We start from the raw sequence: 52,595 nt of genomic DNA, 5'->3' as shown, positions 1-52,595 counted from the left end.
ACCAGGCCTTCGCGTCGCTGCGCCAGGGACGGCGCATCCCGGTGACGGTGATGTTCGTGGACATCCGCGCCTCGACCTTCTTCGGCGAGACCATGGAGCCGGCGCAGCTCGCCGTGTTCATCACGTCGTTCCGCCGGCGCGTGCTGCGCGCGGCCTCGCGCCACGGCGGCGTCATCGACAAGTTCACCGGCGACGGCGCGCTCATCCTCTTCGGGGTGCCGGGTGCGCAGGACGGCGACGCGAAACGCGCGCTCGCCTGCGGGCGCACCCTGCTCGCCCTCATCGCGCGCTGGAACGCCAAGCGCGGCTTCAACCCGCCCGTGCGGGTCGGCATCGGCATCCATACGGGCGACGTGTTCTGCGGCGTGGTGGGCGACGAGAGCCGGCTCGAATTCACCGTGGTGGGCGAGACCGTCAACATCGGCTCGCGCATCGAGCAGGCGACGAAAGCCGCGGATTGCGAGCTTCTCGCTTCGCAGGAAACCATCGTGGCGGCGGGCGAGGAGAGCCTCTGGACGGAGGTGGAGTGCGATCCGCTGCCGGGGGTGACGCGCAGGATGGTGCTGATGAAGCCGATAACATGATGCAGTTATCGTTTCTCGTCATGGCCGTCCCCGGACTTGATCCGGGGACGGCCATCCCGCTTCTGTGATGCATCGCGGCCCTTGAATCGGGATCACCGGCACGAGGCCAGTGATGACGTGGCAGGGATCAAACCTCTTCCGCCTTCTTGATCTCATGCTTCAGCAGCAGCGGCGTCTGGGCCAATGCGAACGCGATGGTGAGCGGCATGATGCCGAAGACCTTGAAGCTGACCCAGAAATCCGTCGACTGCGTGCGCCAGACGATCTCGTTGATGGCAGCAAGGGCGAAGAAGAACAGGGCCCAGCGGAAGGTGAGCTTGCGCCAGCCCTCCTGGTCGAGGTCGAACACGCTGTCGAGCACGATCTGCAGCAGGGGCTTGCGGAAATAGAGGCCGCCCAGCAGCACGAGCCCGAACAGGGTGTTCACGATGGTGGGCTTGAGCTTGATGAAGGTCTCGTCCTGAAGGAACAGGGTCAGCCCGCCGAACACCACCACGACGATGCCCGACACCACCGGCATGATCGGCAGCTTGCGGGTGAGCCCGTAGCTGATGCCGAGGGCGATAAGGGTCGCCACGATGAAGACCCCCGTGGCGGCGAAAATGCGCTGGTTTTCCGCGAAGCCGAAGCGGTCGCCATAGGCGTTGCCGATGAAGAACAGGGCCAGCGGCCCGAGTTCCAGGGCGAGCTTGAGGAGGGGAGGGAGGCGCTTGTCGTTGGTCATGAGGATGCTTCTAGAGTATTCCTTGGTAAAGGGACACCGGTGTCATCCCCGGCGGTCCGCAGGACCGAGAAGGGGATCCATGGCGTTGAGGATGCGGGTGGATTCCCTTCCCCTCCGCTTCCGCTCCGGCCGGGAATGACACTGGAGCATCACCCCTCCAGACCGGCAATGGCTTTGGCGAAATCCCGTGCGGTGAAAGGCTCCAGGTCCTCCACCCCTTCGCCGACGCCGATGAAGTGCACGGGCAGGCGGAATTTTTCCGCCAGCGCCACCAGGATGCCGCCGCGTGCGGTGCCGTCGAGCTTGGTCATGACGAGGCCGGTGACGCCCGCCGCCTTCTGAAACAGCTCGACCTGGCTGATGGCGTTCTGGCCGACCGTGGCGTCGAGGACGAGCAGCGTGGCGTGCGGCGCGCTCGGGTCGAACTTCTTCACCACGCGCACGATCTTCTCGAGCTCGGCCATGAGCCCTGCCTTGTTCTGCAGGCGGCCGGCCGTGTCGATGAGCAGCACGTCGCTGCCGTTGGCCCTGGCCTCCTGGAGTGCATCGAAGGCGAGGCCCGCCGCATCCGCCCCTTGCGCGCGGGACAGCACCGGCGCGCCCACCCGCTCGCCCCAGACCTTGAGCTGTTCGATGGCGGCGGCCCGGAAGGTGTCGCCGGCTGCCAGCATCACCTTGAGACCCTGGCTCCGGAATTTCTGGGACAGCTTGCCGATGGTGGTGGTCTTGCCCGCCCCGTTCACGCCGATCATCAGAATGACGAAGGGTTTTTGCGACCGGTCGACGACGAGCGGCTGGGCCACGGGCTGGAGGGTCTTCTCCACCTCGCCGGCCAGGATGGTCTTCACCTCCTGGGGCGAGATCTCCTTGTTGTAGCGACCGGACGAGATCGCCTCCGTGATCCGCATGGCGGTGGGCACGCCGAGATCCGCCTGGACGAGGGCATCCTCCAGCTCTTCCAGGGTCGCCGCGTCGAGCCGGCGCTTGGTGAAGAGGCCGGTGACGCTGTCGGACAGGGACGAGGAGGTGCGCCGCATGCCCTCCGTCAGGCGCTGCCACCAGCCCAGAGCCGGGGCGGGCTTGCTCTCAGGGGTGGGAGCAGCCGAGGGGAGCACCTCGGCGGGAGCCGGTTCGGGAGCAGGCAGATCCGCCGCCGTGATGTCCGGGCGCAGCTCGGGACCATGCTCGGTGACGATGCGCGGCAGCGGCTCCTGCGGGTTGGTGCCTTCCGGATCGAGGCCCTCGATGGGCTGGAGATCGGCGCCGGCCAGTTCCGGCGGCGTCTTGTTCTCATCGGGCGTGTCGGGGGAGGCCGCGGTCACTGTCGAGGGAGCGGCCGCCAGATCGTCCGCGCCGGTGGTGGGCGGGGAGGGCATCGCCTCCTGCTTGCCGCCGGCCTGAGGTGTTTCCGTCGCGGGTGCTGGAGCCGAGGGTGCTTCAGCCTTGCGCCCGAACAGACGGGAGAGGAATCCGGGCTTGTCGGGCTTGGTGTCAGCCATGGGTCTCGCTGTGCCTCTTGAATCTCGTGCTTGATTTAGCGTTGCCGCCTCGATAGCGCATCGTGCGGAAAAGTGGGAACCGGTTTTCCGCATCAACGATGCGCCAATTTAAAGCTTAAGCATCGGATGGACCCCAAAAGTGGGTTCCACTTTTGGGTCCGATGCTCTAGCCGAGGCCTCATGAATGCGGAAGAGATAGTGAGCCGATTGCTGTATCGCGATGCCCTGATGCTCGTGATCGACAAACCCGCCGGCCTGCCGGTGCATCCGGGCCCCAAGGGCGGCGAGACCCTGTTTCATCATCTCGATTCCTTACGCTTCGGCCTGCCGCGCCGGCCGGAGGCCGCGCACCGCCTCGACAAGGACACCTCCGGCTGCCTCATCCTCGGCCGGCATCCCAAGGCCATCGCGCGGCTCAACGAGATGTTCAAGCGGGCTGAGATCGACAAGGTCTACTGGGCCGTGGTCGAGGGCGGGCCTGAAGCCGACGAGGGCACGATTGATTTCCCGCTCGCTCCAAAGTCGCCCGACCGCGGCTGGTGGATGAAGGTGGACCCGAAGGGCCAGCCCTCACTGACGCAATGGCGGGTCTTGGGGCGCTCAAAGGGCCTCACTCTGCTGGAACTGCGCCCGGTCACCGGCCGCACCCATCAGCTGCGCGTCCATTGCGCAGCCTCGGGCTTTCCGATCCTGGGTGATCCGATCTACGGCACGGCCCCGCGCTTCCATGGGCCGGGCCTGCACCTGCACGCCCGCAGCGTCACCGTGCCGCTCTATCCGAAGAAGCCGCCGATCCTCGTGGAGGCGCCGGTGCCGGCGCATATGAGGGAGCGGGTGGAGGCCTGCGGCGACATCCCGGACGGCGCAGCCGATCCGGGATGACGATGCATCACGCCGCCAGCAGCTCCCTGCCGTCGTGTCCGGCGATGGTGACCGGCATGATCTCGCCCCGCGTTACCGGCCTGGTGAAACGCACCGGCGTGAACCCTTCCGTGCGACCGAGCTGATTCAACTCGACCAGCACGTTGCGGCGCGCGCCCACCTCTGCGCTGAGATGCTGGAGCAATGCGGCCTCGCCCTTCTCGCGCAGCCTGCGCGCCCGGTCCTTCACCACATCGCGGGATATTTGAGGCATGCGCGCGGCTGGGGTGCCGGGTCGGGGCGAGAACGGGAAGACATGGAGATGGGTGAGGCTGCATTCGTCGACGATGGCGAGGGAGCGGGCGAACATCTCCTCCGTCTCGGTCGGAAAGCCCGCGATGATGTCGGCGCCGAAAACCATGTCGGGGCGAAGCCGCTTCACCTGCTCGCAGAACGCGATGGCATCATTCCGCAAGTGTCTGCGCTTCATGCGCTTCAACACCATGTCGTCGCCGGCCTGCAATGAGAGATGCAGATGCGGCATCAGGCGGCTCTCGCCCGCGATCACGTCGAGCAGGTCGTCGTCGGCCTCAACCGAATCGATGGACGAGATGCGAAGCCGCTCCAGTTCCGGCACGTGGCGCAGGATACCCTTCACCAGGGTGCCGAGCTTGGGCTCGCCCGGCAGGTCCTTGCCGTAGCTCGTGATGTCGACGCCGGTGAGCACCACCTCGCGGGAGCCGTGCTCCACGAGGGTGCGCACCTGCTCCACCACGGCCCCCATGGGCACGGAGCGGGAATTGCCGCGGCCATAAGGGATGATGCAGAAGGTGCAGCGGTGGTCGCAGCCGTTCTGCACCTGCACGAAGGCGCGGGTGTGCCCGCGCAGGCCGTCGATGAGGTGCATGGCGGTTTCCTTCACCGCCATGATGTCGTCGACGAGAACCTTTTCCGACGCGCCGACGCCGAAATCGCGCATGCCGGCCCAGGTCTCGGCCTTCATCTTCTCGTGGTTGCCGAGAACCTGAGACACCTCCGGCATGGCGGCGAACGTTTCCGGCTCCACTTGCGCCGCGCAGCCCGTCACGATGATGCGGGCCCCCGGCTTCTCGCGGGCAAGCCTGCGGATCGACTGGCGGGCCTGGCGCGTCGCCTCAGCCGTCACGGCGCAGGTGTTGACGATCACGACCTCGCCGAGGCCCGCGTCCTGCGCGTGGCGCTGCATCGCCTCCGACTCGTAGATGTTGAGCCGGCAGCCGAAGGTGACCACTTCGACGCTACCCTGCGTCGAAGTGGTCATCCCCGGCGAGCGCAGCGAGGGAAGGGGATCCCGCTCCGTCATCTCGACTGGATTCCCTTCCCCTCCAGCGGCTTCGCCGCTTCCGGCCGGGAATGACAAATCCCGATCCATCAGGCCACCTCTGAAAAGAGCGCCGCGGAGAGGGTGCCCTCGTGCTCCAGCTCCGTCGGGCCGGTCATGAGCACGTGGTCGTCGCCCTCGCGCCATTCGATCACGAGGTCGCCGCCGGGGAGCGCCACTACGGCCCTGCGGCCGGTGAGCCCCTTGCGGGCGGCGGCCACGAGCGTTGCGCAGGCGGCGGACCCGCAGGCGCGGGTCGCGCCGGCGCCGCGCTCCCAGACCCGCAGGACGACGTGCTCGGGGCCGGTCACTTGCGCGAACGAGATGTTAGCGCGCTCGGGCAGGGCAGGGTCATGTTCGAAAGCCGGGCCGATGGCGGCGAGATCGTAGGCCAGCGCATCCTCGACCCAGAAGATCACATGCGGGTTGCCCATGCTGACCGCCGACGGACCCTGCAGCTCGGGTGCGTCGGGCAGCCTGGTGTCGAGGGCAATGATGCGGGTGTCCGGATAGGGATCGCGCAGGGGGATCTCGTTCCAGGCGAACCGCGGCGGGCCCATGTCGACGGTGAAGACCCGGTCAGAGACGCGCTCCACGGGCAGGAGCCCGGCCTTGGTTTCCAGCACGAGGTCGCGGTCCACAGGCCGGCTCATGATGGGATCGGCGGTCATTGCCCAGGCGACGCAGCGGGTGCCGTTGCCGCAGGCGCCGGATTCCGAGCCGTCCGTGTTGTAGATGAGCATGAAGGCATCGGTGCCCGGCGTCACGGGATCGTGCAGCACCATGAGCTGGTCGAAGCGCGAGCGCGGATCGGCCGCGATGGCGCGCGCCTCGGCGGCGCTCACGCGATGGGAGGAGCCGCGCAGGTCCAGCACGGTGATCTCGTTGCCGAGACCGTTCATTTTCAGGAAGCGGCTGTTCGAAAGGGCACTCATGCGGCCGTATATGGCGGAAAACGCCGGAAATCGCGAGAGGGGCCGGAAAGCCCTGCGGCAATTTCGTTCAAAACGCCGCGAGGATCCGCGGAATGCTGGTGGCGATGATGATCAGGCCGACGCCGATCATCAGCGGCCGGGTCGGCAGGCGGCTGACCACAAGCCCGCCGAGCGGTGCCGCCAGGACGCCGCCGAGGATCAGACCTGCCGCCGAGCTCAGCTCGGACCAGCCGAGGGTCACCATGAAGGTGGCCGAAATGACGGTGGTGACCAGGAACTCGGTCAGGTTCGTCGAGCCGATCACCTGCCGGGGCGCATGGCCCCGGCCGATCAGGGAGCTCGTGACGATGGGCCCCCAGCCGCCCCCGCCCATGGCGTCGAGCAGGCCGCCGCCCGCCCCGATCCACGGCACCAGCCAGTCCCGCACCTCCCGGGGCCAGAAGGGCCGGAAGGCCTTGAAGAGGATGTAGAGGCCGATCGCCAGGAGATAGGCCGACACCACGGGCTGGATGGTCTTGGCGTTGATGTTGGCGAGGATGAAGGCGCCGATGCCGCCGCCGATCATCCCGGCCGGGGCCAGACGGGCCACGAGGCGCCAGTTCACGTTGCGGTGGAGCACGTGAGAGGTGCCGGAGGCCGCCGTGGTGAAGATCTCCGTCACATGGGTGACGGCGCTGGCGGTGGCGGGCGGCACCCCGAAGGCGAGAAGGCTCGTGGTGGAGAGCACCCCGAAGGCCATGCCCAGCGCTCCGTCGACGAGCTGGGCCCCGAAGCCGATCAGCGCAAAGATCAGAAACTCTTCCGTCATGGGTGAACCCAGGGGTGAGGAGTCGAAGCAGGAGCATAAGGCATCCGCCTCAGCTTCCGTCAGGACATCGTGCTGTCAATCAGACCAATTGTTGTGCAGCCCCTGCTGCAATCCGTCTCTCCACAGCCGCCCGGGGATGCTCTCGCCGCATTGTTCAAAGCTCAATATGGTGCAGCAAGGTATCCCTTCATGATTCGCGGGTAAGGCGTTCTTCTCATGCGGCTGCGCTTCTCTCATCCTGTCCTGGTCCTGGCCCTCTGCTCCGGCGTGGCGCTGGCGCAGACGCCTCCGCCGGCAAGCCCGCCACCGGCCGCGCCAGAGGCGCCGGCGGCGCCCGCTGCACCCCCGGCGGCTCCAGCCACACCTCAGTCTGCCCCGCAGGCCCAGACTGCCCCGGCTCCCGCCTCGTCGGACACCCCGGCTCCCGCGACGGCCCAGCCCGCCCCGGCTCCCCCGCCGCCTGCCGGCCCGGCGCCGGTGCAGGAGGCCGGACGCACGACCCTGTTCCCGAACCCGAGCGATCCGACCGGTGTGGAGGAGGGCGTGCTCCTGTCCAAGGACACGGTGGTGCTCGCCGGCATCAGCACCTGGGACGAGGCCTACGACAACCTGAAGGACGCCTTTGCCAAAATCGACGGCGAGATGAAGAAGGCTGGAATCGCGCCCGCGGGCCGGCCGCTCACGATCTTCGTCGACACCGACGACAACGGCTTCAAGTACGAGGCCATGGTGCCGATCGCGAAGGTGCCGGAGGGCAGGACGGAGCTCACCCCCGGGATCAAGTTCGGCCGCACGCCGGAGGGCAAGTCCTTCCGCTTCGTGCACAAGGACGCCTATGACGAGATCGACGGCACCTACGAGACGATCACTGCCTATCTCGACATCAAGGAGATCGTGGCCAAGGACGCCTTCATCGAGGAATACGTGAGCGACTTCACGGATTCGCAGGACACCAACTTCGAGGTGAACATCTACGTTCAGCCGAAGGAATGATCGCGCTCTTCGACCTCGACGGAACCCTGACGGACCCGAAGGCAGGCATCACCCGGTCGATCCAGTACGCTCTCGACAAGCTTGGGCACCCTGTGCCCGACGCGGATGCGCTCGCCTGGATGATCGGACCGCCCCTGATCGCAAGCTTCACAAAGCTGCTGGGCGGACCCGAGGATGCGCAGGAGGCCCTGGGTCTCTACCGGGAGCGGTTCGGCGTGACCGGCCTGTTCGAGAATGAGGTCTATGCGGGTATCCCGGCCCTGCTCCAGGATCTGCGTAACAAGGGCGTCCGCCTCTTCGTCGCAACATCGAAACCGCATGTCTACGCGCGGCGGATCCTCGATCATTTCGACCTGTCGCGATTCTTCTCCGAGATCTACGGCTCGGAGCTCGACAACCGCAACGCCGACAAGCGCGATCTCATCCGGCACATTCTTGAGCAAGAGCGCTTCGACCCCGCACATGCCGTCATGATCGGCGACCGGGAGCACGACGCCATCGGGGCTAAGGCCAACGGCCTTGCGTCCATTGGCGTAACTTGGGGCTATGGATCGCGGCAGGAGCTGCTCGATGCCGGCGTCACCTGCCTCGTGGACGCTCCGCAGGACCTCGCGGAGCCGATCCTCACACGGACGGCGACCATGCCTCGCCGGGCCGCAGCGCCCTAAAGCGGTCTGCTGGGATCTCCGCGGACTGAAGGGCGGTCGCCAATTCCTGCGGCGGCTCCTCGATGCCCTCGTCGGTGAGCCGGAACGTGCCCCAATGGTGGCCGAGCGCCTGCTCGGCCTCGATGATGCGCAGCACCTTCACGGCATCCTCCGGGTTCATGTGCTGCGGCTCCATGAACCAGCGCGGCTCATAGGCGCCGATGGGCAGATGCGCGAGGCGCGGCTTTCCGAAGCGCTCGCGAACGGCGTGAAAGATCTTGCCGTCGCCGAAGCCCGTGTCGCCGATGTGGTAGATCGTGCCGGCCGGCGTGGTGAGCACATAGGCGCACCAGAGCGCCATGCGCCGGTCGTTGATGCCCCGCGCCGACCAGTGATAGGCGGGCTCGAGATGGGCCGTGACGCCGTTGCTTAAGCTCACCGAGCCGCCCCAGTCCCGCGTCTCCACCGGGATCTCCGGATGCTCGGCCTGGATCACCGCATCGTTGCCGAGCGGCGCCACGACTTTCGGGCGGTGCCGCTGCCAGAGCCGACTTAAGCTTTCGGTGTCGAGGTGGTCGTAATGGTTGTGGGTGATCAGCACCACGTGGATCGGCGGCAGATCCTCGAAAGCAATGCCGGGCGGATTGACCCGCGTGGGACCGGCGAAGGAGACCGGGCTCGCCCGCTCGGAGAAGACCGGATCGGTCAGGATGTTGAGCCCGGCCACCTGGATCAGGAACGACGCGTGGCCGATCAGCGCCGAGCGCAGGCCCGGCACCTCCGCCGGGGGCTTGTCCCGGAAGGGGCTCGGAAAGCTCTCCGGCCAGTCCTTGCGCCCGCCTCCGAGCCGCCAGCGGGCCAGCTCCATCAGTCCCTTGTCCTGCGGCTGGCCCGGCGTGAAGAAGCGCACCCCGTCGAAATGGTCGCTGACCGGTCCGTCGTAGTAGCGGTTCCTCGAGCGCGCGGCGGTGACCCAGCCCAGCGCCCCGGTGGCGGCGATGACGGGAAGGCCAAGCGCTTTAAGCAGGGTGCGGCGGTTCATGAGTGCTGGGATCCTCGGCGAGACTTTAAGCGTGGGGATGGGAGGGCGGATCGGCAAGGGTTCAGGTCTCATCACCTTGGCGACATCCCGGACGAGCGCAGCGCGATCCGGGATCGCCTTCAGAACATGGCGCCCAAACCTCACCGCTGTCATCCCCGCGCAGGCGGGGATCCATAACCACGGCGTTTCAAGAAAGGGTGGTCAGCTTCGCACTCCATTTTGCGCCGTTGGAGTTTATGGATTCCGGGCTCCGCTCCGCGGCCCCGGAATGACAGTGCTAGGCTGGTTTGCGCGATCCCGGATCTTCGCTGCGCTCCGTCCGGGATGACAGTGCAGCGAGCCCCGAGCGCCCCGATCTCCGGCCTTTTCCTTGACTCCGCCGCCTTTTTCCCTTATCGGCTGGCCGCAAATCTGTAGAGCGAGCCCTTTTTGAGCCGCCGCCCAGCCCGAGAGGCTGGAGGTCAACGTCCGACAGCGCGATGCGCCCTCGGGCGCGCTTTCATTTGGGTCTCGCGTCAGGAATGGTGACGGATGTCGGACAAGACCTTGCGCATCGAGGACGCGATCAACGAGACCTGCCCGTGGTCGGGAAAGCCGATCGCGGCGGATTCGCTCACCCTCTATCGCGGCGAAGTGGTCGGCTTCTGCAACCCTAACTGCCGAGACAAGTTCGAGGCGGCCATAAGCCACTTTGAAAAAGCCCTCGAGGATCGCGATGTACCTCTCATCGCAAGAGGAATTGAGTGATCATGTTCGAAGGCCTTTCCGATAAGCTTTCCACTATCCTCAACGGGCTGACGCGCCGCGGCGCTCTCACCGAGGAGGATGTCAACGCAGCCCTGCGGGAGGTCCGCCGCGCCCTGCTCGAGGCCGACGTGGCGCTGGAGGTGGTGCGCTCCTTCACGGACAAGGTGCGCGCCCGCGCGGTCGGCGCCGAGGTGGTCAAGTCCGTCTCCCCCGGCCAGCAGGTGGTCAAGATCGTCCACGACCAGCTCGTGGAGATGCTGGGCGCGGACGCGGAGGTGATCAGCCTCAACGCGGTTCCGCCGGTGGGCATCCTCATGGTCGGCCTCCAGGGCTCGGGCAAGACGACGACCACGGCCAAGATCGCCCGACGCCTGAAGGATCGCGAGAACCGCCGCGTGCTCATGGCCTCCCTCGACACCCGCCGTCCGGCAGCCCAGGAGCAGCTCGCGGTGCTCGGCCAACAGGTCGGCGTCGATACGCTGCCGATCGTCGCCGGTCAGTCGGCGGTGCAGATCGCCCGGCGCGCCATGGAGGCGGCGCGGCTTGGCGGCTACGACGTGGTCATGCTCGACACCGCCGGCCGCGTCACCGTCGACGAAGCCCTGATGGTGGAGGCGGCGGAAGTGCGCGCCGCCACCGGCCCGCACGAGGTTCTGCTCGTGGCCGATGCGCTCACCGGTCAGGACGCGGTCAACACCGCGCGCGCCTTCGACCAGCGCCTCGGCGTCACCGGCATCGTGCTGACCCGCATGGATGGCGATGCCCGCGGTGGTGCGGCTCTGTCCATGCGCGCCGTGACCGGCAAGCCGATCAAGCTCATCGGCACGGGCGAGAAGGTGGACGCGCTTGAGGAGTTCCATCCCTCGCGCGTCGCCAACCGCATCCTCGGCATGGGCGACATCGTCTCGCTCGTGGAAAAGGCCGCCGAGAACTTCGACGCCGAAAAAGCCCAGCGCATGGCCGACAAGATGCGCAAGGGCAAGTTCGATCTCGAAGACCTGCGCGACCAACTCGCCCAGATGGAGAAGATCGGCGGCATCGGCGGGATGCTCGGCATGCTGCCCGGCATCGCCAAGATGAAGTCGCAGCTCGAGAACGCCAATCTCGACGACCGGGTCATCAAGCGCCAGCGCGCCATCATCGATTCCATGACCCCGGCCGAGCGCCGCAATCCCGACATCCTCAAGGCCTCGCGCAAGAAGCGCATTGCAGCGGGCGCCGGCATGAAGGTCGAGGACATCAACAAGCTGCTCAAGATGCACCGCCAGATGGCCGACATGATGAAGATGATGGGCGGCGGCAAGGGCAAGGGCATGGCCGGCCAGCTCGGCAAGATGTTCGGCCTCGGTGGCGGCATGGGCGGCATGCCCCAGCCGACCCCGGAGCAGATCGAGGCCCTGCAGAAGCAGATGGGCGGCAAGCTGCCCGACTTCCCTGGGCAGGCCGGCGGTCTTCCGTCGATGCCGAAGGGCGTGCCCGGTCTTCCGGGTCTGGGCGGGGCTAAGATCCCCGGCCTGCCGGGAATCGGCGGCTTCCCGTTCGGGAAGAAGAAGTAAGTGCTAATGTCGGTCGTGACGCACCAGACGAGTGAAGCGAGCGCTGAGCTGCAGCGCCTGCGCAACTCCATCGACAACCTCGATGCGGTGCTCGTTCACACGCTGGCAGAGCGCTTCAAATGCACACAGAAGGTGGGAGAGTATAAGGCTCGTTACAGTCTGCCTCCCGCCGATCCAATCTGCGAGGAAGCTCAGATCAAGCGACTGCGCTCCCTTGCTGAAACGGCGAAGCTCGATCCCGACTTCGCTGAAAAGTTCTTGGCCTTCATCGTCAAGGAAGTCATCCGCCATCACGAAGCCATTGGCACGGTTGGCGGTCTAAAAACTGAAGCACTAGGAGAATAGAATGTCCCTGAAGATCCGTCTCACCCGTGGTGGTGCGAAGAAGCGTCCCTACTACCGCATCGTCGTGGCCGACTCGCGCTCCCCGCGCGATGGCCGCTTCATCGAGAAGGTCGGCACCTACGACCCGATGAAGCCGAAGGATGACGCCGGCCGCGTCGTTCTCGAGACCGAGAAGATCCAGGCTTGGCTCGCCAAGGGCGCCCAGCCGACCGACCGCGTCCTGCGCTTCCTCGACGCCGCCGGCCTCATGAAGCGCCCGGCCCGCAACAACCCTGAGAAGGCTGTCCCGGGCAAGAAGTCCCAGGAGCGCGCCGACGCCAAGGCCGCCGCGGCGGCTGCCGGCTCCGAAGGCGAGGCTGCGTAAGCACCATGAAGAGGGAGCGTTTTCAACAACGCTCCACCTTACCCCTCCCCCCTGTGGGGAGGGGCAGGGGTGGGGGTGCCAGCGGAAACCGATCAAAGGATGCGCTCACACCCCCACCTCCAACTCCTCCCCACAAGGGGGAGGAGGGCAGGACAGCGGCTGTCAGAGATGACCTCGTCCTGGTGGGCGAGTTCGGTCGCGCCCACGGTCTCAAGGGCGAGGTGCGGCTGAAGTCCCATACGGGCGATCCGCAGGCGATCGCCGGTTACAGGCCGCTGATCGCCAGCAACGGCAAAACCTATTCCCTCAGGACCGTGCGCACCGCTCCCGGCGGCGCCCCCGATCTGCTCATCGCCGTCGTCGACGGCGTCACCACGCGCGAAGCGGCGGAAGCCCTCAGCCGCGTGCAGCTTTACGTCGAGCGCGACAAGCTTCCGCCGCCCGACGAGGAAGACGAATTTCTGTTGGCCGACCTGATCGGCCTCACCGTTCAGACCGAAGCCGGCGACATCATCGGCACTGTTGTGGCCGTGCCCAATTACGGCGGCGGTGACCTCCTGGAAATTGCGCCTGCGCAAAAGGGACCCACGGCGCTCCTGCCCTTCACCAAGGCTTTCGTGCCGGTGGTGGATGTTGCGGCAAAGCGCATCGTGGCGGCACCGCCCGACGACCTGTTCGAACCGGCCAAGCCTCAGCCTGAGGACGAGGCGTGAGCTTTTCCGCCACCATCCTCACGCTCTATCCGGACATGTTCCCAGGCCCGCTCGGGATGTCGCTGTCCGGCGATGCGCTGGCGCGGGGCGTGTGGTCGCTTGAAGCGAAGAACATCCGCGACCACGGCCTTGGCCGTCACCGCACCGTCGACGATACCCCGGCAGGCGGCGGTCCCGGCATGGTGATCCGCTGCGACGTGCTGGCCTCTGCCATCGATGCGAATGTGCCTGCCGACGATCCGCGCCCGAAGCTGCTCATGAGCCCGCGCGGAAAACCGCTCACGCAAGCGTATGTGCGCGAGCTGGCGGCCGGTCCCGGAATCATCATCGTCTGCGGTCGGTTCGAGGGCGTGGATGAGCGCGTGATCGAAGCACGCGGTCTCACGGAAGTGTCCATCGGCGATTACGTGCTCTCCGGCGGCGAGATGGCCGCCATGATCGTGCTCGACTCGTGCGTGCGCCTGCTCCCCGGCGTCATGGGCAAGGAAGCCTCGGGCACGGAAGAAAGCTTCGAGTCGAACCGCCTCGAGTACCCGCACTACACGCGCCCGCGTGAATGGGAGGGGCGGCCCATTCCCGACGTGCTGCTCTCCGGCAATCACGCCTTGATCGAGCGCTGGCGCCGTGAGGAATCAGAGCGCATCACCCGCGAGCGGCGGCCGGATTTGCTGGAGCGCTGACGGCGCTCATGCGGAACGTCGCATGCGGCCCGTGGATTAATGAGGCGGGGCACCCGATCATGGGAGATCGATATGGTCAGCCGCATCATTCTTGGGACGATTCTCGCCTTCGTTTCCGTCGGCCCCGGCTTGGCCGGGCCCTGCACGCAACGGCTCGCTGAACTGGAGAAATCCATCTCGGCGCGACAGGAGGGAGCCGGCCCTGCGCTCGATGCCCCCGCGACCACGGGCTCCGCAGCCCAAGGCTCGTCCACTGGCTCAGGCCAGGGCGTCAATGTCACCGCTCAGAACCAGGGCCACAACCAGGCCATGCAGATCATCCAGCAGGCGAAGCAGCTCGATCAGCAGGGCAAGGAAGCCGAATGCATGGACATGGCCGGCAGGGCCCAGGCCCTGGCGCCGCCGGCCATCAAGTAAGCAGCAGGGCTCTCCCGTCATCGATGCCGCCGTGGATTAGTGAAGCACGGCGACGTCGAGCTCCCTCACGTCTTGGCGGGCCGTGCGTGCTGCCCCAGGCCGGAGCGGCTCATGCGAAGGCGCCACTTCAGGTTCACCCCGGCGCTGCCGAGCAGGATGAGCAGGATGCCGCTCCACTGGCCGAGCGACAGGTCCCGGCCATAGGCCAGGTAATCCACGAGAATCGCCACGGCCGGATAGGTGAACGAGAGCACGGCGATCATCGGCGTCGGCAGCTTCTGGAGCGCCGCGTACAGCAGGATGTACATGATGCCGGTGTGGACCACGCCGAGCACCGCGAGATATCCCCATGGCAGAAAAGCCGTGGGCAGACTGGCGAACTCGGCAAGCGGCAGAAGCATCAGGGTGCCGAGCATCGCTTGCACGAGCGCGATCACGTGCGGCGGAATTCCTTTAAGCTGTTTCACGATGATGGACGCCACCGCATAGAGGAAGGCAGCCCCCAGGGCCTGCAGCAGCCCGGTCACATAGCTGCTGCTCCATGAGAGGCTCCCGGCCTCGACCTGCGTGACCATCAGGAGCCCGATGAAGGCAAGGGCGATGAAGCCCAGCGCATCTCCCGTCGGCCGCTCCCCGAACAGGATCACGCCGAGCAGGATCAGGAAGAAGGGCTGGGTGTTGTAGACGGCGGTGGCGATCGAAATCGATGCATGCCCGTAGGACGAGAACAGCAGCACCCAGTTGAGCACGATGGCCGCGCCGCTCAGGGTCGCGAGCATCAGCGTCCGGGTCGAGAACGGCCAGGGCGCGAGCAGTCCCTTGACCTGGCAATAGGCGAACAGGCTCAAGGCCCCGAACAGGCAGCGGAAGAACACCACGTTCCACACGCTCTGGCCGGATTCGACGACGAAGTACCCAATGGTCCCCGAGAGCGCCATCGCGGCGATCATCTCCAGCCGTCCCGACAGCTCCATCTGCGATTTCATGACTGCACCTCCTGTGACGAGGGCAGAAGTTTATCTTTTACCGAGATGGGCGTACTTTCAGGATCGAAAGCGGTTTCAACACTTGGCCTTCGAAGCAATGGCGACTTCAGCGAAAAACCTTAAGAGCCGGAATTCGGTTCTGGACAAGATCGATCAGGCGCTGATCGGGCTCCTGAGCGACAGCGCCAGACTCTCCCATGCGGAACTCGCCCGAAGCGTGGGTCTGTCGCCCCCGAGCGTCGCCGAGCGGCTGCGGCGGCTGGAGGAGGAGGGCGTGGTCAGTGCCTATACGGTCGAACTCGACCCGAAGGCCCTGGGCTACACCCTGACCGCCATCGTGCGCATCCGGCCCCTGCCGGGGCAGCTGCATCACGTGGAGAAGCTCCTGATCGAGAGTCCCGAGGTGATCGAGTGCGATAAGGTGACGGGAGACGACTGCTTCGTGGCACGCTATCTCCTGCGCTCCATCGACGAGCTCGACCCGATCCTGGAGCGGATCGCCCAGCGGGCCCAGACCAGCACCTCCATCGTCAAGGCATCCCCGGTCAAGCGCCGGCTGCCGCCGATCCGCTGATCGATCAGGAGCGTGCGTCCGCTGCGAGCCGTGCCCCGAAGGTCTTCAGGTATTTCATCCCCGTATCGCACATGACCGTCACGACGGTCGCTTCCGGCCCCAGCTTCTGCGCGAGCCGCAAGGCCGCGAGCACGTTGGCGCCGGTGGACGTGCCGGCAAACAGGCCTTCCTCGCGGGCGAGGCGATAGGCCATCGCCATGGCCTCCTCCGTCGAGACCCGCTCGATGCCGTCGGCCATCGTGTCCTGCCAGAGAGGCACCACATAGCCCGCGCCTATGCCGTCGATCCTGTGCGCGCCGGACGGCCCGCCCGACAGCACCGCCGACTCGGCAGGCTCCACGGCAACGATCCGGATTCCGTCGTGACGGCGGCGCAGCCCTTCGGCGATTCCCCGGAGGGAAGCCGCGGTGCCCACGCTCTGGACGAAGCCGTCGATGCGGCCTCCCGTCTGCTCCCAGATCTCGTCCGCCATCCGGTGATAGGCGGCGAGCTGATCCCGATTCTTCATCTGGTCGGTCCAGAAGGAGCCCTTCGCCTGAGCGATCCCGCGCGCCTGCTCGATCATGTCCCTGGTGAGCTTTTCCGTCATGCGTCCGCTGTCGCTTTCGACGATGTGAAGCGTCGCGCCGAGGAGCCGCATGTGATCGAGCTTTTCCCGCGAAAAGGCGTCCGAGGTCACGAGGTCGAGCGGGTATCCCTTCACGGTGCAGACGAGTGCCAGGGACACGCCGGTGCTGCCGCCGGTATATTCGACCACCGAGCCGCCGGGCCTGAGGCGCCCATCGGCTTCCGCCGCCTCGATCATGGCGAGCGCCATGCGGTCCTTCATGCTGCCGGTGGGATTCTCGCTCTCCGATTTCAGCAGGATGCGCGCGCCGTCGACCGGCACGATGTGGCGGAGCGCCATCAGTGAGGTGTTGCCGATGCGGTCGAGGATGGTTCGGGGCTGTGCGGTCATGGGGGCTGTCCGAAAAGGTGCATTCTCGTTACAGCCGGGCAGGCTTCCCGTCAGGTCCGGAATCCGGACTTTCCGGCCCTCGGCCGTCATGGTAGCGCTTTTCTCATGGCAGGTTACGGTCAGTTCTGTTCCGTCGCCCGCGCCCACGAGGCCGTCGGCGGGCGCTGGACCCTTCTCGTGGTGCGCGAGCTTCTCTGCGGCAGCCGCCGGTTCAACGACATCCGCCGCGGCATCCCGCGCATCTCCCGCACCATGCTGTCCGAGCGCCTGCAGGAACTGGTTCATGCCGGAGCGGTGTCGCGCGTTGAAGGCGAGCACGGCCCGGAATATGCGCTCACCGAAGCCGGCCGGGAGCTGATGGGGATCGTGGGCGCGCTCGGCACCTGGGGCCAGCGATGGCTGCCGCGCCGTGCTGAGGACGAGGACCTCGATCTCGAGCCCGTTTTGGTCGACATGCAGCGGCGGGTGCGCGTGGATGCCCTGCCGAAGGACCCCATCGTTATCCGCTTCACGGTCGAGGGGCAGCGCCAGCCACGCTTCCTCTTGCTCAAGGAGGGGGAGGTTTCGCTCTGCACGCAGAACCCGGGCTTCCCGGAGCCGCTCCGGATCCGCGCCCGCCTGCCTGCGCTGGTCGCCTGGTGGCGGGGCGACGTGAGCTTTACCGAGGCGCAGCGGATAGGCCTGATCGTGGAAGGGTCGCGCGAACTCGCAAAGGCGTTCCCGGACTGGTTCGAGCGGTACATGTTTGCGGAGGTCGTGCCTGCTGCAGAGGTTCAAACAGCAATCATCCCGGACGGCGGAGCCGATCCGGGATGACGGAAGGTGCAGAGGCTCGACAACCCCCCCAAACTCCTGTATAGGCGCGGCCTCAACTTAAAACAGGACGCCGAAATCCAGCGGGTCCGGGGCTTGCCCTGAGGCCGCGCAACGGCAGGAGTACAGACATGAACATCATTCAGCAGCTCGAGCAGGAGCAGATCGCCAAGCTCGCCAAGACGATCCCGGATTTCCAGCCCGGCGACACCGTCATCGTCAACGTGAAGGTGAAGGAAGGCGAGCGCTCGCGCATCCAGGCCTATGAAGGCGTCTGCATTGCCCGTTCGGGCGGCGGCCTCCAGGAGAGCTTCACGGTTCGCAAGATCTCCTACGGCGAAGGCGTCGAGCGCGTGTTCCCGATCTATTCGCCGAACGTCGACTCGATCAAGGTGGTGCGCCGCGGTGCCGTCCGCCGCGCCAAGCTCTATTACCTGCGCGACCGTCGCGGCAAGTCGGCCCGTATCGCCGAGCGCACCGAGAAGAGGACCGAGACCCCGGCTGCGGCCGAGTAAGGCTCGCGCTTCACGGCAGAATTTGACAAAGCGCGGTGCAAACCGCGCTTTTTTGCTGATGGGGCAAGCTTTGCGGACGATCCGGCGCGACAAAAATATAATTGCGCGCTGCATCATCTCTGCTATGCGATCATTTCAATGCGGCCTGCGCCAAAGGATCTTCTCCCGGGAGGGCCGAGCCGCTAAACACGCTGAAATCACCCTTGTCGAGACCGTTGGAAGAGAACCATGGCCAAAGCCCGCACCCTCTATGACAAGATCTGGGACGATCACGTCGTCGATCAGCAGGATGACGGAACGTGCCTTCTCTACATCGACCGCCACCTCGTCCATGAGGTGACCAGCCCCCAGGCTTTCGAAGGCCTGCGCATGACCGGCCGTCAGGTGCGCCAGCCGCACAAGACCCTGGCGGTGGTGGACCATAACGTTCCGACTACCGACCGCTCCCACGGCATCGAGGATCCCGAGGCCGCCACCCAGGTGGCGGCTCTCGCCCAGAACGCCAAGGATTTCGGCGTCGAGTATTTCAACGAGCTCGACACCCGCCAGGGCATCGTCCACGTGGTGGGCCCCGAGCAGGGCTTTACGCTACCGGGCATGACCATCGTGTGCGGCGACAGCCACACCTCGACCCACGGCGCCTTCGGGTCGCTGGCCCATGGCATCGGCACGTCGGAGGTCGAGCACGTGCTCGCCACCCAGACGCTGATCCAGAAGAAGGCCAGGAACATGCGCGTGACCGTGGACGGGCAGCTGCCCGCCGGCGTCACGGCCAAGGACATCATCCTGGCCATCATCGGCGAGATCGGCACCGCCGGCGGCACCGGCCACGTGATCGAATATGCGGGCGAGGCCATCCGGTTCCTGTCCATGGAAGGCCGCATGACCATCTGCAACATGTCGATCGAGGGCGGTGCCCGCGCCGGCATGGTGGCCCCCGATGAGAAGACCTATGCCTATCTCAAGGACAGGCCCAAGGCGCCGAAGGGCGAGGCCTGGGATGCGGCCGTGCGCTACTGGGACAGCTTGCGCACCGACGAAGGCGCGTTCTTCGACAGCGAGATCCGCCTCGATGCGGCCAACCTTCCGCCCATCGTCACCTGGGGCACGTCTCCTGAGGACGTGATCTCGGTCACCGGCGTGGTGCCGAACCCGGATGAGATCCAGGATGAGAACAAGCGCCGCTCCAAGTGGCGCGCCCTGGAGTATATGGGCCTTACCCCCGGGACGAAGATCACCGACATCGCGCTCGACCGCGTGTTCATCGGCTCCTGCACCAACGGGCGCATCGAGGACCTGCGGGAAGTGGCCAAGGTGGTGGAAGGCAAGCGCGTGGCGGGAACCGTCAGCGCCATGATCGTGCCCGGCTCCGGCATCGTGAAGATGCAGGCGGAGGCCGAAGGGCTGGACAGGATCTTCAGGGAAGCCGGCTTCGACTGGCGCGAGCCCGGCTGCTCCATGTGCCTGGCCATGAACGCCGACCGGCTGGCTCCGGGGGAGCGCTGCGCCTCCACGTCGAACCGCAACTTCGAGGGCCGTCAGGGCTTCAAGGGCCGCACCCACCTCGTCTCGCCCGCCATGGCGGCGGCGGCGGCGATCGCGGGCCGCTTCGTGGACATCCGCACCTTCGGCTGATCCACCGCGCCGCTCGAAACGAAAAGGCCGTGACTCGGGCGAGGCACGGCCTTTCTCATGAAAGATGCTTAAAGCTCAGTCCACATAGACCCGCCGACCGCCGGCCACCACCTGGCGGCAGCGCTCGACCGGGCGGCGGACGACGACGCCGTTGCGGCGGACACGCTCTTCCATCACCGTGCGGCAGACCGTGCGGGTGCGGGCGGGACGCACCACACGGCGCTCGATGATCCGCTCACGGTAGGCCGGGCGGTTCTGCTCCAGGCGAACGCCGTTCGGGCCGATCCGCACATCGACGCCTTGGGCCGACGCCGTGCCGGCACCGAGAAAAGTCAGCCCGGCCACAGCCAGGACACCGAGAATCGTACGCATTGTTGCCTCTTCAAGAATTGGTTATCCGGGGCAGTTAACGGCTGAGCCTCTGAGGCGTTCCGTTGCGAAGGGGCTGTTGAGGCGTCATGGTGAAGCCAATGTTAAGCCGGGAGGCACCGATGAACGACCGCGAGCGGCACACCCGCGAGGCCTCAGAGGCCCGCGAGGCCTTGGAGCGGGTGCAGCGGGACACGGAGACGCTGGGCTCCTCCGCGCTCGCCCGCATGGGCCGCCGGGCTGGCGATCATCTCAGTGCAAGGGACGCCATGGGGGCGGGCCCGGACGGCGACACCGACCCGATCGAGCTCTGGGGCCGCCGCATCGGACGCGTCCTGTCCCTGATCGGCGTCGTGATCCTCGGCTTCTGGCTCCTCGTTCAACTCGACGTCCTCTAGACCATGACCGATCTGGCCAACCTCCAGGCACCCTCCCTCGACGACATGGAAACCCTGGCCGAGGCAGCCTATGCGCGCCTGCCGGGGGCGTTCCGCGCCCTGTGCGAGGGGGTGGTGATCCGGGTCGAGGATTTCCCCGACGACGAGACCTTAAGCGAGATGGGCTGCGAGACGCCTTTCGATCTTCTGGGCCTCTTCCGCGGCATCGGCCTCGCCCAGGGCGGCGCCATGATGCAGACGGGCCAGTTCCCCAACATGGTCTGGCTCTACCGCCGCCCGATCCTCGATTACTGGGCCGAGCACGAGGAATCCCTGGGCCACATCGTCACCCACGTGCTCGTCCACGAGATCGGCCACCATTTCGGTCTCTCCGACGAGGACATGGAAGCGATCGAGGCTGCTGCTGGATAGCCCCTGTCACAACTTCTCACCCGTGAACCCACCCATGGATCAGAACGCCTTTCGGTTCACGCCGCGGAGTGTAGCGGCGCTCAATGAAGTGGCCGCTTTCCTGGCTTTGGACGACTTTGGGCCTAAAGGATCTGACGGCTTGCCTGAGGACATGGCGGCTCGGTCCATCGATTGCGTCATCCTGGCGGGCAATTGCGTTCTCGAGACAGCCGAGGGCGCCTTTCGTGCCATCAAGAGCCGTGTCAGCTCAAAACTCCTGATCACGGGTGGGATCGGCCATGCAACGGAGGTTTTGCGCCGGAAGGTCGCAACACACCCGGTCTACCGAGCCGTAGGAACCGAGGCGCGAACCGAGGCTCACATCCTTGCAGATATCGCCGAGCGCTTCTGGAGCATCGATCGGTCCAGCATTCTCATCGAGCCTGATTCCACCAACAGCGGCGAGAACGCCAAGTTCTCGCGCAAGGTCATGGAGGATTCCGGCCTGCCCATGAGAGCGATCCTGCTGATTCAGGTTCCGACGATGCAAAGGCGGGCCGATGCCACATTCCGCAAGGTCTGGAGCGACCTGCCCAGCCTGTCTATCCTCAACTGGCCGACATTCACGCCTCGCGTCAGCCTCGCGGGGGAGGAGCTTCGGTTCGCCTTGAGCGGGGTTGCCGGATTGTGGTCGATGGACCGGTTCCTCTCCCTGGTCATGGGAGAGATCCCCCGATTGCGCGACGACCCTCATGGGTATGGCCCCAGGGGCAAGGGATTCATCGTTCATGTCGAAATCCCGGTCCGGATCGAGGCTGCCTATGCGGACCTGGAGGAAAGCTTGGCTGTCGGCAGTGACGACCGCTCGACCCTCATGCGGCCATCGTTGCCCTAGCGGTCTCCGAGAGCCTTTGATATGAGGCGTCTGTAGCGGCCCGGCTGCCGCCCGAAGGATTGAGGACAATGGACAAGTTCACCGTGCTGGAAAGCGTCGCGGCGCCGCTGCGGATCATCAATATCGACACCGATATGATCATCCCCAAGCAGTACCTGAAGACGATCAAGCGCACGGGGCTCGGCACCGGCCTCTTCTCGGAGATGCGCTACCGCGAGGACGGCTCGGAGAACCCGGACTTCGTCCTCAACCAGCCGGCCTACCGCAATGCCAGGATCCTAGTGGCGGGCGACAATTTCGGCTGCGGCTCGTCCCGCGAGCATGCCCCTTGGGCCCTGCTCGATTTCGGCATCCGCTGCGTGATCTCCACGAGCTTCGCCGACATCTTCTACAACAACTGCTTCCAGAACGGCATCCTGCCGATCACGGTCTCTCCGGAAGACCTGGAAAAGCTCTTCGACGATGCCAGCCGCGGCGCCAACGCCACCCTGACGGTCGATCTCGAGAACCAGGAGATCCGCGGCCCCGACGGCGGCAAGATCACCTTCGACATCGACCCGTTCAAGAAGCACTGCATGCTCAACGGCCTCGACGGCATCGGGCTCACCATGGAAAAGGCTTCCGCCATCGACAGCTTCGAGAAGAAGCTCTCGGAGCGCGCCTGGGCTTAAGCTATCATCCTCAGGACATGAGGATGAGCAATGACACAGGGCAAGCCACGGATTCTTGATCGCGCCGAATGGGCGACCCATCCCGACCTTTTCTGGAAGGGCCACGTCGAGGGGCATACCTTCGGCACCGGCGCGACCGTGCTGTTCTATTCCACGGAAGAGGTCGGCGTCGGGCCGAAATGGCACGTTCATCCCTACGACGAGATCTTCATCATCCGCGAGGGGCGGGCGCTCTTCACCGTGGGCGACCAGCGCTTCGAATGCGAGAAGGGCCAGGTCGTCTTCGGACCAGCCCATGTTCCGCACAAGTTCGTCAATCTCGGTCCGGGGCGGCTGGAGACCACCGACGTTCATGTGAACGACCGTTGGATCCAGTGCAATCTTCCCGATCCGGAGATCGAGGCCGGCTGAGCCGAGGTTCGGTCATGACGAAAGCGTGAGGCACGGCCCCGTTTTCACAAGATTAACCAAATTCCCTGCAAGGTGCGGCGCATGAAGAATCTTCTTGCCCCCACTCTGTTCGTTCTCGCAGGCCTCGGCCTTGCCACCCCGGCTGCGGCCCAGGCCGATTTCGGCTCCTGCCTCGCCGGCCTGAAATCCCAGGCCGCTGCCAAGGGCATTTCCGGCCAGGCTTTCGATGTCGCGACCCGCGGCATCACCCCGGACCTGACGATCCTCGACCTCATGAGCAACCAGCCGGAGTTCAAGACGCCGATCTGGGACTACCTCGCCGCCCTCGTGGACGACGAGCGGGTGCAGGACGGCCGCACGGCTATGCGCCAGTGGGGTCAGGCCCTGGCTTCGGCGGAAGCCCGCTTCGGCGTCGACCGCCATGCCATCGCGGGCGTCTGGGGCGTGGAATCGAATTTCGGCAAGGATATCGGCGGGCGGCCCCTCGTGCAGTCGCTCACGACCCTCGTCTGCTACGCGCCCCGCCGCAACGAGTATTTCAAGGGCGAGCTGATGGCGACGCTCAAGATCGTGCAGGACGGGGATATCAACCCGGCGAATCTGCGCGGCTCCTGGGCCGGCGCCTTCGGCCACACCCAGTTCATGCCCTCCACCTTCCAGCGCCTTGCCGTCGATGGCGACGGGGACGGCCGCCGCGACATCATGAATTCCGTGCCGGATGCGGTGCATTCCACGGCGAACTTCCTCAAGAAGGCCGGCTGGGTGAACGGGCTGCCCTGGGGCTACGAGGTGCGCCTGCCGGCGAACTTCAACCAGGGCCTCGCCGGGCGCAAGAACAAGAAGCCGCTGTCCACCTGGGCCGCCATGGGCGTGCGCCGCCTCGACGGGCGTCCGCTCGAGGGCAGTTACGCGGCCGGCATCATCATCCCGGCGGGCGTGAACGGCCCCGCCTTCATCGTCACAAGGAACTTCGACGCGGTCTATTCCTACAATGCCGCCGAGTCCTACGGACTGGCCATCGCCCTGTTAGGGGATCGCCTGAAGGGCCTGCCGGGCATCCAGACCGCTTGGCCGACCGACGATCCGCCCCTGTCGCGTGCCCAGCGCCGCGAGCTGCAGACCCTGCTCACCGCCCGCGGCTACGATGTGGGCGAGCCGGACGGCAGGATCGGCTCCAAGACCCGCGAGGCGATCAAGGACGTGGAGCGCCGCATCGGCCTTGAGCCGCGCGGCCGGCCCGGCGGCAAGGTGCTGCAGGCGCTGCGGGGGTAGGGGCCGATGAGCGGGAGCACGCTTCTTCTCTTCGTGCCGGCGTGCTTCGCCCTGAATCTGGCTTTCGGCCCCAACAACCTGCTGTCGCTCACATACGGATTGCAGCAGGGCGTGCGCACGGCCGTCCTCGCCTCGGGAGGACGGCTCGTCGCCTTCGCGCTGATGATCGGACTGACGGCTCTTGGCGTCGGCGCGGTGCTTGCCGCGTCAGAGACGGCGTTCACGATCCTCAAATGGGCGGGCGCCGCCTATCTGGTCTGGCTCGGATTCAGGATCCTGCGGGCCTCCGGCGCGGTAAAGGCCTCGCTCGAGCCTGCGCCTGAACGCTCCCTGCGGTCCTTGAGCCTGCAGGAATTCTGGACTGCCATCGGCAACCCCAAGGCGATCCTGATCTTCACGGCCTTCCTGCCGCAATTCATCGAGCCGCAGGCATACTGGACGAGCTTTGCGCTGACCGGCCTGATCTTCCTCGTGCTGGAAGTTCTTGCCGTGCTCTTCTATGCGGTGCTCGGCCAGCGCTTGAGTGCCTTGAGCCGCAGCAGGCACGTCTTCGGCTGGCTCAACCGCATCTCCGGCGCGACGATGATCGGCTTCGGCGTCGCGCTCCTGTTCACCCGGCGCCCCGCCTGACCCGTTCTCCGAGCCGTTCGACTCTTCCACCAGCTAGCTTGCCGCGCCGGCGCGTTTGCGGTTGTACTACCCCATGCTCATCGCCATCCTCACCGACATCCACGGCAACCGCGAAGCGCTCTCGGCCTGCCTCGCCCATGCGCGCCTGCTCAAGGTCGACCGCTTCGTCTTCCTGGGCGACTATGTCGGCTACGGGGCCGATCCCGCCTGGGTGGTCGATACGGTCAGGACCCTGGTGGATCAGGGCGCCATCGCGCTCCTCGGCAATCATGACGCGGCCATCGACGGGTCGGACGAGGACATGAACAGCACGGCCCGGCAGGCGATCCAGTGGACCCGCGGGCAGCTCGGGCCCGAGCAGCGCCGGTTCCTGGCCGATCTTCCGCTCATCCATGAGGACGGAAACGTCCTCTATGTCCACGCCAACGGCTATGCCCCGCGCAACTGGGACTACATGGACGGACCCATGGAGGCGATCCGGCATTTCTCGCGGGTCGAGGCGCACGTCACCTTCTGCGGCCATGTGCATGTGCCCATGCTCTACCATATGAGCACCACCGCGAAGGTAGGAAGCTTCTCGCCGGTGGCCGACAACGACATCCCGCTTCTGCCGACCCGCACGTGGCTTGCCGTCATCGGCGCGGTCGGGCAGCCGCGGGACGGGGTGGCGGCGGCGAACTACGCGGTCTTCGATACGGCCCGTCAGAACCTGCGCTACCTGCGCGTGCCCTACGACACGGCCGCGGCCGCCCGGAAGGTGCGGCAGGCAGGCTTGCCTGAGAAGCTCGCGCTTCGCCTCGAACAGGGCCGCTGACGCATGCGCTGGCGTCTTGAGCCCGGCATGGTGATCGACGGCTTCGAGCTGCGGGAGCATTTGAGCACCGGCGGCATGGCGCTGCTCTGGACCGTCGTCCGAGAAGGCGATCCGACGCCACTCGTGATGAAGATCCCGCTGCTCCTCGACAGCGACGATCCGTTGCCCATCGTATGCTTCGAGACCGAGCAGATGATCATGCCGCGTCTGTCGGGGCCGCATGTTCCCCGCTTCGTCGCGGCCGGCCCCCTCGACCCGATGCCCTACATCGTCATGGAGCGAATCCCGGGAGAATCCCTGAAGGCGCGTCTCGACGAGGTGCCGCTGCCCTGGACGGAGGTGGTGGCCATCGGGGTGAAGGTGGCCAACGCTCTGCACGACCTGCACCTCCAGCACGTGATCCACCTCGACATCAAGCCGAGCAACGTGATGATCCGGGAGACCGGGGAGGCCGTGATCATCGATTACGGTTTCGCCCGGCACGAGCAGCTGCCCGATCTCCTGGCCGAGGAATTCCGCGAGCCCTTCGGAACCACGCCCTACATGGCGCCCGAGCAGGTGCTGCAGGATCGGGCCGATCCGCGCAGCGATCTCTTCGCCCTCGGCGTCATGCTGTATTTCTTCGTCACCGGCGAGCGCCCCTTCGGCAACCCCCGCGGCGGTCAGATCCGCCGCCGCCTGTGGCGCGATCCGGTGCCGCCGCGGGCGCTCAGCCGCGACTGCCCGCCCTGGCTGCAGGAGATCATCCTGCGCTGCCTGGAGGTCGACCCGCAGGACCGCTATGCGACGGCCGCCCAGCTCGCCCTCGACCTGGACAACCCCGATCAGGTGACGCTCACGGAGCGTGCCGGACGCCTGGAGCGGGACAGCGGAATGAAGACCTTCCGGCGCTGGCTCAAGGCCCGGAAGGCTCAACCCCTTGAGGCGCCCAACATCGCCGGCCAGCTCTCCCGCGCGCCCATCGTGCTCGCCGCCGTGGACCTGTCGCCCGGCAGCGAGGATCTGGCCGGATCCTTACGCCTGATGGTCCAGCGCATCCTGTCCATCGAGGGCGAGGCGCGGATCGCCTGCGTCAACATCCTGAAAACCTCGCGCATCGCCGTCGACATCCTGGAGGACGCGGAGGGCAACAGCCTTCACGTCCAGCGCCTCGTGCAGCTCAGGCACTGGGCCTCGTCCCTGGAGATCCCGAAGGAGAGGATCTCCTACAGCGTGCTGGAGGCTCCCGATCCGGCGGCGGCTCTCGTCGACTACGCCCGGCACAACAATGTCGACCACATCGTGATCGGCGCGCGAGCCTCCTCGGCGCTCCGGCGCTACCTGGGGAGCGTCTCGTCCCAGGTGGTGGCGGAGGCCCCGTGCTCGGTCACGGTGGTGCGGACGCCCAAGGATCGCCGGGAAGCGAACGGCTGACCGGCTTTCTCTTCAGTTTGGCCATGTCTCAAGGTGTATTCGAGGTGCAGGGTCTTGCAGGCCTTGGAGGCCCATTGCTACGCTTGCCTCGACATCAGGGAAACTCCCATGACACGCCAGCTCATCTCCTCCGGCTCTCCCATGGAGAAGGTCTACGGGTACTCGCGCGCCGTTGTGCACGATCCCTGGATCTTCATGGCCGGCACGACCGGTTACGATTATGAGACCAAGCAGGTCCCGGACGATGTGGTGCAGCAGACGCGCAATTGCTGGCAGACGATCGAGCGCTTCCTCAAAGAGGCAGGATCCGGCCTCGAGGATATCGTTCGCGTGACCTATTATGCGACCGAGACGGACGATGCCGAGGCCATTCTCGCAATCTGCGGGGAGATCCTCCGCGATATCCGTCCGGCAACGACCTTTCTGGTGGTCAAAGCGCTTTTCCTCCCCGAGATGAAGATCGAGATCGAGGTCACGGCCCTGAAGGGCTCCGCCTAACGGCCAACGCGATGAATGCTTGCCAAGCGGCCTGTTCGGCCCTTTAAGAGCCCTGCATTCGATCACAGCAGAACAGGGGTCTTCCCATGGCAACGCACAAGCTTCTCCTTCTCCCCGGCGACGGCATCGGTCCGGAGGTCATGCGCGAGGTCGAGAAGATCGTAGGCTGGTTCCGCAAGCGCGGTGTGGGCTTCGAGACCGAGACCGATCTCGTCGGCGGCTCGGCCTACGACGCCCACGGGGCTGCGATTTCGGAAGACGCCATGAAGCTGGCGCAGGCTGCCGACGCCGTGCTCTTCGGCGCGGTGGGCGGCGCGAAATGGGACAGCGTGCCTTACGCGGTGCGCCCCGAGGCCGGCCTGCTGCGCCTGCGCAAGGATCTCGGCCTCTTTGCGAATCTTCGCCCGGCGATCTGCTATCCGGCGCTGGCGGATGCCTCCTCGCTCAAGCGCGAGGTGGTGGAAGGCCTCGACATCATGATCGTGCGCGAGCTCACCGGTGGCGTGTATTTCGGCGAGCCCAAGGAGATCGTGACCCTGGAGGACGGCTCCCAGCGCGCGGTCGACACGCAGATCTATCACACCCATGAAGTGGAGCGCATCGCGCGAGTGGCCTTCGACCTCGCCAAGAAGCGCCGCAACAAGGTGTCGTCTGCGGAAAAATTCAACGTGATGAAGACCGGCGTGTTCTGGCGCCAGGTGGTCACGCGCATCCACAAGCAGGAGTTCTCCGAGGTCGAGCTCGAGCACGTGCTCGCCGACAACTGCGCCATGCAGCTCGTGCGCTATCCGAAGCAGTTCGACGTGATCGTCACCGACAACCTGTTTGGCGATATCCTGTCGGATATCGCCGCGATGCTCACCGGCTCGCTCGGCATGCTCCCGTCCGCATCGCTTGGAGCGGAGGATCCGGCCACGGCTAAGCGCAAGGCGCTCTACGAGCCGGTCCACGGATCGGCGCCGGACATCGCCGGCAAGGGGCTTGCCAACCCGATCGCCATGATCGGCTCCTTCGGCATGGCGCTTCGCTATTCCTTCGGCCTCCTCGACGAGGCGGACCGCCTCGACAAGGCCATCGCCAACGTGCTGGCCTCCGGCACCCGCACCAAGGACATCGCCGGTCCCGGCATGAACGCGGTGGGCACGCAGGACGTGGGCGATGCCATCGTCAAGGAGCTGGAAGCTCTCGCGTAGAACGACAACAGCCCCGGGCGATACCTGGGGCTGTTTCTTGAGAGGGTCAGCGGATCGACCCGGTCGTCTCGATGTCCGAGAACGGGTTGCGCGCGCCCACGAACGGCCCGCCGATCGGATCGGGCAGGGAGCCCTCGCCGAAGCGGTCGCGCTGATGACTCCAGGGCGGATTCGCCACGGAGGAGATCATCGGCGCCGTGACGTAGCGGTTGAGCGTGCCCGGCTGTGCCACGGGGCCTGGATCGAGGAAGCTGCGGGGCTGCACGCGAAGAACGAGGGGCCGGTCCTGAGCCTGCGCGTCCGCCACCATCGGGACGGTCGTGAGCGCAGCCAGCGAGGCCAGACCCAGAAGGGCGAAGCGGCGCATGGGATTAACCTCCAGGGGCGGCGCGCCGGCTCGCTTTGCCGGGCGCCGTCGATACGTGTGAAGACTGTCAGAACAAGCCGACCTCGCTAAAATGGTTCCGTTAAAGCACGGCGTTCACCCAGAGGTGACAAGGGAGACAACCGATGCAGCACAGGCGCAAAGGGCATGAAAGCCTCGTCGGCAAGGACGGCTTGAGCCTGTTGGGCGATGTGCCCCTCGTGGCCGAGACACCCGAGGAGCTTCTCGACGACGACACGACGCCTGTCGCACGCTTCTTCGTGCGCAACAACGGCCTGCTGCCCCAGCCTGCAACGGATACGGAAGGCTGGACCTTCACGGTCGACGGCGAGGTGGAGCGCCCGCTCACTCTCTCGCTCGCCGAACTGAAGAGCCGCTTCCCGCACAAGACCTTCCGCATGGTGCTCGAATGCGGCGGCAACGGCCGCTCCTTCTTTGAGCCGAAGGCCGAGGGCAATCCCTGGACCAATGGCGGCGTCGGCTGCGCGGAATGGACGGGCGTGTCCTTGGGCGACGTGCTGCGCGAGGCGGGCCTGAAGGAGAGCGCGCTGTTCACCGGCCATTTCGGGGCCGATCCCGACAAGCACGGCAGCCACGAGCATCAGGCCATGTCCCGCGGGGTGCCGGTCGCCAAGGCCCTGGAGGAGCATACGCTTCTGGTCTGGGCCATGAACGGCGAGCCGCTGCCCTTCATCCATGGCGGTCCGTTGCGCCTCATCGTGCCGGGCTGGCCCGGATCGCTCAGTCAGAAGTGGCTCAAGCGCATCTGGATCCGCGACCGGGAGCATGACGGTCCCGGCATGACCGGCCTGTCCTATCGCCTGCCGGTCCGTCCCCTGGCTCCGGGCTCGGATGGGCAGGACGTCGAGACCCGCATTCTCGAATCGATGCCGGTGCGCAGCATCGTCACGGCCCCGGCGGATAGCAGCCGCTATCCAGCGGGCACGCGCACCATCGGCGTTCGCGGGGCGGCCTGGGCGGGAGACGACGAGGTGGCGCGGGTCGAGGTGACCCTCGACGGCGGCGCGACCTGGATTGAGGCGGCGATGACCCCGCCGCGCAACCGCTACGACTGGACGCGCTGGCAGGCCTCTCTCGCCCTGCCCGGCGACGGTTTCTACGAGATTTTTGCCCGCGCGATCGATCGCCACGGGCGGGCGCAGCCCTTCCGCGCCGTGAACTGGAATCCCAACGGCTACGGCTGCAACGTCATGCACCGGGTGTCGGTTACGGTCGGGCCGGAGGCTTGACGGAGACAGAAGCGGTGCGGGCGCCCGGCCCGCAGGCCTCGGTCCGGTTGCGCTCGGCCCTGGCGAAGATCGCCTTCAGGGAGGGGCTCGTGCCGCCCGCGAGGGTAATCCCGTCAATGAGGCAGGCAAGCTGCATGTCGTCGGGCGCGGAGGAGCCGCAGAGCCAGCCCTGGAAGCTGAACTCCGTCTGCGCATCCGCGAAGCGGAAGGCCTGACAGGCCTGCTCGCCCCTGGCCGCCAGGGTCAGGGGAGCAGCCTCCAGGGAGCCGAACTTCGACGGAACCGTCCGGCCCTGGCCCTGATGGGCCACGGCCAGGCCTGCGCGGGCGGCGCGGCGCACGGTGTCGATGTAGAAGCTGCCCGCCGTTTCGGGCGCCCCCTGCACCAGGGACACCTGGGCATAGCGGAAATCGCCGAAGCGGCCGAGCACCAGGGTGTCCTCCCGCGCGCCGTTCGTGTGCTGACGCGCCTCCATGGCGATAGGGCCTGAAGCACCCGCGAGGGCATACGGGGCAGGGGAGGCAGGGACCGGCTTCCAGGCCGGCGCAGGCGTGACCAGAACGGAGGAAGGAACCTCCTTCGACCGCTCGGCCGGGCGGCGCGCCGGTTCCAGCTGCAGGGCCAGGTAGGCAAGGCCCGCGATGCTGCAGGATGACATAAGGATCACCCGCAGCCAGGAGGGCCGCTTACGCCTCAGGCGACGGGCCGGGCGCTCGTCGACCCAGTCGACGCCATCGTCCTCGTCCCATTCGGCATAGCCCGCCCTCGGCATCGCGCCACCACTCACGTCCACGGATCACGTCATCGAACATGTTCTACCGTGACGCTGGCCAGGCTCCGAAAGGTTTTGCTAAGCAAGGTAAACCGAAGATTAATGAGCTGAGCCCCGATGCCCGAGACTCTCGTCCGACTTGCCAACCTTGAAGACGCGGGCGAGATCGCGGCGCTGATCCGTGCCCTGGATCTGCACTATGTCGGCCCTGAGGTGGCCCAGGCCCTTGAGCCGACGGTAGCCATGGTCGAGCGATCCATGCGCGAGGCCGAAGGAACGCGCTACGCCCTGGCCTATCGCGACGGGCAGGCCGTCGGTCTCGCCTGCTTCGCCGTGCTGCGGCCCGGCTTCAGACTTTCGGGCCTTCTGTTCGTCAAGGAACTCTTCGTGGAGGGTCACGCACGGGGACATGCGGTGGGCGCCGTGCTGATGCGCTGGCTGGCGGATCATGCGCGGGCGCAGGGGCTGACTCGCATCGATCTCACCACGGATGGCACCAACCTTGGGGCACAGGCGTTCTACGAGCGCCTCGGGGCCGAGCGAATGAACAAGGTCTTCTACCGGTTCAATCTCTCGACCGATGTGCTGACGGGCGATTGAACGCGCCGGGCCCAAGGAAACGCTTGACGAAAGCGTGTCTTTGGTGTGTTTCTGGCGCGATCAAAGCCGCAACCAGGCTTTGGATGGACGATGGCAATGGCGCTGCTCACCCAGACGACGAGCAAAACGAAAACCGCCACGACGGCTGTGAAAACAGCCGAATAAGCCTCGTCGTCCCCGGTCCTCTCTCCCACGGGGCGAGAGGCAGCACCCGAGAAGGGTTTTCAAGATTTCCGGGGAGAGCCGCAACAGGAGAAGTCACATGGGTTTCAAGATCGCCGTCGTCGGTGCGACCGGCAATGTGGGCCGCGAGATGCTGAGCATCCTCGCCGAGCGGGCCTTCCCGGCCGATGAGGTGGTGGCGCTGGCCTCCCGCCGCAGCCAGGGGTCGGAAGTGTCCTTCGGCGACCGGACGCTCAAGACCAAGACCCTCGACACCTACGACTTCTCCGATGTCGATATCTGCCTCATGTCCGCCGGCGGCGAGGTTTCCAAGGAGTGGTCGCCGAAGATCGCCGCGCAAGGAGCCGTGGTGATCGACAACTCCTCCGCCTGGCGCTACGACGCGGACGTGCCGCTGGTGGTGCCGGAGGTGAACGCCGAGGCCCTGCGCGACATGAAGAAGGGCATCATCGCCAATCCGAACTGCTCGACCGCCCAGCTCGTGGTGGCACTCAAGCCGCTCCATGACCGCGCCAACATCAAGCGCGTGGTGGTGGCCACCTATCAGTCGGTTTCCGGCGCCGGCAAGGACGGCATGGACGAGCTCGACCGCCAGACCAAGGCGCTCTACTCCCTGCAGGACGTGCAGGAGAAGAAGTTCCCCAAGCGCATCGCCTTCAACCTGATCCCCCACATCGACACCTTCATGGAGGACGGGTACACGAAGGAAGAGTGGAAGATGATGGTCGAGACCAAGAAGATCCTCGACCCGAAGATCAAGCTCACCGCCACCTGCGTGCGCGTGCCGGTCTTCATCAGCCACTCGGAAGCCGTGAACGTGGAATTCGAGAATCCGATCAGCGCCGACGAGGCCCGCGACATCCTGCGCGCTGCTCCCGGCGTCATGGTGATCGATAAGCGCGAGCCCGGCGGCTACATCACCCCGCACGAGGCCGCCGGCGAGGACGCCACCTACATCTCCCGCATCCGCGAGGACATCACGGTGGAGAACGGCCTGTCGTTCTGGTGCGTGTCCGACAACCTGCGGAAAGGGGCGGCGCTCAACGCGATCCAGATTGCGGAATCCATGGTCAATCGCGGCCTGCTGAAGCCGAAGAAGCAGGCAGCTTAAAAGGGTTCGCAGGAGAATTGGAAAGGCCGCCGGAGAGGCGGCCTTTTTCGTTTCAGGCGGCCTGCTGGTCGCTCGATCCGATGGGGACGGCGATCGTGCAGCAGACTCCTTCCCGCTCGAAGCGCAAGTCCAGCTGCCCTGCGAGTTCCCGGGTGATCGTCTGCCTCAACAGGCGCGACCCGAAGCCTGGACTCGGCTGGGCCTCGAGCCTGGGTCCATCCAGCTCGCACCAGTCCACCCTCAGGACGGCTCCCTCGCCCCACCCGTCGATCACCCAGTCAACCCGTATCCTGCCTGCGGGTGTCGACAAGGCGCCGTACTTGACCGCGTTGGTGGTGAGTTCATGGAAAGCCATGCCCAGGACCACGGCTTCCTTCGGAGCAAGATGCACATCCGGCCCGGCGATCCCGACCCGCCCCGAAGGCGTCATGTAGGGTCCGAGCTCCGTCTCCAGGACCGTCCTGAGAGAAGCCCCCTCCCAATGGGTTTCGTTGAGGAGGTTATGCGTGCGCGAGAGCGCCAGCAGGCGCTCCTGGAAGCGCTCCTGCGCCTCTTGAGGCGAAGCGCCCGTGCGGCTGGCCTGCCATGCGAGCGATTGAACCGTCGCCAGCGTGTTCTTCACCCGGTGGTTCAGCTCGTCGATGAGCAGCTTCTGGCGCCTGTCGGCCTCCCAGCGCTCCGTCACGTCCTCCACCACCCGTACGGCGTAGAGGAAATGGCCCGACGAATCCTTGAGAGCCGTACTGGTCACGCGGGCCCAGCCGCGGCTGCCGTCCTTGCGCGCGAACTGGGTCTCGGTGGTGTAGGTGTCCAGTTCGCCCGCAACCTGGCGTGCGAAGAGGTCCAGATCGCTTTTCAGGCTGCCCGCCTGGGTGACATAGGCGAAGTGCTCTCCGATCAGCTCCTCGCGGGTATGGCCCGTGAGTTTGCAGCGGGCTTCGTTGACGGAGACGAACCGGCCGTCCCGGTCTACCTCGGCGATTCCCAGCGCAGCGTTCTCGTGGGTGGCGCGAAGGCGGGCTTCGCTTTCCCGCAGGGCCGCCTCGCGCTCCCGAAGTTCCGACGAGGCCGAGGCGAGCGCCTTGCTGACGCGGTCGGTCTCGGCAATTCCGCTCTCGGCGGCGGTGACCGGCTCGCCGCGCCCGAGACGGTGTGCCAGGGCGACAAGACCCTCGACCGGGATAGCGATGCTGCGGCCGACCAGCCATGCCATGACGGCCCCGAGGGCCAGAAGGAACCCACCGGCCCCGGCGAGGTAGAGGGCGGAGCGCCAGGGGACCGCCGTGATCTCCGACTGCGGGACCGCCAGAATCGTCGACCATCCGGCGCCGGGAGAGCGGGACAGCGCCAGCAGGGTCGAGACGCCGTCCAGGGAAACGCTCCCGAAGACGCCCTGCGCCACCCCGGCCTTAACACGCTTCATATTATCCGGAGTTGCCGGCCTGCCCACGAACCGATCGGCATCCCGGCTCCGCGCCACCACGATCCCGTTGCGGTCGACGATTGCGCCGATCCATGTGGGAGGCAGGCCCTGGTCCGCCAGAATCCGGGTGATCGTGTCGGCCAGCATGTTGATGGTGACGTAGAGCTCGGCCCCGTCCTTGGCGATCACGATGGTGTCGAGGCCGACGGTCGGCTGCTTCGCCATGAAGCCCGTGAACAGGTTGCTGATCCTGACCGTCCCAGGGGCCAGGCCCTTGCGATGATCCTTGCTCTCGATCGTCGGCAGAGGGCTGCCGGGTGGGAGCAGGGTGTTCACGACCTGCCCCCGGTCATCCGCAACGACGATCCAGGTATCCGGCAGGCGGATCGCAGCCCGTGCGCGGGCATCGAACTCGGCGTAGTCCTTCTCGAGGAGCTGTGGCGAGGTGGACAGGGCCCAGAGCAAAGCCTCGGCCTGCCCGAACTGGCGATCCACGACGAGGGACAGGGCTCTGGCGGTTTCCTGAAGATGCTTCTCGACCTCCTCCCGGTCATGACGGTATCCGGCATGGACGATGAAACCCGCCGTTGCGAGCGCCGGAATCAGCAGAACCAGGGTGAGAAGGATCAGGCGCGAACGCAGCGTCGGGAGGCGCAGGCGGGCAAAGGTCCGAATCCATCCTTCTTCCGGAAACGATACGGATTTGCCCACTGTAAGTTCGTCCCTTCTCGGAATCCGTGCCACAACAGGGAGAGCGCGGCCGATGATCTTAGCCAAGGCGCGCGCCGACACACATTTCTGATATCACGCAACAGGCGCGCTGCAACGGGCTCATTCCAACCTGCGCAACCTTGAGCCGCTCCCTATCCCTCGACGGCCCGTGCCGAGAACATCGACACCCGCTCGGGCATGTCTGCCACCGCCGGCCTGAACTCCCCGGTCTCGGGGTCGCGCACCAGCAGCACGCCGGTGGCCACGCCGAAATAGGCGCCGTGGAGCTGCAGCTTGCCGCGCTCCACCAGGATGCGCACGCACGGGAACGTCATCAGGTTCTTCAGGCTGTTCTCGATGGCGGCGAGTTCGAGCCGGGGCAGGTACTCGTCGAGATTGCCGTTGTGCGGCCCGAGCCGTTCGCCGGCGGGCTTGATCAGGGTCATCCAGCGGCCGATGAAGTCGCCCGGCGAGAGCGGGGCGGTCTCGTCGGCAAACGCCCGCACGCCGCCGCAGCGGGCGTGACCCAGCACCACGATGTGCTTCACGCGCAGCGCCTGCACGGCGAATTCGAGCGCCGCCGACGTGCCGTGATAGTCGCCGCCCGTCTCGAAGGGCGGCACGAGGTTGGCCACGTTGCGCACCACGAAGAGTTCGCCGGGGCTCGCGTCGAAGATCACCTCCGGCGACACGCGGCTGTCGCAGCAGCCGATCACCATCACCTCCGGCGACTGGCCCTTTTCGGCAAGTGCCTCGAAGCGGTTCTTCTCGCGCGGGAAACGGTCGTCGAGGAAGGCGCGGTAACCTTCAGTCAGGCGGGTCGGAAACATCTCATGCTCCTTGTCTGCGCTGTCACTTGGCTGATCCCTATAAGATTGGCAATCCATAGTCCTTGGATCTTGCCAAGGCTAGGCTTCCGGCTACGATCGGGATACGTGATACAATAGCGAAAATTCCGGCGTGACATCCATGATCAGCCTCTCAACCATCACGGCTCTGGCTCTCATCGCTTTGGTCAGCGCGCTGACGCCTGGACCGAACATGATCTATCTCATTTCCCGCTCGATTTGCCAGGGCCGGCTGGCCGGCTTCATCTCGCTCGCGGGGATCGCGTCCGGGTCCCTGGTCTACATCCTGTGCACGTCGCTCGGCATCACCTCGATCATCATGGCTCTTCCCTATGCCTATGATGCCCTTCGCTTCGCCGGCGCCGCCTATCTGCTCTACCTGGCATGGCAGGCTGTGAAACCGAGCGGACGTGCCGGGTTCCAGGTGCGGGATCTGGCCCCTGACAGCAACCGCAAGCTTTTTGCCATGGGATTGGTGACGAGCGTCCTCAACCCCAAGGCAGCCGTGTTCTATCTGTCTCTTCTGCCCCAGTTCCTCGACCCGTCCCGCGGGTACGTCCTCCTGCAGTCCGTGCTGCTGGGTCTCACGCAGATCGCCGTCGCCGTATTCACGTATTCGCTGATCATTGCAGCAGCGGGAGCCGTTACGGTCTTTCTGTCCGGTCAGTCGCGCTGGATCGCCGTCCAACGCTGGATCATGGCCACGGTATTGGGCGGGCTTGCCGTGAGGATGGCAATGGAGGCTAAGAAGTAGCGCTGTTTTCAGCGATCTGGGCGAGCTTCTGGAGTTCGACATTGGCCCCGCACAGGAGCACGCCGACCCGCTCGCCTGAACGGGGTTTATAGGCGCGCGAAATCAGCGCCGCCAGAGCCGCCGCACCGCCGGGCTCGGACGCGATGCGGTAGTCGCGCCAGAGCATGCGCTGCGCATCTCGGATCGACTCGTCCGCCACGAGGGCCACGTGATCGACGCTCTCGCGGCAGATCGAATAGACGAGATCGCCGGTGTTGCGGGCGCCGAGCGAATCGGCCGCGACGGAATCCACGTCCACATCCACCGGACCGCCGGCTTCAAGCGCCGCATGGAGCGCCCGCGAGCCTTCCGGCTCGACGCCAACCACCTTCACCCGGCCGGCCCACCAGCTGGCGACGCCGCTGATGAGGCCGCCGCCGCCGACGGCGACGAGCACCGTGTCGAGGGCGGGGCCGTCCTGCTCCCATTCGAGCGCCGCCGTGCCCTGGCCGACCATGGTGCTTTCCGCCGCGAAGGGGTGGATGCGCAGGGCGCCGGATTCGGCCACATAATGGTCGCAGGCGTCCTGGGCGTCGGCATAGCGCGCGCCGCCGATCACCACCTCGGCGCCGTGCGAGCGGATGACCGCGATCTTGGCGGGGCTCGAGATCTCCGGCACGAAGATGCGGGCCTTCACGCCCACCTGCTTTGCCGCATAGGCCACCGCCGCGCCGTGGTTGCCGCCGGAGGCCGCCGCCACGCCGGCAGCCGGCACTTCCATGGACAGGAGGGTGTTGAAGGCGCCGCGGGTCTTGAACGAGCCGGCGTGCTGCAGGAATTCCAGCTTCAGGCTCACCGGCCCGTCATGGCCGAAGGCCCTGTCCTGGTGCAGGACCGGGGTGCGGCGCACGTGGGGGGCGATGCGGGCATGGGCGGCGTCGATCTCGGCGCGGGTGATGGTCATGATTGAACCTTGGGGCTGCGCAGCGTCCAGATGGCGACCGGCAGGCCGTGGGCGTCGCGGCCGGGCGGGTCGGGAAAGGGTTGTCCTCCACCTCTCGCGATATCCAGCGCCACGGTCAACCCCGCCAGCGCATCGAGGAGGTCGTCCTGGGCCGCCCCGCGAGGGGGAGACGCGTGGATCAGGCCATCCGGCAGGAAGCCGGATCGGCCGAGAAGCTCGCGCCGCAGGGCCATGCCCGGTCCATAGGGCACGCCCTTCACCCTCTTCGGCCGGTCGAGGGCATGACGGCCGTTCAACGCCCAGAAGGCGAGTTCCGGATGCACTTCGTAGATGCGCGTCATCAGATCGGGCCGGGCGCGCAGCAGGGTGTCGATCTCGCGGATCTTGGGGAAGATGGCAAATCCCTGGCGCGACACCTTTCGCGACGGCTCGGAGGTGGCGGCTGCGATCGCGCAGGCGTCCCCGTAATCCCCGGCCTCCACGGCGCGGCGCGACGGGATGGCGAAGACGGAGGATTGCCGCTGGCCGAGCAGCGGGCGAATGAGCTGTTCGGGCCGGCGACCCGATCCTTCGGTGTGCTCCGGCAGTCCGATGGGCATGTCGACGGCGATCACCTCGGGCTTTTCAGGCGCATCGGCGATGGCGGCGAGCGTCGGCGCCGTCACGATGCGGTGGGCCTGTGGATCGTCCGCCCGCATGAGCACCGCGATCCATCCGGCCCGGCAGCCATCGACGCCTGCAACCCACATTCCTTTTACCTCCACCTGTGATCCTCAGGCCAAGCGAAGCGAGGGAAGGGGATCCACTCACACGCATGACGCTATGGATTCCCTTCCCCTCCGCTGATGCGTCCTCCCGGGAATGACACTGTTGTCCGGTTGAGAACATGATTAAAACCGATCCGCATCGTGAGGAAGACGCCATGACCGCCATCCGTCCGCGCCGCAGCGCGCTCTACATGCCGGGCTCCAACGCCAGAGCCATCGAGAAGGCGAAGACGCTGGCCGCGGACGTGGTGATCTTCGATCTCGAGGACGCGGTGGCGCCGGACGTGAAGTCGGAGGCGCGCGAGCAGGTCTGCGCGGCCGTGCAGGCGGGAGGCTACGGAAAGCGTGAATTGGTGATTCGCATCAACGCCCTCGAGACCCCGTGGGGCGAGGCGGACCTCGCGGCCGCCATTGCGGCGGCGCCCGACGCGATCCTCGTGCCGAAGGTCTCATCAGTGGAGACGCTCGCGGCGGTGGGCCTTCGCCTGCGCCGCTTAGGCGCCGCGGAGCGTACCCGCGTCTGGGCCATGATCGAGACGCCGCTCGCGATTCTCAAGGCGGAATCGATCGCAAGCGCCGCCCGCGACGTCGATACGCGGCTCGACTGCCTCGTCATGGGCACCAACGATCTCGCCAAGGACACCCGCGCACGCCTTCTGCCGGGCCGGGCCGCGGTGCTGCCCTGGCTCATGACGGCGCTCGCCGCCGCACGCGCCCACGGCATCGACATTCTCGACGGGGTCTACAACAGCCTGTCCGACGCGGACGGCTTCCGGGCCGAGTGCGGGCAGGGCCGCAATTGCGGCTTCGACGGCAAGACGCTGATTCACCCGGGTCAGATCGCAGCGGCGAACGAGATCTTCGCGCCGTCTGCGCAAGAGGTGGACAACGCCCGCGCCATCGTGGCGGCCTTCGAGCAGCCGGAGAATGCGGGCAGGGGCGCGATCAGCCTGGGCGGCCGCATGGTCGAGCGGCTGCATGCCGAGATGGCGCGGCGCATCCTGGCGCTGGCGGAGGCGGTGTCGGATCGTTCAGGGCATGATCCTTGAGCCGGACCACTGCCTACGATGCGTCCAGGACATTCTTGGAATAGGTATCCCGCTCGATCTTCAGAATCTCGACGCAAATCTGAACATGAAGCCCCGGATGCTCGGGCAGGAGACCGCTCAATTCCTGCAGCAGCATCGTGGACAAGGCCTTTCTGACCGCAGGAGGCCTGTGGTTCAGGACAGCCAGCCTTGCATGAATGAAAGCCCTGTTTTCGGGCGACGTTCCGATCGCGAAGCAATCGATCGGGATGGCGCGGCTTTTGATGTCGGCTTCGTCGAAGTGCCCTGAGCCGAAGATTGCCCTGTTCATGTGAAGCAAGGCCGCCTGGGCATCGAACCCGGATAGGTTTCTTGTAAATTCCAGCGTCAAATGAGGCATCGCGAGACCGCTATCCGGCTTGGATCGATTGATCCCGCAGCCTTAGCGCCGCCTTGTCTGATGAACAAGGCATGGAGCCTCAATCCCCCAGCGGCCGCGCCTCTTCCGGCAGCATGATCGGGATCCCGTCGCGGATCGGGTACGCGAGCTTGGCGCGGCGGCTGATCAGTTCCTGGCGGGCCGCGTCGTATTCCAGGGTTTCCTTGGTGAGCGGGCAGACGAGAAGCTCCAGGAGCTTGGGATCGATCCGGGTCGCTTCCACCGCTTGAGGTGTATCGGGCACCATCGTGGTATTTCCTATTGCATGGTCGAGTCGGTGCCGGCGCCGCTGCGGGCGAGCTCGATCTCGGTCAGGGCGATGAGCACCTCGGCCCGGGATTTGAGATTGGGCGCCTCCAGCAGCGCCTGCTTCTCGCGGATGCCGAAGGGGCTCATCATGCACAACGCGTTCACGAGGGCCTCGTTGGGCGCCTCCTCGATGCCGCGCCAATCCACCTTCACATGCACCGCGTCGACGAAGTCGCGCAGGGCCTTCACCACGCCGGCCCGGTCGACCTCGTTCTCGCCGGCGCGGGCCGTGAAGTCGGACGTGAAGGGCTCGAAGGTCACGCGGCAGCGGCGGAAGAGATCGATCGGCGGCAGCTCTTCCTCGATGCGGAACCGCCCGACGCCGATCAGCGTGATCAGATAGCGGCCGTCGCCGGTCTCGGCGAACTGGGTGATCCGGCCGGCGCAGCCGACCCGGTAGAGCTTCGGCGCCGTGGCGTTGGGATCGTTGTCCGCGTCAGGCTGGACCATGCCGATGATGCGGTCTGTCTTGAGCGCCTCGTCCACCATCGCGAGATAGCGCGGCTCGAAAATGTTGAGCGGCATCTGCCCGCGCGGGAGAAGAAGCGCGCCGGGAAGGGGAAAGACCGGGATGACCGACGGGCAATCCTCCGGCCCTCGGTATACCGCGTTCATTCCCATTCCGATCTCCCCAAACTTGGGCGCGTCAGGAGAACAGGAGCGAGGAGAGCCTCCGCCGCCCTGCCAGCGTCATCTCGTCCATCGGACCCCAGGCCTCGAAGAACTGAACGAGCTGCTTGCGCGCGCCGTCATCGTTCCAATTGCGGTCGCGGCGGACGATTTCAAGGAGGTGGTCGACAGCTTCTCCACGCCGCCCGCGGGCGTTCAGGCCCACGGCGAGATCGAAGCGGGCCTGATGGTTCATGGGATCGCCCTCGACCTGGCGCTGCAGGTCCGCGAGGTCGCCCAGCGAGCCCGCCTGCTCGGCGAGTTCGATCGCCGCGCGGGCGCCCGCGATGGCCGGATCGCCCGCCTTCGCCTGGGGCGCCATGGCGAGGAAGCGCTTGGCGCCCTCGAGATCGCCCACCTCCACGTGGAGCTTCACCAGGGCTGCGAGCGCCGCCACGTTCTCTGGGTCCTGCGACAGCACGGCGGCGTAGAGTTCGGCCGCTCCGCCCATGTCGCCGGCGGCTGTCAGGCGGTCGGCCTCGGCCAGGATCTCCTCCGCGGCGCTGGGGCCGAGCGGGCCCACGAGACGCTCGATGAAGGCCTTGATCTGGCTTTCCGGCAGGGCGCCCATGAAGCCGTCCACCGGCTGCCCGCGCTGGAACGCGAACACGGCCGGGATCGACTGCACGCCGAGCTGGCCGGCGATCTGCGGATGCTCGTCGATGTTCATCTTCACGAGCTTCACCTTGCCGCCGGCCGCGCGCACGGCCTTTTCCAGGATCGGCGTCAGCTGCTTGCAGGGGCCGCACCAGGGCGCCCAGAAATCCACGAGCACCGGCTGCTGCATGGATTCGGCCAGCACGTCCTGGCGGAAACTCGCCGTGGTGGTGTCCTTCACCAGATCGTCGGAGGGGGCGGGGTTGTCGGAGAGCATGCGATCCTCGAAGGGTGGAGGCGGGAAAAGAACTTCTTAGCGCATCGCGCGGAAAAGTGGTTTCGGTTTTCGCTGACGCGGCCCTCTGGGTCCCCGCCCAGCGATGCGCTCAGCATGAATGAGCCTCGGATGGATCCCGAAAGAGGTGTCCACTTCCGGGTCCGATGCTTAAATGGGAGCTCAAGGGTTGTCTGGCAATTCCACCGGAGGCTCCGGCAGGCGCAGGATCAGCGGATCATGTCCCGTCGCACGCAGGAACGCGACCAGATCCTCCCGGGACACGCCAGTGGTCATGGAATTGACCAGGGGGTGAAAGTTCACCCGTTCGTGCTCCATGAGGTTGGCGTCGAGCACCATGGTGACCTTGCCTTCCGTATCGTTGACCACCGCAAAGGCCGTGACCGAACCCGGCTCCACCCCGAGCAGCGCGCGCAGCTGGTCGGCGGAGCCGAAGGACAGGCGACCGGAGGCGCCGATGGCCTCGTGCGTGCGCTTGAGGTCGATGGGGGTATCGTGCTTGGCGGAAATCAGGAAGAACCGGCCCTTCTTGTCCTTCACGAACAGGTTCTTGGAGTGGGCTCCCGGCACCTGCTCCTTGACGGATTTCGATTCGGCCACCGTGAAGACGGGCTCGTGCTCCACCGTCTCGGCCTTGATGCCGAGCGCTGACAGGCGGTTCAGAAGCTCCTGCGGGGACAGATGGGCCAAGGCAAAACTCCAGCGGGATCGTTCGAAAAACCAGCCAGCTTCTAGCGACCGGGTGAAGCAGGCTCAAGGGTCCGGCCGAAAAGATCGCCAGGACCCTCTTGCAAAGCGCATCGTTTTGGGGCACATCAACGGCCTCGCAACGATGCCTCGGCATCGCGGAGCGCGGGTGTAGCTCAGGGGTAGAGCACAACCTTGCCAAGGTTGGGGTCGAGGGTTCGAATCCCTTCGCCCGCTCCAATTTCTCTCAGAAATGAGAGTTTCACGAAGGCCCGCCATCCGGCGGGCTTTTCGTTTTTAGCCTCCCTTCGAGACTCTCCTAAGTCTTAGGCCTCGCTTCGAAAAAGCTTCGGGCTTATATCTCGGCAAAACCGGGAGGGACGACATGGCTGACGCACGGCACCTGAGCATCTTGAAGGAACTCGAGCGCAAGGTGCTCTGGCTGTCCACCTGGACCATCCACAACGCCAATCACCTGCGTTCCAACGGGGACGGGATGAAGATCGGCGGGCACCAGGCCTCCTCCGCGTCCCTCTCGACCATCCTGGCCGCCCTCTACTTCTCGGTGCTCAAACCTGAGGACCGGGTGGCGGTGAAGCCCCATGCCAGCCCGATCTACCACGCCATCCAGTATCTCTTCGGCCGCCAGACCCGGGAGAAGCTCGAGAATTTCCGCGGCTACAAAGGCGCGCAGTCCTATCCGTCCCGCACCAAGGACATCGACGACGTGGATTTCTCCACCGGCTCGGTGGGCCTAGGGGTCGCCCAGACGCTTTTTGCCAGCCTCGTGCAGGATTACGTGAAGGCCCATGGCTGGGCGAAGGACAAGCCTGAAGGCCGCATGATCTCGCTGGTGGGCGACGCGGAGATGGACGAGGGCAACATCTTCGAGGCCCTGCTCGAGGGCTGGAAGCACGGCATCCGCAACACGTGGTGGATCATCGACTACAACCGCCAGAGCCTGGATGCAGTGATTCGCGAGGGCCTGTGGCAGCGTTTCGAGGCGCTCTTCCGCAATTTCGGCTGGGACGTGGTGGTGCTCAAGCACGGCTCGCTCATGCAGGAGGCCTTCAAGGAGCCCGGCGGCGAGCGCCTGCGCGACTGGATCGATTCCTGCCCCAACCAGCTCTATTCCGCGCTCACCTACCAAGGCGGTGCCGCCTGGAGGAAGCGTCTTCTCGACGATCTCGGCGATCAGGGGCCGGTGACGCGCCTCATCGAGAAGCGCTCGGACGAGGAGCTGGCCGAGCTCATGGCCAATCTCGGCGGCCACGACCTGCCGAGCCTGCTCGACGCCTTCGAGAAGGCACGCCAGCACGACCGGCCGGTCTGCTTCCTGGCCTACACCATCAAGGGCTTCGGGCTGCCGCTCGCCGGCCACAAGGACAACCATTCCGGCATGCTGACGCCCTCCCAGATGGAGGCCTGGCAGAAGACGCAAGGGGTGCGCCCCGGCCATGAATGGGACAAGTTCGAGGGAATGAAGCTGCCGCAGGCCGAGATCGAACGCTTCCTCGCCGAGGTCCCGTTCATCCGGAAAGGCACGCGGCGCTACACCGCCCCGGCCGTGCCGGTGCCTGAAAAGCTCGCCTTCCCGGCCAATCCGGCCATGTCCACCCAGCAGGGCTTCGGGCTCATCCTCAACGAGCTCGCCCGCTCGGACAACCCGCTCGCCGCGCGTGTCGTCACCACGGCCCCGGACGTGACGGTCTCGACCAATCTCGGCGCCTGGGTGAACCGGCGCGGGCTCTATGCCCGCGAGAGCTTGGTCGACACCTTCAAGAAGGAGCGGATTCCCTCCACCTACAACTGGGAATTCTCGCCGTCCGGCCAGCATATCGAACTCGGCATCGCCGAGATGAACCTGTTCATCGTGCTCTCCGCCTTGGGCCTGTCGCATTCCCTCTTCGGCGAGCGCATCCTGCCCATCGGCACCCTCTACGACCCGTTCATCTATCGCGGGGCGGATGCCCTGAACTACGCCTGCTATCAGGATGCCCGCTTCATGATCGTCGCCACGCCGTCCGGCGTGACTCTGGCGCCGGAGGGCGGTGCGCACCAGTCCATCGGCACGCCGCTGGTAGGCCTAGCGCAGGATGGATTGGCCTCCTTCGAGCCCGCCTTCGTGGACGAACTCGCCATCATCATGCGCTGGGCCTTCGACTACATGCAGCGCGAGGGCGGCGAGCCCGACGAGAGGACCTGGCTGCGCGACGAGACCGGCGGCTCCGTTTATCTCCGCCTGTCCACCCGCACCCTGGAGCAGCCGCAGCGGGAGATGAATCCGGAGCTCGCCGACGACATCATGGCGGGCGCCTACTGGCTGCGGAAGCCCGGGCCGAACGCCCAGGTGGTGGTGGCCTACACAGGCGCGGTGGCGCCTGAAGCCATCGAGGCGGTGGGCCTCATGGCCGAGGACCGGCGCGACATCGGGCTTTTGGCCATCACGTCCGCGGACCGGCTCAATGCGGGCTGGACGGCGGCGCAGCGCGCCCGCGAGCGCGGCCTTGTTCATGCCCGCTCCCACGTGGAGCGCCTGCTCGCCGACGTGCCGCCCCATTGCGGGCTGGTGACGGTGATCGACGGTCATCCGGCGACGCTGGCCTGGATGGGCTCGGTCATGGGCCACCGCACCCGTTCCCTGGGCGTCGAGCATTTCGGCCAGACCGGCACGGTCAAGGATCTCTACCGTCATTTCGGCATCGACGCGCAGGGCATCATCGCGGCCGCCGAGATGATCGCCCCGGGCCGGCCCATGCGGTACCTGCGGGCGGTCTAGCAGGGGCGGCGGTCCGGCCGACGAGCGGCAAACCAGCGCTGAGGCCCCGTAAGCATTTCGAAAGATTTGCGGCGGAATGGTTCACATGCTAACCGCGGGCCTCCAGGATAGGAAATTCAAAAAGTCCATGGCGTCCAAGAGCATCCTTCGGGGTGACACCCTCCCCCTGATCAGCCGCCTGTGGCAGGACTGGATGCGTCCGCACAGGAAGACGCTGGCCGTGGTGCTCCTGCTGGTCGCCCTGGTGTCCGGCGCGACGGGGCTCTATCCGGTCCTGATCAAGGCGGCTTTCGATGCCTTCGACATGAAGGATGCGCAGGCCATCCTGCTGGCGCCCCTCTTCGTGATCGTCGTGACCTCCGTGAAGGGCTTTTCGCTGCTCGCGCTCACGATCCTCACCAACAAGGTGGTGACCCGGATCGAGGCCGACATGCAGACGGCGCTCTACGGCCACATGATCGAGGCCGACCTCGCCCAGATCGGGCGCGAGAGCCCGGCTGCGCTGACCCAGCGCTTCACCACGGACTTCGCCTTCATCCGGGAGGCGCTCACCCGCCTTTCGACCGTATTCCTGCGCGAGATCACCACGATCATCGCGCTGATCGCCGCCATGCTCTGGATCGACCCGGTCCTGACCCTGGTGGCCGCCCTCGTGGCGCCCTTCTTCGCCTACCCGGTGGAGAAGATCGGACGGAGCTTGCGCCGGGTGGCGGCGTCGACCCAGGAGCAGACCGGCGTGATGGCGAGCCTCATCACGGAGAGCCTCGCCGGCACCCGCATCGCCAAGACCTACGGGCTCGAGCGCTACCTGAAATCCAAGGCCGCCAAGACCTTCGACAATGTGCGCGATCTCAAGATGAAGGCAGCCAATGCCCGGGGGCGGATGGACCCGATCCTGGAGACCGGCGGCGGCCTTGCTGTGGCGGTCGTCCTCATCCTGATCGGCCAGCGCATCCTCGCCGGCGAGAGCACCGTCGGCGACTTCACCGGCTTCGTCAGCGCCCTCGTCATGGCCGCGCAGCCGATCCGGGCGCTCGGCAACCTCAACGCCATTGTCCAGGAGGCGGCGGCTGCCCTGCAGCGCACCTTCGACGTGATGGACGATTCACCCCGGATCCAGGACAAGCCGGGTGCCGAGCCCCTGCAGCTGTCGGGCGGCGAGATCCGGTTTGCGGGCCTGTCGTTCTCCTATGACGGTGAAGCCGCGGCGCTCCACCACGTCGAACTGGTTGCCGAGGCCGGGCAGACCACGGCCCTGGTGGGCCGCTCCGGCTCGGGCAAGTCGACGCTCCTGTCCCTCGTGCCGCGTCTCTACGACGTGACCCAGGGTGCAGTCCTGATCGATGGACAGGACGTGCGCGACGTGCACCTGGCCAGCCTGAGGCAGGCTGTTGCCGTGGTGAGTCAGGACGTGATCCTCTTCGACGACACGATCCGGGCCAACATCGCCTTCGGGCGGTCCGGCGCCTCCGACGAGGATATCGTGAACGCCGCCAAGGCGGCGGCGGCCCACGACTTCATCATGCGACTGCCGGAGGGCTACGACACGGTGGTCGGACCGGGTGGGGGGCGCCTCTCGGGCGGCGAGCGCCAGCGCATTTCGCTCGCCCGCGCTTTCCTGAAGGACGCGCCGATTCTGCTCCTCGACGAGGCGACGAGCGCCCTCGACTCCGAATCGGAGCGGCTGGTGCAGGATGCCATCCGCAAGCTGATGAAGGGCCGCACCACCCTCGTGATCGCCCACCGCCTTTCGACGGTCCGCAATGCGGAAAAGATCGTCGTGATGGAGAGCGGGCGGGTTGCGGAAACGGGCTCGCACGAGGCGTTGATCGCCAGGGCGGGAGTCTATGCCCGCCTGCATCGCCTGCAGTTGTCCGACGACAGCGAGCCCAGCCTGGCGGCGTCCTGAGAAAGCCGGGTCGTCCGGACCCGACAGCGGATGCGCCCTTTCGGGAGACATCCGGTGCTCTTTCCTCATCGAGCGCATGGCGCGAAGCGGACCTCCGGTTCCGCACCATGCGCCAGGCCTATTCGCGCCGCATGATCCTGTCGACGAGGAGATTGGACCAGAAGCCGGGGCGGAAACTCCGCTCCAGATCCTCCGCGTCGTATTGGGTCTCGATCCAGGTGAGGAATGGAATGCCCTTGGCCTCGCCCTCGCGGCGGTAAAGGTCGAAGAACTCGTCCAGGATGCCGGTCTTCGAGAACCGGAAATGGCCGAAGCGCACGGACAATTGCTGCTGGGCCTCGTCGATGGATTTGCCCTCATAGACGATGAGATAAAGGGCGGCCACGAAGCCCGCCCGGTCCGCACCCGACTTGCAGTGCAGAACCGCCGGGTACTCGATCGTGTCGAAGAATGCCTTTGCGGAAAGCAGAGTCTCCCGATCCGGCGCGCCGCGGGATCGCACCACGAACTCCTCCAGGTGAATGCCGAGCCGCTCGCAGGCTTCCTTCTGGAGCTGCCACGAGCCGTGCTCCCGGCCGCCGCGCAGGTTGATGATCGTCTTGACGCCTTCGGCCTTCAGGGCCGCGATCTGGTGCGGGGCGGGCTGGGCCGAGCGCCACAGCCGGTCGGTGACCGGGTGCTTGTTCAGGTAGAAGAGGCGGAACAGGCCGTGATCGGCAATGAGCATATGGGCCCAGGCGCGCAGGCGCCCGGACAGACCCTCGACGGGTCTGTCCCATCGGGCGATCCGGGCCATGCGGCGGGCATAGCGGATTTCAGGCTTGAGGAACCTGTTGAGCACGTCGATCCAGCAATCTGTCTTCTTGTAAGATCATTCGGTTCCAGGACCGAAGGCGCCTTATCGACGATGGGAGCCGAATAATCAATCGGCCGGTCCCTCTGCCGTTGCCGCAGGCCAGAGCCCCGCTTTCCCGGCAAGGCCGATTCGGCTCGACGCAACCAATCGGTTGCCGGTCCGGCGCCTGTCGTGTAAGGGGTGCGCTTCGAAACAACCCTCCTCGACGAAAAGAGCGTCTGGACACCGGCCCTTCCCAAGCTTGCCGGCGCCGCATCGTTGAGATCAACAAGCAGTTCAGGAGAGCGGCGTCATGTCGTCCACCTTCGAGACCGTCGCCGGCATCATTTCAGAGACCGCCGATATCCCGCGCGAGCAGATCACGCCCGAGAGCCATGCCATCGAGGATCTCGGCATCGACTCCCTCGCCTTCCTGGATATCGCCTTCGCGATCGACAAGGCTTTCGGGATCAAGCTGCCGCTGGAGCAGTGGACCCAGGAAGTGAACGAGGGCAAGGCTCCGGCCGAGGAGTACTTCGTCCTGAAGAACCTCGTGGCCCGCATCGACGCGCTGGTGGCCGCCAAGCAGGCTTAAATCAGGAAAAGTCATCCCGGCGGGCCGGCCGATCGAGGCCGGCTCGAAGAGGCGATCCATATGCGCGCCGACTCATGGAGTCTCTTCCCATTGAACCCGCCGGGCGCAAGAGGGTAAGAGAGTCGGATGCGCCTCGAATATTTTGAAATGATCGACCAGGTGACGGCCCTCGACCGCGAGACCAAGCGGATCGAGGTCTCCTCGGTCGTTCCGCAGGAAAGCCCCGTCTTCGAAGGGCACTTCCCCGGCCACCCTCTCGTGCCCGGCGTTCTCCTCACCGAGACCATGGCCCAGGCCTCCGGCTACCTCGTGCTCGGCCTGATGGGCTTCACCCACATGCCGTTCCTGATGGGCGTCGACAAGGCGCGCTTCCGCACCTTCGTCGGACCGGGTACGGTGCTCACCGTCACGGCGCAGCTGGAGCATGAGGGCTCCGGCTACGCGGTGACCAAGGCCAGGATCACGGCCGAGGGCAAGCCGATCTGCGATGCGGAGCTGCGCTTCCGGATCATGCCCTTCCCCGAAGGCATGGACGGCCTGATGCGCGCGCAAGCCAGACGCATCGGCCTCCTGGAGGAGAGTATTTGATGCGGGATGTCGTCATTACGGGAGTGGGCCTCGTCTCCTCGGCCGGAGAAGGCCTGGAGGCGCACCTGACGGCGCTCGCCGGTGGCGCCCCGAACACGGATGCGGCCAGTTTCGAGCCGTTCCCGGTCCACCCGGCGGTGACCCTCGAATGGGATCGGCAGATCCCGAAGAAATCCGACCAGCGTCAGATGGAGCCCTGGCAGAAGCTCGGCTGCTACGCGGCGGGCCTCGCCCTCGACTCTGCGGGCGCCAAGGAAGATGCAGCCCTCAAAGGCCGCATGCAGCTCATCGTCTCGGCCGGCGGCGGCGAGCGGGACTATGCGGTCGACGGGCAGATCCTCACCGGGCTGCGCCGGGCGGACAATCCCGGCGTCTTCCTCAACGAGCGCCTGATGGGCGATCTGCGCCCGACCCTGTTTTTGGCCCAGCTCTCCAACCTGCTCGCCGGCAACATCTCCATCGTCCACGGGGTCACAGGCGCATCGCGCACCTTCATGGGCGAGGAATCGAGCGGCGTCGACGCCATCCGCATCGCCCGCGAGCGCATCGCCTCGGGCCAGGACGACATCTTCCTCGTCGGCGGCTCCTACAATGCCGAGCGGCCCGACGTGCTCCTCATCTACGAGATGGGCGGCTTCCTCTGGAAGAAGCCCTACGCCTCCGTCTGGGAGCGCCCCGCCGATGGCGGCGGCATGATCCTGGGGAGCGGGGGCTGCTTCCTGGTGCTCGAATCCCGCGAGCACGCCGCCGCGCGCGGCGCGAAGCCGCTTGCGGCCATCGCGGGCGTCGCCTCCGACCGCAGCCGCCGCCAGCCCGGCAGCGTCGAAGGCTCCCTTCACGGCCTGTCGCGGCAGCTCGGGGCCAAGCCCGACCTGGTGGTCTCCGGCGCCACCGGCATCAAGGGCATCACGGACGAGGAGCAGGCGGCGCTCAAGGACATCGCGCCCGGCGCTGCCGTCCATGCGACGGGCGATCTCGTCGGCCACACCATGGAGGCCCAGGCGCCCATCGGCGTTGCGCTGGCAGCCGGCATGATCGCCCGGGGCGGGCTGAGCGAAGCCCTCGTCACCTCCGTCGGACATTGGCGCGGCGAGGGCGCCATCCGGCTCACCAAGGCTTGAGGAGAAGGCTATGGCGCTTCGCGACACGAAAGGCCGCCCGCTCGTCGCCGTCACCGGCATGGGCGTGGTCACGTCCCTGGGCCAGGGCAAGGACGACACCTGGGTCGCCCTGACGGCCGGCCAGTCCGGCATTCACCGCATCGAGCGCTTCCCCACCGAGGGCCTGCGCACCACGATCGCCGGCACCATCGACTCGGTCGATGTGGAGCCCTTCTGCGCACCCATGCTGTCCGAGCGGCTCGCCATGCTGGCGGCCGAGGAGGCGGTGGGGCAGTCGGGCCTTGCTCGGGAGAACTTTCCCGGCGCGCTCTTCATCGCCGTGCCGCCGGTCGAGATGGAGTGGCCGCAGCGTGGAGCATTGGCCCAGGCCTCCGGGCAGGATGGCGACGTCACCTACAGGGACCTGCTGAAGGCGGCGGCCTCGGGCGAGTTCAAGCCGTGGCACGATCTGTTCATCTTCGGCACCGTGGCCGACCGGGTCGCGGACCGCTTCGGCACAAAAGGTTCGCCGATCTCGCTGTCGACCGCCTGCTCGTCCGGCGCCACGGCGATCCAGCTCGGCGTCGAGGCGATCCGCCGCGGCGAGACGGATGCCGCGCTCTGCATCGGCACCGACGGCTCCGTGAACCCGGAATCGCTCATCCGCTTCTCCCTGCTCTCGGCGCTCTCGACCCAGAACGACAACCCGGAAGGGGCATCGAAGCCCTTCTCCAAGAACCGCGACGGCTTCGTCATGGGCGAGGGCGGCGCGGCCCTCGTGCTGGAGAACGCGGAATCCGCCAGGGCGCGCGGCGCCACGATCCTCGGCTACGTGCTCGGCTGCGGCGAGAAGGGCGACGGCTTCCACCGCACCCGCTCCTCGCCGGACGGCATGCCGGCCATCACGGCGATCCGCGAGGCGCTGGCCGATGCGGGGCTTTCGCCTGAGGACATCGACTACATCAACGCCCACGGCACCTCGACGCCGGAGAACGACAAGATGGAGGCCATGAGCTGCACGGCCGTGTTCGGCGAGCGCATGGCGAGCTTGCCCATCTCCTCCAACAAGTCGATGATCGGCCACACGCTGACCGCCGCCGGCGCGGTCGAGGCGGTGATGTCGCTCATGACCATCGGCACCGGCCGCATCCCGCCGACCATCAACTATCAGGTGCCCGATCCGGCCATTCCCCTCGACGTGGTGCCCAACGCCGCCCGCGACGCGAAGGTAAGCTACGTGCTCTCGAACTCCTTCGGATTCGGCGGCCAGAACACCTGCTTGGTCTTCGGGGCCGAGCCGAAAGGGGCCTGATCATGACACGGGTTCTGGTGACGGGCGGCGGCAAGGGCGTGGGCGCCGCCATCGTGCGGGCGCTGGTAGTCGCCGGCCACGACGTTGACTTCACCTATCGCTCGTCCGGAGACGCCGCGAAGGCCCTGGCCGACGAGCTGATGCAGGCGCATTCCGGCCGCACCATCAAGGCCCATGAGATCGACCTCGCCGACAAGGCGGCGCTTGAGGCCTTCTGCGAGACCATTGAAGGCGAGAGCTTCTTCGGGCTCGTGCACAATGCCGGCCAGCCCTACGATGCGCTCGCCGCCATGATGCAGCAGGACAAGGCCGAAGTTGCCATGCAGGTGAACTTCTGGTCGCTCACCCGCATCGCCAAGGCGCTCATGCGCGGCATGATCCGCGCCAGGCAGGGCCGCATCGTCGCCATCGGTTCGGTGGCGGCGCTCCAGGGCAATCCCGGCAACGCGGCCTATGCGGCCTCCAAGGGTGCGCTGATCTCCTATTGCCGCACCCTGTCCGTCGAGACCGCCAAGCGCGGGGTCACCGTCAACGTGATCGCCCCGGGCTTCATCGACACGGACATGATGGCGCCCTACGCGGCCTATCGCGAGAACATGGAAAAGCAGATCCCGGCCGGGCGCTTCGCCAAGCCGGAGGAGATCGCCGGCCTTGCCGCTTTTCTCCTGAGCGAGCCTGCCGCCTACATCACCGGCACGGTCCTGCCCATCGACGGCGGCCTGACCTCGATGCTGGGCGTGCATCGGTAAGAACGCAGTCACACTGGACCGCCAACAGGCGATCTGGAAGGACCATTGCAGGCAGGAAGCTTGCCATCCGCTCTGCTGCCCTTTAAGCCGCCGCAAACAATGTCTCCCCGTCATGGCCGGGCTTGTCCCGGCTATCCACGTTCTTGTCCAGCAAAGCGTGGATTCCCGGAACAGGTCCGAGGATGACGGCGAAAAGGATCTAAAAGCATGCGCTCCCTCCAGCTTTTCGGCGATCGTGACCTTCGCA

Annotated in this window: 60 protein-coding genes and 1 tRNA gene (2 of these 61 running past the window's edge); 40 read left to right on the top strand and 21 right to left on the bottom strand. The window is 66.2% G+C overall.

From position 1 onward, the window contains the following. Positions 1-584, top strand: partial view of an adenylate/guanylate cyclase domain-containing protein gene (locus tag AC0QTX_RS13515; RefSeq protein ID WP_474604341.1) — the 3' end only. It extends 760 nt beyond the left edge of the window; the window shows 584 of its 1,344 coding nt (coding positions 761-1,344); its start codon lies beyond the left edge, outside the window; the stop codon is at positions 582-584. Positions 585-711: 127 nt separating this feature from the next. Here AC0QTX_RS13515 and AC0QTX_RS13510 read toward each other — a convergent pair whose 3' ends face one another. Together AC0QTX_RS13510 and ftsY are read right to left on the bottom strand one after the other, a co-directional pair. Further along, on the bottom strand, positions 712-1,308 hold the full coding sequence (locus AC0QTX_RS13510) for a septation protein A (RefSeq protein ID WP_474604340.1): 597 nt from the start codon (positions 1,306-1,308) through the stop codon (positions 712-714). A gap of 149 nt (positions 1,309-1,457) precedes the next feature. Then, positions 1,458-2,807, bottom strand: a complete 1,350-nt coding sequence (gene ftsY, locus AC0QTX_RS13505; RefSeq protein WP_474604339.1) for a signal recognition particle-docking protein FtsY — start codon at positions 2,805-2,807, stop codon at positions 1,458-1,460. A 180-nt stretch (positions 2,808-2,987) separates the two neighbouring features. Between ftsY and AC0QTX_RS13500 the strand changes: the two genes are divergently transcribed. Beyond that, positions 2,988-3,689 carry an RluA family pseudouridine synthase gene (locus AC0QTX_RS13500; protein ID WP_474604338.1) on the top strand — a complete coding sequence of 234 codons (702 nt, stop codon included), beginning with the start codon at positions 2,988-2,990 and terminating at the stop codon, positions 3,687-3,689. A 7-nt stretch (positions 3,690-3,696) separates the two neighbouring features. Here the strand turns inward: AC0QTX_RS13500 and mtaB are convergent, their stop codons facing one another. From mtaB to AC0QTX_RS13485, 3 genes are all read right to left on the bottom strand, one after another. Continuing rightward, positions 3,697-4,968 carry a tRNA (N(6)-L-threonylcarbamoyladenosine(37)-C(2))-methylthiotransferase MtaB gene (gene mtaB, locus AC0QTX_RS13495; protein WP_474604370.1) on the bottom strand — a complete coding sequence of 424 codons (1,272 nt, stop codon included), beginning with the start codon at positions 4,966-4,968 and terminating at the stop codon, positions 3,697-3,699. A 110-nt stretch (positions 4,969-5,078) separates the two neighbouring features. Then, complete coding sequence (gene dapF / locus AC0QTX_RS13490; RefSeq protein WP_474604337.1) at positions 5,079-5,963, bottom strand: diaminopimelate epimerase; 885 nt, start codon at positions 5,961-5,963, stop codon at positions 5,079-5,081. Between the two features lie 67 nt (positions 5,964-6,030). Further along, positions 6,031-6,771, bottom strand: a complete 741-nt coding sequence (locus AC0QTX_RS13485) for a sulfite exporter TauE/SafE family protein (protein ID WP_474604336.1) — start codon at positions 6,769-6,771, stop codon at positions 6,031-6,033. A gap of 216 nt (positions 6,772-6,987) precedes the next feature. On the opposite strand from AC0QTX_RS13485, the gene AC0QTX_RS13480 reads away from it, so the two are divergent. Beyond that, positions 6,988-7,764: a GyrI-like domain-containing protein gene (locus AC0QTX_RS13480; RefSeq protein ID WP_474604335.1), complete on the top strand. Its 777-nt coding sequence runs from the start codon at positions 6,988-6,990 to the stop codon at positions 7,762-7,764. Further along, on the top strand, positions 7,761-8,432 hold the full coding sequence (locus AC0QTX_RS13475; protein ID WP_474604334.1) for an HAD family hydrolase: 672 nt from the start codon (positions 7,761-7,763) through the stop codon (positions 8,430-8,432). The genes AC0QTX_RS13480 and AC0QTX_RS13475 overlap by 4 nt, the downstream gene beginning before the upstream one ends. Here the strand turns inward: AC0QTX_RS13475 and AC0QTX_RS13470 are convergent. Next, complete coding sequence (locus tag AC0QTX_RS13470; RefSeq protein ID WP_474604333.1) at positions 8,389-9,453, bottom strand: MBL fold metallo-hydrolase; 1,065 nt, start codon at positions 9,451-9,453, stop codon at positions 8,389-8,391. The genes AC0QTX_RS13475 and AC0QTX_RS13470 overlap by 44 nt on opposite strands. 531 nt (positions 9,454-9,984) lie before the next feature. Here AC0QTX_RS13470 and AC0QTX_RS13465 point away from each other — a divergent pair. The 7 genes from AC0QTX_RS13465 to AC0QTX_RS13435 all read left to right on the top strand — a co-directional run bounded on the left by AC0QTX_RS13465 (position 9,985) and on the right by AC0QTX_RS13435 (position 14,275). Continuing rightward, a complete protein-coding gene (locus AC0QTX_RS13465) occupies positions 9,985-10,200 on the top strand; it encodes a glutathione S-transferase (RefSeq protein WP_474604332.1) in 216 nt (71 codons plus the stop codon). 2 nt (positions 10,201-10,202) lie between these two features. Beyond that, positions 10,203-11,756: a signal recognition particle protein gene (gene ffh / locus AC0QTX_RS13460; protein WP_474604331.1), complete on the top strand. Its 1,554-nt coding sequence runs from the start codon at positions 10,203-10,205 to the stop codon at positions 11,754-11,756. A 6-nt stretch (positions 11,757-11,762) separates the two neighbouring features. Further along, entirely contained in the window at positions 11,763-12,101 is a 339-nt protein-coding gene (locus tag AC0QTX_RS13455; RefSeq protein WP_474604330.1) for a chorismate mutase, read from the top strand. A gap of 1 nt (position 12,102) precedes the next feature. Then, positions 12,103-12,465: a 30S ribosomal protein S16 gene (gene rpsP, locus AC0QTX_RS13450; protein WP_201862098.1), complete on the top strand. Its 363-nt coding sequence runs from the start codon at positions 12,103-12,105 to the stop codon at positions 12,463-12,465. A 5-nt stretch (positions 12,466-12,470) separates the two neighbouring features. After that, on the top strand, positions 12,471-13,178 hold the full coding sequence (gene rimM / locus AC0QTX_RS13445; protein WP_474604329.1) for a ribosome maturation factor RimM: 708 nt from the start codon (positions 12,471-12,473) through the stop codon (positions 13,176-13,178). After that, entirely contained in the window at positions 13,175-13,858 is a 684-nt protein-coding gene (gene trmD, locus AC0QTX_RS13440) for a tRNA (guanosine(37)-N1)-methyltransferase TrmD (protein WP_474604328.1), read from the top strand. Before rimM ends, trmD begins: the two co-directional genes overlap by 4 nt. A gap of 72 nt (positions 13,859-13,930) precedes the next feature. After that, the gene (locus tag AC0QTX_RS13435) at positions 13,931-14,275 is read left to right on the top strand and encodes a hypothetical protein (RefSeq protein WP_474604327.1); all 345 of its coding nucleotides are present in this window, start codon (positions 13,931-13,933) and stop codon (positions 14,273-14,275) included. A 65-nt stretch (positions 14,276-14,340) separates the two neighbouring features. Here the strand turns inward: AC0QTX_RS13435 and AC0QTX_RS13430 are convergent, their stop codons facing one another. Next, positions 14,341-15,261, bottom strand: coding sequence for a DMT family transporter (locus tag AC0QTX_RS13430; protein ID WP_474604326.1), 921 nt, complete (start codon positions 15,259-15,261; stop codon positions 14,341-14,343). A gap of 97 nt (positions 15,262-15,358) precedes the next feature. On the opposite strand from AC0QTX_RS13430, the gene AC0QTX_RS13425 reads away from it, so the two are divergent. After that, positions 15,359-15,835: an Lrp/AsnC family transcriptional regulator gene (locus AC0QTX_RS13425; protein WP_474604325.1), complete on the top strand. Its 477-nt coding sequence runs from the start codon at positions 15,359-15,361 to the stop codon at positions 15,833-15,835. 4 nt (positions 15,836-15,839) lie between these two features. Here the strand turns inward: AC0QTX_RS13425 and AC0QTX_RS13420 are convergent, their stop codons facing one another. Next, a complete protein-coding gene (locus tag AC0QTX_RS13420; RefSeq protein WP_474604324.1) occupies positions 15,840-16,793 on the bottom strand; it encodes a PLP-dependent cysteine synthase family protein in 954 nt (317 codons plus the stop codon). 105 nt (positions 16,794-16,898) lie between these two features. Between AC0QTX_RS13420 and AC0QTX_RS13415 the strand changes: the two genes are divergently transcribed. The 3 genes from AC0QTX_RS13415 (at position 16,899) to leuC (ending at position 19,756) form a co-directional block, all read left to right on the top strand. Next, positions 16,899-17,609: a winged helix-turn-helix transcriptional regulator gene (locus AC0QTX_RS13415; RefSeq protein WP_474604323.1), complete on the top strand. Its 711-nt coding sequence runs from the start codon at positions 16,899-16,901 to the stop codon at positions 17,607-17,609. A 128-nt stretch (positions 17,610-17,737) separates the two neighbouring features. After that, the gene (rplS, locus tag AC0QTX_RS13410; protein WP_474604322.1) at positions 17,738-18,121 is read left to right on the top strand and encodes a 50S ribosomal protein L19; all 384 of its coding nucleotides are present in this window, start codon (positions 17,738-17,740) and stop codon (positions 18,119-18,121) included. 228 nt (positions 18,122-18,349) lie between these two features. Beyond that, positions 18,350-19,756: a 3-isopropylmalate dehydratase large subunit gene (leuC, locus tag AC0QTX_RS13405; protein WP_474604321.1), complete on the top strand. Its 1,407-nt coding sequence runs from the start codon at positions 18,350-18,352 to the stop codon at positions 19,754-19,756. A 75-nt stretch (positions 19,757-19,831) separates the two neighbouring features. On the opposite strand, the gene AC0QTX_RS13400 is transcribed toward leuC, so the two are convergent. Next, positions 19,832-20,128 carry a hypothetical protein gene (locus AC0QTX_RS13400; protein ID WP_474604320.1) on the bottom strand — a complete coding sequence of 99 codons (297 nt, stop codon included), beginning with the start codon at positions 20,126-20,128 and terminating at the stop codon, positions 19,832-19,834. Between the two features lie 119 nt (positions 20,129-20,247). On the opposite strand from AC0QTX_RS13400, the gene AC0QTX_RS13395 reads away from it, so the two are divergent. From AC0QTX_RS13395 to leuB, 11 genes are all read left to right on the top strand, one after another. Further along, a complete protein-coding gene (locus tag AC0QTX_RS13395) occupies positions 20,248-20,523 on the top strand; it encodes a hypothetical protein (RefSeq protein WP_474604319.1) in 276 nt (91 codons plus the stop codon). Between the two features lie 3 nt (positions 20,524-20,526). Further along, a complete protein-coding gene (locus tag AC0QTX_RS13390; RefSeq protein ID WP_474604318.1) occupies positions 20,527-20,934 on the top strand; it encodes a metallopeptidase family protein in 408 nt (135 codons plus the stop codon). 34 nt (positions 20,935-20,968) lie between these two features. Beyond that, a complete protein-coding gene (locus tag AC0QTX_RS13385) occupies positions 20,969-21,808 on the top strand; it encodes a YdcF family protein (protein ID WP_474604317.1) in 840 nt (279 codons plus the stop codon). A gap of 68 nt (positions 21,809-21,876) precedes the next feature. After that, on the top strand, positions 21,877-22,479 hold the full coding sequence (leuD, locus tag AC0QTX_RS13380) for a 3-isopropylmalate dehydratase small subunit (RefSeq protein ID WP_474604316.1): 603 nt from the start codon (positions 21,877-21,879) through the stop codon (positions 22,477-22,479). Between the two features lie 30 nt (positions 22,480-22,509). Beyond that, a complete protein-coding gene (locus AC0QTX_RS13375; protein WP_474604315.1) occupies positions 22,510-22,890 on the top strand; it encodes a cupin domain-containing protein in 381 nt (126 codons plus the stop codon). A gap of 81 nt (positions 22,891-22,971) precedes the next feature. Next, a complete protein-coding gene (locus AC0QTX_RS13370; protein WP_474604314.1) occupies positions 22,972-24,162 on the top strand; it encodes a lytic murein transglycosylase in 1,191 nt (396 codons plus the stop codon). 6 nt (positions 24,163-24,168) lie between these two features. Then, positions 24,169-24,792, top strand: coding sequence for a LysE family translocator (locus AC0QTX_RS13365; protein ID WP_474604313.1), 624 nt, complete (start codon positions 24,169-24,171; stop codon positions 24,790-24,792). A 73-nt stretch (positions 24,793-24,865) separates the two neighbouring features. Continuing rightward, a complete protein-coding gene (locus tag AC0QTX_RS13360; protein ID WP_474604312.1) occupies positions 24,866-25,606 on the top strand; it encodes a metallophosphoesterase family protein in 741 nt (246 codons plus the stop codon). Positions 25,607-25,609: 3 nt separating this feature from the next. Continuing rightward, positions 25,610-27,019, top strand: coding sequence for a serine/threonine protein kinase (locus tag AC0QTX_RS13355; RefSeq protein WP_474604311.1), 1,410 nt, complete (start codon positions 25,610-25,612; stop codon positions 27,017-27,019). Positions 27,020-27,127: 108 nt separating this feature from the next. Beyond that, positions 27,128-27,517: a RidA family protein gene (locus AC0QTX_RS13350; RefSeq protein ID WP_474604310.1), complete on the top strand. Its 390-nt coding sequence runs from the start codon at positions 27,128-27,130 to the stop codon at positions 27,515-27,517. Between the two features lie 86 nt (positions 27,518-27,603). After that, positions 27,604-28,710: a 3-isopropylmalate dehydrogenase gene (gene leuB / locus AC0QTX_RS13345; protein WP_474604309.1), complete on the top strand. Its 1,107-nt coding sequence runs from the start codon at positions 27,604-27,606 to the stop codon at positions 28,708-28,710. A gap of 46 nt (positions 28,711-28,756) precedes the next feature. Here the strand turns inward: leuB and AC0QTX_RS13340 are convergent, their stop codons facing one another. Beyond that, the gene (locus AC0QTX_RS13340) at positions 28,757-29,077 is read right to left on the bottom strand and encodes a hypothetical protein (RefSeq protein WP_036346607.1); all 321 of its coding nucleotides are present in this window, start codon (positions 29,075-29,077) and stop codon (positions 28,757-28,759) included. Between the two features lie 143 nt (positions 29,078-29,220). Between AC0QTX_RS13340 and AC0QTX_RS13335 the strand changes: the two genes are divergently transcribed. Beyond that, entirely contained in the window at positions 29,221-30,345 is a 1,125-nt protein-coding gene (locus AC0QTX_RS13335) for a sulfite oxidase (RefSeq protein ID WP_474604308.1), read from the top strand. Here AC0QTX_RS13335 and AC0QTX_RS13330 read toward each other — a convergent pair. Then, positions 30,323-31,138, bottom strand: a complete 816-nt coding sequence (locus AC0QTX_RS13330; protein WP_474604307.1) for a hypothetical protein — start codon at positions 31,136-31,138, stop codon at positions 30,323-30,325. The two genes, AC0QTX_RS13335 and AC0QTX_RS13330, sit on opposite strands and share 23 nt — an antisense overlap. A gap of 96 nt (positions 31,139-31,234) precedes the next feature. Between AC0QTX_RS13330 and AC0QTX_RS13325 the strand changes: the two genes are divergently transcribed. Beyond that, complete coding sequence (locus AC0QTX_RS13325) at positions 31,235-31,717, top strand: N-acetyltransferase family protein (protein ID WP_474604306.1); 483 nt, start codon at positions 31,235-31,237, stop codon at positions 31,715-31,717. 262 nt (positions 31,718-31,979) lie between these two features. Beyond that, positions 31,980-33,011 carry an aspartate-semialdehyde dehydrogenase gene (locus tag AC0QTX_RS13320; protein ID WP_474604305.1) on the top strand — a complete coding sequence of 344 codons (1,032 nt, stop codon included), beginning with the start codon at positions 31,980-31,982 and terminating at the stop codon, positions 33,009-33,011. Between the two features lie 52 nt (positions 33,012-33,063). Here the strand turns inward: AC0QTX_RS13320 and AC0QTX_RS13315 are convergent, their stop codons facing one another. Next, complete coding sequence (locus AC0QTX_RS13315; RefSeq protein ID WP_474604304.1) at positions 33,064-35,145, bottom strand: sensor histidine kinase; 2,082 nt, start codon at positions 35,143-35,145, stop codon at positions 33,064-33,066. 152 nt (positions 35,146-35,297) lie between these two features. Further along, entirely contained in the window at positions 35,298-35,975 is a 678-nt protein-coding gene (locus AC0QTX_RS13310) for a carbonic anhydrase (RefSeq protein WP_474604369.1), read from the bottom strand. A 139-nt stretch (positions 35,976-36,114) separates the two neighbouring features. On the opposite strand from AC0QTX_RS13310, the gene AC0QTX_RS13305 reads away from it, so the two are divergent. Further along, positions 36,115-36,747, top strand: a complete 633-nt coding sequence (locus tag AC0QTX_RS13305; protein ID WP_474604303.1) for a LysE family translocator — start codon at positions 36,115-36,117, stop codon at positions 36,745-36,747. Here the strand turns inward: AC0QTX_RS13305 and AC0QTX_RS13300 are convergent. Further along, on the bottom strand, positions 36,737-37,690 hold the full coding sequence (locus tag AC0QTX_RS13300) for a threonine/serine dehydratase (protein WP_474604302.1): 954 nt from the start codon (positions 37,688-37,690) through the stop codon (positions 36,737-36,739). The two genes, AC0QTX_RS13305 and AC0QTX_RS13300, sit on opposite strands and share 11 nt — an antisense overlap. Next, positions 37,687-38,439 (bottom strand): DUF429 domain-containing protein, encoded by a 753-nt coding sequence (locus AC0QTX_RS13295; protein ID WP_474604301.1) that lies wholly within the window; start codon positions 38,437-38,439, stop codon positions 37,687-37,689. The genes AC0QTX_RS13300 and AC0QTX_RS13295 overlap by 4 nt, the downstream gene beginning before the upstream one ends. 173 nt (positions 38,440-38,612) lie before the next feature. Here AC0QTX_RS13295 and AC0QTX_RS13290 point away from each other — a divergent pair, with 173 nt between their 5' ends. Continuing rightward, the gene (locus AC0QTX_RS13290) at positions 38,613-39,506 is read left to right on the top strand and encodes an HpcH/HpaI aldolase/citrate lyase family protein (protein ID WP_474604300.1); all 894 of its coding nucleotides are present in this window, start codon (positions 38,613-38,615) and stop codon (positions 39,504-39,506) included. A 13-nt stretch (positions 39,507-39,519) separates the two neighbouring features. Here the strand turns inward: AC0QTX_RS13290 and AC0QTX_RS13285 are convergent, their stop codons facing one another. The 5 genes from AC0QTX_RS13285 to AC0QTX_RS13265 form a co-directional block, all read right to left on the bottom strand. Further along, a complete protein-coding gene (locus AC0QTX_RS13285) occupies positions 39,520-39,885 on the bottom strand; it encodes a 5-carboxymethyl-2-hydroxymuconate Delta-isomerase (protein ID WP_474604299.1) in 366 nt (121 codons plus the stop codon). A gap of 79 nt (positions 39,886-39,964) precedes the next feature. Further along, complete coding sequence (locus AC0QTX_RS13280) at positions 39,965-40,168, bottom strand: Trm112 family protein (protein WP_474604368.1); 204 nt, start codon at positions 40,166-40,168, stop codon at positions 39,965-39,967. 14 nt (positions 40,169-40,182) lie between these two features. Further along, positions 40,183-40,854: an LON peptidase substrate-binding domain-containing protein gene (locus tag AC0QTX_RS13275; protein WP_474604298.1), complete on the bottom strand. Its 672-nt coding sequence runs from the start codon at positions 40,852-40,854 to the stop codon at positions 40,183-40,185. A 25-nt stretch (positions 40,855-40,879) separates the two neighbouring features. Next, the gene (trxA, locus tag AC0QTX_RS13270; protein WP_474604297.1) at positions 40,880-41,776 is read right to left on the bottom strand and encodes a thioredoxin; all 897 of its coding nucleotides are present in this window, start codon (positions 41,774-41,776) and stop codon (positions 40,880-40,882) included. A 180-nt stretch (positions 41,777-41,956) separates the two neighbouring features. After that, the gene (locus AC0QTX_RS13265) at positions 41,957-42,484 is read right to left on the bottom strand and encodes a prolyl-tRNA synthetase associated domain-containing protein (protein ID WP_474604296.1); all 528 of its coding nucleotides are present in this window, start codon (positions 42,482-42,484) and stop codon (positions 41,957-41,959) included. Between the two features lie 162 nt (positions 42,485-42,646). On the opposite strand from AC0QTX_RS13265, the gene AC0QTX_RS13260 reads away from it, so the two are divergent. From AC0QTX_RS13260 to AC0QTX_RS13250, 3 genes are all read left to right on the top strand, one after another. Next, positions 42,647-42,721, top strand: a tRNA-Gly gene (locus AC0QTX_RS13260). 145 nt (positions 42,722-42,866) lie between these two features. Continuing rightward, positions 42,867-45,260, top strand: coding sequence for a transketolase-like TK C-terminal-containing protein (locus tag AC0QTX_RS13255; RefSeq protein WP_474604295.1), 2,394 nt, complete (start codon positions 42,867-42,869; stop codon positions 45,258-45,260). A 127-nt stretch (positions 45,261-45,387) separates the two neighbouring features. Continuing rightward, positions 45,388-47,169 (top strand): ABC transporter ATP-binding protein, encoded by a 1,782-nt coding sequence (locus AC0QTX_RS13250; RefSeq protein WP_474604294.1) that lies wholly within the window; start codon positions 45,388-45,390, stop codon positions 47,167-47,169. A 118-nt stretch (positions 47,170-47,287) separates the two neighbouring features. On the opposite strand, the gene AC0QTX_RS13245 is transcribed toward AC0QTX_RS13250, so the two are convergent. Beyond that, a complete protein-coding gene (locus AC0QTX_RS13245; protein ID WP_474604293.1) occupies positions 47,288-48,010 on the bottom strand; it encodes a fused DSP-PTPase phosphatase/NAD kinase-like protein in 723 nt (240 codons plus the stop codon). A gap of 307 nt (positions 48,011-48,317) precedes the next feature. Here AC0QTX_RS13245 and AC0QTX_RS13240 point away from each other — a divergent pair, with 307 nt between their 5' ends. The 6 genes from AC0QTX_RS13240 to AC0QTX_RS13215 form a co-directional block, all read left to right on the top strand. Further along, positions 48,318-48,599 carry an acyl carrier protein gene (locus AC0QTX_RS13240; RefSeq protein WP_009490841.1) on the top strand — a complete coding sequence of 94 codons (282 nt, stop codon included), beginning with the start codon at positions 48,318-48,320 and terminating at the stop codon, positions 48,597-48,599. A 126-nt stretch (positions 48,600-48,725) separates the two neighbouring features. After that, positions 48,726-49,187, top strand: coding sequence for a 3-hydroxyacyl-ACP dehydratase FabZ family protein (locus AC0QTX_RS13235; protein ID WP_474604292.1), 462 nt, complete (start codon positions 48,726-48,728; stop codon positions 49,185-49,187). After that, on the top strand, positions 49,187-50,308 hold the full coding sequence (locus AC0QTX_RS13230; protein ID WP_474604291.1) for a beta-ketoacyl-ACP synthase: 1,122 nt from the start codon (positions 49,187-49,189) through the stop codon (positions 50,306-50,308). The genes AC0QTX_RS13235 and AC0QTX_RS13230 overlap by 1 nt, the downstream gene beginning before the upstream one ends. A gap of 10 nt (positions 50,309-50,318) precedes the next feature. After that, positions 50,319-51,599 (top strand): beta-ketoacyl-ACP synthase, encoded by a 1,281-nt coding sequence (locus tag AC0QTX_RS13225; protein WP_474604290.1) that lies wholly within the window; start codon positions 50,319-50,321, stop codon positions 51,597-51,599. Positions 51,600-51,601: 2 nt separating this feature from the next. Further along, positions 51,602-52,348 carry an SDR family NAD(P)-dependent oxidoreductase gene (locus AC0QTX_RS13220; RefSeq protein WP_474604289.1) on the top strand — a complete coding sequence of 249 codons (747 nt, stop codon included), beginning with the start codon at positions 51,602-51,604 and terminating at the stop codon, positions 52,346-52,348. Between the two features lie 207 nt (positions 52,349-52,555). Continuing rightward, positions 52,556-52,595: the start of a zinc-binding dehydrogenase gene (locus tag AC0QTX_RS13215; RefSeq protein WP_474604288.1), read on the top strand. It continues 983 nt past the right edge of the window; 40 of the gene's 1,023 nt are visible here — the first part of the coding sequence; its start codon is at positions 52,556-52,558; its stop codon lies off the right edge, out of view.

The sequence above is a fragment of the Microvirga sp. jy35 genome, assembly GCF_056148915.1.
This window is presented reverse-complemented; position numbering and strand designations above follow the sequence as displayed.

Excerpts from the sequence above, each read along its gene's own strand:
- AC0QTX_RS13510 (WP_474604340.1), bottom strand. The coding sequence starts at position 1,308 with ATGACCAACGACAAGCGCCTCCCTCCCCTCCTCAAGCTCGCCCTGGAA.
- ftsY (WP_474604339.1), bottom strand. The coding sequence starts at position 2,807 with ATGGCTGACACCAAGCCCGACAAGCCCGGATTCCTCTCCCGTCTGTTC.
- AC0QTX_RS13500 (WP_474604338.1), top strand. The coding sequence starts at position 2,988 with ATGAATGCGGAAGAGATAGTGAGCCGATTGCTGTATCGCGATGCCCTG.
- mtaB (WP_474604370.1), bottom strand. The coding sequence starts at position 4,968 with ATGACCACTTCGACGCAGGGTAGCGTCGAAGTGGTCACCTTCGGCTGC.
- dapF (WP_474604337.1), bottom strand. The coding sequence starts at position 5,963 with ATGAGTGCCCTTTCGAACAGCCGCTTCCTGAAAATGAACGGTCTCGGC.
- AC0QTX_RS13485 (WP_474604336.1), bottom strand. The coding sequence starts at position 6,771 with ATGACGGAAGAGTTTCTGATCTTTGCGCTGATCGGCTTCGGGGCCCAG.
- AC0QTX_RS13480 (WP_474604335.1), top strand. The coding sequence starts at position 6,988 with ATGCGGCTGCGCTTCTCTCATCCTGTCCTGGTCCTGGCCCTCTGCTCC.
- AC0QTX_RS13475 (WP_474604334.1), top strand. The coding sequence starts at position 7,761 with ATGATCGCGCTCTTCGACCTCGACGGAACCCTGACGGACCCGAAGGCA.
- AC0QTX_RS13470 (WP_474604333.1), bottom strand. The coding sequence starts at position 9,453 with ATGAACCGCCGCACCCTGCTTAAAGCGCTTGGCCTTCCCGTCATCGCC.
- AC0QTX_RS13465 (WP_474604332.1), top strand. The coding sequence starts at position 9,985 with ATGTCGGACAAGACCTTGCGCATCGAGGACGCGATCAACGAGACCTGC.
- ffh (WP_474604331.1), top strand. The coding sequence starts at position 10,203 with ATGTTCGAAGGCCTTTCCGATAAGCTTTCCACTATCCTCAACGGGCTG.
- AC0QTX_RS13455 (WP_474604330.1), top strand. The coding sequence starts at position 11,763 with ATGTCGGTCGTGACGCACCAGACGAGTGAAGCGAGCGCTGAGCTGCAG.
- rpsP (WP_201862098.1), top strand. The coding sequence starts at position 12,103 with ATGTCCCTGAAGATCCGTCTCACCCGTGGTGGTGCGAAGAAGCGTCCC.
- rimM (WP_474604329.1), top strand. The coding sequence starts at position 12,471 with ATGAAGAGGGAGCGTTTTCAACAACGCTCCACCTTACCCCTCCCCCCT.
- AC0QTX_RS13435 (WP_474604327.1), top strand. The coding sequence starts at position 13,931 with ATGGTCAGCCGCATCATTCTTGGGACGATTCTCGCCTTCGTTTCCGTC.
- AC0QTX_RS13430 (WP_474604326.1), bottom strand. The coding sequence starts at position 15,261 with ATGAAATCGCAGATGGAGCTGTCGGGACGGCTGGAGATGATCGCCGCG.
- AC0QTX_RS13425 (WP_474604325.1), top strand. The coding sequence starts at position 15,359 with ATGGCGACTTCAGCGAAAAACCTTAAGAGCCGGAATTCGGTTCTGGAC.
- AC0QTX_RS13420 (WP_474604324.1), bottom strand. The coding sequence starts at position 16,793 with ATGACCGCACAGCCCCGAACCATCCTCGACCGCATCGGCAACACCTCA.
- AC0QTX_RS13415 (WP_474604323.1), top strand. The coding sequence starts at position 16,899 with ATGGCAGGTTACGGTCAGTTCTGTTCCGTCGCCCGCGCCCACGAGGCC.
- rplS (WP_474604322.1), top strand. The coding sequence starts at position 17,738 with ATGAACATCATTCAGCAGCTCGAGCAGGAGCAGATCGCCAAGCTCGCC.
- leuC (WP_474604321.1), top strand. The coding sequence starts at position 18,350 with ATGGCCAAAGCCCGCACCCTCTATGACAAGATCTGGGACGATCACGTC.
- AC0QTX_RS13400 (WP_474604320.1), bottom strand. The coding sequence starts at position 20,128 with ATGCGTACGATTCTCGGTGTCCTGGCTGTGGCCGGGCTGACTTTTCTC.
- AC0QTX_RS13395 (WP_474604319.1), top strand. The coding sequence starts at position 20,248 with ATGAACGACCGCGAGCGGCACACCCGCGAGGCCTCAGAGGCCCGCGAG.
- AC0QTX_RS13390 (WP_474604318.1), top strand. The coding sequence starts at position 20,527 with ATGACCGATCTGGCCAACCTCCAGGCACCCTCCCTCGACGACATGGAA.
- AC0QTX_RS13385 (WP_474604317.1), top strand. The coding sequence starts at position 20,969 with ATGGATCAGAACGCCTTTCGGTTCACGCCGCGGAGTGTAGCGGCGCTC.
- leuD (WP_474604316.1), top strand. The coding sequence starts at position 21,877 with ATGGACAAGTTCACCGTGCTGGAAAGCGTCGCGGCGCCGCTGCGGATC.
- AC0QTX_RS13375 (WP_474604315.1), top strand. The coding sequence starts at position 22,510 with ATGACACAGGGCAAGCCACGGATTCTTGATCGCGCCGAATGGGCGACC.
- AC0QTX_RS13370 (WP_474604314.1), top strand. The coding sequence starts at position 22,972 with ATGAAGAATCTTCTTGCCCCCACTCTGTTCGTTCTCGCAGGCCTCGGC.
- AC0QTX_RS13365 (WP_474604313.1), top strand. The coding sequence starts at position 24,169 with ATGAGCGGGAGCACGCTTCTTCTCTTCGTGCCGGCGTGCTTCGCCCTG.
- AC0QTX_RS13360 (WP_474604312.1), top strand. The coding sequence starts at position 24,866 with ATGCTCATCGCCATCCTCACCGACATCCACGGCAACCGCGAAGCGCTC.
- AC0QTX_RS13355 (WP_474604311.1), top strand. The coding sequence starts at position 25,610 with ATGCGCTGGCGTCTTGAGCCCGGCATGGTGATCGACGGCTTCGAGCTG.
- AC0QTX_RS13350 (WP_474604310.1), top strand. The coding sequence starts at position 27,128 with ATGACACGCCAGCTCATCTCCTCCGGCTCTCCCATGGAGAAGGTCTAC.
- leuB (WP_474604309.1), top strand. The coding sequence starts at position 27,604 with ATGGCAACGCACAAGCTTCTCCTTCTCCCCGGCGACGGCATCGGTCCG.
- AC0QTX_RS13340 (WP_036346607.1), bottom strand. The coding sequence starts at position 29,077 with ATGCGCCGCTTCGCCCTTCTGGGTCTGGCCTCGCTGGCTGCGCTCACG.
- AC0QTX_RS13335 (WP_474604308.1), top strand. The coding sequence starts at position 29,221 with ATGCAGCACAGGCGCAAAGGGCATGAAAGCCTCGTCGGCAAGGACGGC.
- AC0QTX_RS13325 (WP_474604306.1), top strand. The coding sequence starts at position 31,235 with ATGCCCGAGACTCTCGTCCGACTTGCCAACCTTGAAGACGCGGGCGAG.
- AC0QTX_RS13320 (WP_474604305.1), top strand. The coding sequence starts at position 31,980 with ATGGGTTTCAAGATCGCCGTCGTCGGTGCGACCGGCAATGTGGGCCGC.
- AC0QTX_RS13310 (WP_474604369.1), bottom strand. The coding sequence starts at position 35,975 with ATGTTTCCGACCCGCCTGACTGAAGGTTACCGCGCCTTCCTCGACGAC.
- AC0QTX_RS13305 (WP_474604303.1), top strand. The coding sequence starts at position 36,115 with ATGATCAGCCTCTCAACCATCACGGCTCTGGCTCTCATCGCTTTGGTC.
- AC0QTX_RS13300 (WP_474604302.1), bottom strand. The coding sequence starts at position 37,690 with ATGACCATCACCCGCGCCGAGATCGACGCCGCCCATGCCCGCATCGCC.
- AC0QTX_RS13295 (WP_474604301.1), bottom strand. The coding sequence starts at position 38,439 with ATGTGGGTTGCAGGCGTCGATGGCTGCCGGGCCGGATGGATCGCGGTG.
- AC0QTX_RS13290 (WP_474604300.1), top strand. The coding sequence starts at position 38,613 with ATGACCGCCATCCGTCCGCGCCGCAGCGCGCTCTACATGCCGGGCTCC.
- AC0QTX_RS13285 (WP_474604299.1), bottom strand. The coding sequence starts at position 39,885 with ATGCCTCATTTGACGCTGGAATTTACAAGAAACCTATCCGGGTTCGAT.
- AC0QTX_RS13275 (WP_474604298.1), bottom strand. The coding sequence starts at position 40,854 with ATGGGAATGAACGCGGTATACCGAGGGCCGGAGGATTGCCCGTCGGTC.
- trxA (WP_474604297.1), bottom strand. The coding sequence starts at position 41,776 with ATGCTCTCCGACAACCCCGCCCCCTCCGACGATCTGGTGAAGGACACC.
- AC0QTX_RS13255 (WP_474604295.1), top strand. The coding sequence starts at position 42,867 with ATGGCTGACGCACGGCACCTGAGCATCTTGAAGGAACTCGAGCGCAAG.
- AC0QTX_RS13250 (WP_474604294.1), top strand. The coding sequence starts at position 45,388 with ATGGCGTCCAAGAGCATCCTTCGGGGTGACACCCTCCCCCTGATCAGC.
- AC0QTX_RS13240 (WP_009490841.1), top strand. The coding sequence starts at position 48,318 with ATGTCGTCCACCTTCGAGACCGTCGCCGGCATCATTTCAGAGACCGCC.
- AC0QTX_RS13235 (WP_474604292.1), top strand. The coding sequence starts at position 48,726 with ATGCGCCTCGAATATTTTGAAATGATCGACCAGGTGACGGCCCTCGAC.
- AC0QTX_RS13230 (WP_474604291.1), top strand. The coding sequence starts at position 49,187 with ATGCGGGATGTCGTCATTACGGGAGTGGGCCTCGTCTCCTCGGCCGGA.
- AC0QTX_RS13225 (WP_474604290.1), top strand. The coding sequence starts at position 50,319 with ATGGCGCTTCGCGACACGAAAGGCCGCCCGCTCGTCGCCGTCACCGGC.
- AC0QTX_RS13220 (WP_474604289.1), top strand. The coding sequence starts at position 51,602 with ATGACACGGGTTCTGGTGACGGGCGGCGGCAAGGGCGTGGGCGCCGCC.